At 60.2% G+C, this 44,201-nt stretch carries 41 protein-coding genes and 1 pseudogene (1 of these 42 cut by a window edge); 29 read left to right on the forward strand and 13 right to left on the reverse strand.

Going from position 1 to position 44,201, the window contains the following annotated elements; translation table 11 throughout:
- The 4 genes from SynA15127_RS13220 to SynA15127_RS13235 form a co-directional block, all read left to right on the forward strand.
- Window positions 1-593, forward strand: the end of a protein-coding gene (locus SynA15127_RS13220) for a ferredoxin--nitrite reductase (protein ID WP_186484479.1). Its footprint begins 949 nt before the window's first position; 593 of the gene's 1,542 nt are visible here — the last part of the coding sequence; the start codon falls outside the window, past its left edge; it ends in the stop codon at window positions 591-593.
- A 71-nt stretch (window positions 594-664) separates the two neighbouring features.
- The gene (locus tag SynA15127_RS13225; protein WP_186484480.1) at window positions 665-799 is read left to right on the forward strand and encodes a ferredoxin--nitrite reductase; all 135 of its coding nucleotides are present in this window, start codon (window positions 665-667) and stop codon (window positions 797-799) included.
- Window positions 800-834: 35 nt separating this feature from the next.
- Entirely contained in the window at window positions 835-1,722 is an 888-nt protein-coding gene (locus SynA15127_RS13230) for a formate/nitrite transporter family protein (protein ID WP_186484481.1), read from the forward strand.
- 8 nt (window positions 1,723-1,730) lie between these two features.
- Entirely contained in the window at window positions 1,731-2,453 is a 723-nt protein-coding gene (locus tag SynA15127_RS13235; protein ID WP_186484482.1) for a HEAT repeat domain-containing protein, read from the forward strand.
- 58 nt (window positions 2,454-2,511) lie between these two features.
- Here the strand turns inward: SynA15127_RS13235 and cynS are convergent, their stop codons facing one another.
- Window positions 2,512-2,964, reverse strand: a complete 453-nt coding sequence (cynS, locus tag SynA15127_RS13240) for a cyanase (protein ID WP_370594053.1) — start codon at window positions 2,962-2,964, stop codon at window positions 2,512-2,514.
- A 227-nt stretch (window positions 2,965-3,191) separates the two neighbouring features.
- Here cynS and SynA15127_RS13245 point away from each other — a divergent pair, with 227 nt between their 5' ends.
- Both SynA15127_RS13245 and SynA15127_RS13250 read left to right on the forward strand, forming a co-directional pair.
- Entirely contained in the window at window positions 3,192-3,362 is a 171-nt protein-coding gene (locus tag SynA15127_RS13245) for a hypothetical protein (RefSeq protein WP_043693846.1), read from the forward strand.
- 73 nt (window positions 3,363-3,435) lie between these two features.
- Window positions 3,436-4,506 carry an anthranilate phosphoribosyltransferase family protein gene (locus tag SynA15127_RS13250; protein ID WP_186484483.1) on the forward strand — a complete coding sequence of 357 codons (1,071 nt, stop codon included), beginning with the start codon at window positions 3,436-3,438 and terminating at the stop codon, window positions 4,504-4,506.
- On the opposite strand, the gene SynA15127_RS13255 is transcribed toward SynA15127_RS13250, so the two are convergent.
- On the reverse strand, window positions 4,467-4,934 hold the full coding sequence (locus SynA15127_RS13255; protein ID WP_186484484.1) for a GNAT family N-acetyltransferase: 468 nt from the start codon (window positions 4,932-4,934) through the stop codon (window positions 4,467-4,469). The genes SynA15127_RS13250 and SynA15127_RS13255 overlap by 40 nt on opposite strands.
- A 45-nt stretch (window positions 4,935-4,979) precedes the next feature.
- Between SynA15127_RS13255 and SynA15127_RS13260 the strand changes: the two genes are divergently transcribed.
- From SynA15127_RS13260 to SynA15127_RS13270, 3 genes are all read left to right on the forward strand, one after another.
- Entirely contained in the window at window positions 4,980-6,221 is a 1,242-nt protein-coding gene (locus SynA15127_RS13260) for an MFS transporter (RefSeq protein WP_186484485.1), read from the forward strand.
- Between the two features lie 44 nt (window positions 6,222-6,265).
- Window positions 6,266-8,404 carry a polyphosphate kinase 1 gene (gene ppk1, locus SynA15127_RS13265; protein WP_186484486.1) on the forward strand — a complete coding sequence of 713 codons (2,139 nt, stop codon included), beginning with the start codon at window positions 6,266-6,268 and terminating at the stop codon, window positions 8,402-8,404.
- Window positions 8,405-8,609: 205 nt separating this feature from the next.
- Window positions 8,610-9,596, forward strand: a complete 987-nt coding sequence (locus tag SynA15127_RS13270; RefSeq protein ID WP_186484487.1) for an RpoD/SigA family RNA polymerase sigma factor — start codon at window positions 8,610-8,612, stop codon at window positions 9,594-9,596.
- 6 nt (window positions 9,597-9,602) lie between these two features.
- Here SynA15127_RS13270 and SynA15127_RS13275 read toward each other — a convergent pair whose 3' ends face one another.
- Complete coding sequence (locus SynA15127_RS13275) at window positions 9,603-10,646, reverse strand: glycosyltransferase family 2 protein (protein ID WP_186484488.1); 1,044 nt, start codon at window positions 10,644-10,646, stop codon at window positions 9,603-9,605.
- A gap of 77 nt (window positions 10,647-10,723) precedes the next feature.
- Here SynA15127_RS13275 and SynA15127_RS13280 point away from each other — a divergent pair, with 77 nt between their 5' ends.
- Both SynA15127_RS13280 and SynA15127_RS13285 read left to right on the forward strand, forming a co-directional pair.
- A complete protein-coding gene (locus tag SynA15127_RS13280; RefSeq protein ID WP_186484489.1) occupies window positions 10,724-11,386 on the forward strand; it encodes a hypothetical protein in 663 nt (220 codons plus the stop codon).
- A gap of 209 nt (window positions 11,387-11,595) precedes the next feature.
- On the forward strand, window positions 11,596-12,048 hold the full coding sequence (locus SynA15127_RS13285; RefSeq protein ID WP_370594002.1) for a diacylglycerol/polyprenol kinase family protein: 453 nt from the start codon (window positions 11,596-11,598) through the stop codon (window positions 12,046-12,048).
- A gap of 6 nt (window positions 12,049-12,054) precedes the next feature.
- Here the strand turns inward: SynA15127_RS13285 and SynA15127_RS13290 are convergent, their stop codons facing one another.
- Entirely contained in the window at window positions 12,055-13,122 is a 1,068-nt protein-coding gene (locus SynA15127_RS13290) for a 3-deoxy-7-phosphoheptulonate synthase (protein WP_186484490.1), read from the reverse strand.
- A 98-nt stretch (window positions 13,123-13,220) separates the two neighbouring features.
- Here SynA15127_RS13290 and acnB point away from each other — a divergent pair, with 98 nt between their 5' ends.
- From acnB to SynA15127_RS13305, 3 genes are read left to right on the forward strand one after another with little or no spacing between them, the layout of a single operon-like run.
- Window positions 13,221-15,803, forward strand: coding sequence for a bifunctional aconitate hydratase 2/2-methylisocitrate dehydratase (gene acnB, locus SynA15127_RS13295; protein ID WP_186485752.1), 2,583 nt, complete (start codon window positions 13,221-13,223; stop codon window positions 15,801-15,803).
- Window positions 15,804-15,817: 14 nt separating this feature from the next.
- On the forward strand, window positions 15,818-17,263 hold the full coding sequence (locus SynA15127_RS13300; RefSeq protein WP_186484491.1) for a ClC family H(+)/Cl(-) exchange transporter: 1,446 nt from the start codon (window positions 15,818-15,820) through the stop codon (window positions 17,261-17,263).
- A 56-nt stretch (window positions 17,264-17,319) separates the two neighbouring features.
- Window positions 17,320-18,903 carry a radical SAM protein gene (locus SynA15127_RS13305; RefSeq protein ID WP_186484492.1) on the forward strand — a complete coding sequence of 528 codons (1,584 nt, stop codon included), beginning with the start codon at window positions 17,320-17,322 and terminating at the stop codon, window positions 18,901-18,903.
- On the opposite strand, the gene SynA15127_RS13310 is transcribed toward SynA15127_RS13305, so the two are convergent.
- A complete protein-coding gene (locus SynA15127_RS13310) occupies window positions 18,836-20,119 on the reverse strand; it encodes an O-antigen ligase (protein ID WP_255475515.1) in 1,284 nt (427 codons plus the stop codon). The two genes, SynA15127_RS13305 and SynA15127_RS13310, sit on opposite strands and share 68 nt — an antisense overlap.
- A complete protein-coding gene (gene purU, locus SynA15127_RS13315; protein WP_186484493.1) occupies window positions 20,116-20,970 on the reverse strand; it encodes a formyltetrahydrofolate deformylase in 855 nt (284 codons plus the stop codon). Before purU ends, SynA15127_RS13310 begins: the two co-directional genes overlap by 4 nt.
- Before the next feature lie 72 nt (window positions 20,971-21,042).
- Here purU and psbQ point away from each other — a divergent pair, with 72 nt between their 5' ends.
- The 3 genes from psbQ to pstS all read left to right on the forward strand — a co-directional run bounded on the left by psbQ (window position 21,043) and on the right by pstS (window position 23,669).
- Window positions 21,043-21,492 carry a photosystem II protein PsbQ gene (psbQ, locus tag SynA15127_RS13320; RefSeq protein WP_186484494.1) on the forward strand — a complete coding sequence of 150 codons (450 nt, stop codon included), beginning with the start codon at window positions 21,043-21,045 and terminating at the stop codon, window positions 21,490-21,492.
- 44 nt (window positions 21,493-21,536) lie between these two features.
- On the forward strand, window positions 21,537-22,595 hold the full coding sequence (locus SynA15127_RS13325) for an NAD(P)/FAD-dependent oxidoreductase (protein WP_370594003.1): 1,059 nt from the start codon (window positions 21,537-21,539) through the stop codon (window positions 22,593-22,595).
- 63 nt (window positions 22,596-22,658) lie between these two features.
- Complete coding sequence (gene pstS, locus SynA15127_RS13330; RefSeq protein WP_186484495.1) at window positions 22,659-23,669, forward strand: phosphate ABC transporter substrate-binding protein PstS; 1,011 nt, start codon at window positions 22,659-22,661, stop codon at window positions 23,667-23,669.
- 77 nt (window positions 23,670-23,746) lie between these two features.
- Here the strand turns inward: pstS and dnaK are convergent, their stop codons facing one another.
- Window positions 23,747-25,660, reverse strand: a complete 1,914-nt coding sequence (dnaK, locus tag SynA15127_RS13335; RefSeq protein ID WP_186484496.1) for a molecular chaperone DnaK — start codon at window positions 25,658-25,660, stop codon at window positions 23,747-23,749.
- 116 nt (window positions 25,661-25,776) lie between these two features.
- Between dnaK and SynA15127_RS13340 the strand changes: the two genes are divergently transcribed.
- From SynA15127_RS13340 to SynA15127_RS13355, 4 genes are all read left to right on the forward strand, one after another.
- Complete coding sequence (locus SynA15127_RS13340; RefSeq protein ID WP_186484497.1) at window positions 25,777-26,646, forward strand: shikimate dehydrogenase; 870 nt, start codon at window positions 25,777-25,779, stop codon at window positions 26,644-26,646.
- Window positions 26,647-26,670: 24 nt separating this feature from the next.
- Complete coding sequence (locus SynA15127_RS13345; RefSeq protein ID WP_186484498.1) at window positions 26,671-27,144, forward strand: Tic20 family protein; 474 nt, start codon at window positions 26,671-26,673, stop codon at window positions 27,142-27,144.
- Between the two features lie 76 nt (window positions 27,145-27,220).
- The gene (gene rpsF / locus SynA15127_RS13350; RefSeq protein ID WP_186485755.1) at window positions 27,221-27,613 is read left to right on the forward strand and encodes a 30S ribosomal protein S6; all 393 of its coding nucleotides are present in this window, start codon (window positions 27,221-27,223) and stop codon (window positions 27,611-27,613) included.
- Window positions 27,614-27,652: 39 nt separating this feature from the next.
- Complete coding sequence (locus tag SynA15127_RS13355) at window positions 27,653-27,994, forward strand: hypothetical protein (RefSeq protein ID WP_186485768.1); 342 nt, start codon at window positions 27,653-27,655, stop codon at window positions 27,992-27,994.
- On the opposite strand, the gene SynA15127_RS13360 is transcribed toward SynA15127_RS13355, so the two are convergent.
- Both SynA15127_RS13360 and SynA15127_RS13365 read right to left on the reverse strand, forming a co-directional pair.
- Entirely contained in the window at window positions 27,986-29,197 is a 1,212-nt protein-coding gene (locus SynA15127_RS13360; protein WP_186484499.1) for an argininosuccinate synthase, read from the reverse strand. The genes SynA15127_RS13355 and SynA15127_RS13360 overlap by 9 nt on opposite strands.
- Window positions 29,197-29,427, reverse strand: a complete 231-nt coding sequence (locus tag SynA15127_RS13365; protein ID WP_255475516.1) for a hypothetical protein — start codon at window positions 29,425-29,427, stop codon at window positions 29,197-29,199. Before SynA15127_RS13365 ends, SynA15127_RS13360 begins: the two co-directional genes overlap by 1 nt.
- A gap of 36 nt (window positions 29,428-29,463) precedes the next feature.
- On the opposite strand from SynA15127_RS13365, the gene SynA15127_RS13370 reads away from it, so the two are divergent.
- The 5 genes from SynA15127_RS13370 (at window position 29,464) to purT (ending at window position 32,496) form a co-directional block, all read left to right on the forward strand.
- On the forward strand, window positions 29,464-29,715 hold the full coding sequence (locus tag SynA15127_RS13370; RefSeq protein ID WP_043693904.1) for a DUF3134 domain-containing protein: 252 nt from the start codon (window positions 29,464-29,466) through the stop codon (window positions 29,713-29,715).
- A gap of 86 nt (window positions 29,716-29,801) precedes the next feature.
- Window positions 29,802-30,911, forward strand: coding sequence for a phospho-N-acetylmuramoyl-pentapeptide-transferase (gene mraY / locus SynA15127_RS13375; protein WP_186484500.1), 1,110 nt, complete (start codon window positions 29,802-29,804; stop codon window positions 30,909-30,911).
- Between the two features lie 6 nt (window positions 30,912-30,917).
- Complete coding sequence (locus SynA15127_RS13380; RefSeq protein ID WP_186484501.1) at window positions 30,918-31,166, forward strand: hypothetical protein; 249 nt, start codon at window positions 30,918-30,920, stop codon at window positions 31,164-31,166.
- Window positions 31,166-31,324: a hypothetical protein gene (locus tag SynA15127_RS13385; protein WP_186484502.1), complete on the forward strand. Its 159-nt coding sequence runs from the start codon at window positions 31,166-31,168 to the stop codon at window positions 31,322-31,324. The genes SynA15127_RS13380 and SynA15127_RS13385 overlap by 1 nt, the downstream gene beginning before the upstream one ends.
- Window positions 31,321-32,496: a formate-dependent phosphoribosylglycinamide formyltransferase gene (gene purT, locus SynA15127_RS13390; RefSeq protein WP_186484503.1), complete on the forward strand. Its 1,176-nt coding sequence runs from the start codon at window positions 31,321-31,323 to the stop codon at window positions 32,494-32,496. Before SynA15127_RS13385 ends, purT begins: the two co-directional genes overlap by 4 nt.
- A gap of 4 nt (window positions 32,497-32,500) precedes the next feature.
- On the opposite strand, the pseudogene SynA15127_RS13395 reads toward purT, so the two are convergent.
- The 4 genes and pseudogenes from SynA15127_RS13395 to recN form a co-directional block, all read right to left on the reverse strand.
- Window positions 32,501-33,892 (reverse strand): annotated as a pseudogene (locus SynA15127_RS13395) (glycosyltransferase); the annotation flags it as partial.
- Window positions 33,893-34,089: 197 nt separating this feature from the next.
- Entirely contained in the window at window positions 34,090-35,553 is a 1,464-nt protein-coding gene (locus SynA15127_RS13400) for an alpha/beta fold hydrolase (RefSeq protein ID WP_255475517.1), read from the reverse strand.
- Between the two features lie 41 nt (window positions 35,554-35,594).
- The gene (uvrA, locus tag SynA15127_RS13405; protein WP_186484506.1) at window positions 35,595-38,567 is read right to left on the reverse strand and encodes an excinuclease ABC subunit UvrA; all 2,973 of its coding nucleotides are present in this window, start codon (window positions 38,565-38,567) and stop codon (window positions 35,595-35,597) included.
- 45 nt (window positions 38,568-38,612) lie between these two features.
- Complete coding sequence (gene recN, locus SynA15127_RS13410) at window positions 38,613-40,301, reverse strand: DNA repair protein RecN (RefSeq protein WP_186485757.1); 1,689 nt, start codon at window positions 40,299-40,301, stop codon at window positions 38,613-38,615.
- Window positions 40,302-40,376: 75 nt separating this feature from the next.
- On the opposite strand from recN, the gene SynA15127_RS13415 reads away from it, so the two are divergent.
- The 3 genes from SynA15127_RS13415 (at window position 40,377) to thrC (ending at window position 43,997) form a co-directional block, all read left to right on the forward strand.
- On the forward strand, window positions 40,377-42,236 hold the full coding sequence (locus tag SynA15127_RS13415) for an AarF/ABC1/UbiB kinase family protein (protein ID WP_186484507.1): 1,860 nt from the start codon (window positions 40,377-40,379) through the stop codon (window positions 42,234-42,236).
- Between the two features lie 22 nt (window positions 42,237-42,258).
- On the forward strand, window positions 42,259-42,840 hold the full coding sequence (locus SynA15127_RS13420) for an alpha/beta hydrolase (RefSeq protein ID WP_186484508.1): 582 nt from the start codon (window positions 42,259-42,261) through the stop codon (window positions 42,838-42,840).
- A gap of 98 nt (window positions 42,841-42,938) precedes the next feature.
- Window positions 42,939-43,997: a threonine synthase gene (gene thrC / locus SynA15127_RS13425; RefSeq protein WP_186485758.1), complete on the forward strand. Its 1,059-nt coding sequence runs from the start codon at window positions 42,939-42,941 to the stop codon at window positions 43,995-43,997.
- Window positions 43,998-44,201: the final 204 nt, after the last annotated feature.

Below are 44,201 nucleotides of genomic sequence, written 5' to 3' on the forward strand. Positions count from 1 at the left end.
AACAAGACGGCCTGTCCTTCGCAGGCGTGCATGTTCCGGTCGGGCGCCTGAAAGCACAGGATCTGCAGGATCTGGCCACAGCAAGCCTTGATTACGGCAGCGGTGAAGTGCGCCTCACCGAAGACCAGAACGTCATCTTCGTAGGACTTTCCACCGACAGAATCGACGCCTTCAAGGCCGATCCTCTGCTGCAGCGGTTCCCGCTTCAGCCCGGCACGATCGCCGCCGGAACGGTGTCCTGCACCGGCAGCACCTACTGCGGATTCGCCCTCACGAACACCAAGGACCAGGCACTTGCAGCCGCTCAGGAACTGGACCAGGAACTGGATCTTCCCGAAGAGCTGAAGATCCACTGGACGGGATGCCCGAACACCTGCGGCCAGGCCTACATGGGTGCCATCGGTCTCACCGGTACCAAGGCCAAGAACAGCGACGGAGAGATGGGAGAGGGCTACACCCTGACGCTCGGTGGCTCTCAGGGTCCGAACCCTGCCATCGGAGAAATCCACCGAAAAGCAATTCCGGCCGATGAGATCAAAGCCGTCCTGAAAGAGGTGCTGATCGAACAGTTCGGTGCCACGCCACGGAACTGATCGATGCCTCAACGCCGTGGCGCTTCCTTTTGAAGCCACGGCTCAACCTCTCGACCACTCTCCCCTCTCCTATGGCTAACCGCAGCGATTTTTTCTCTCGTTTCGTCAACTGGCTGAGCGCCAGCGGTCGGGACGGAGCCTCCATCAATCGTCAGGGCGGCAACTCTGATCTGTTCTCCCGCCTGATGAATCACATCAGCGGCTGAATCCAAACCTTTCAATCACCTTCCACACTGATTCGATGGACTACGTGCTTCCCAATGAGCTTGTCGACGGCATGATCGCCGCCGGCGGCAAGAAATCAACCGTCAGCATCAAGAATCTGCTGATCCGGGGCTTTTACTCCGGTGCGATTCTCGGCCTGGCTGTGATCCTGGCCCTAACCGTGGGCATCACCGTTAAAGCGCCCTTCGTCGGCTCGCTGCTGTTCCCCTTCGGCTTCGCCAGCATCGTTCTGTTCGGAATGGAGCTTGTTACCGGTAACTTCGCTCTATTGCCCATGGCCACCTGGGCCGGCAAGAGCTCCTGGCCCGCCACGTTCCGCAACTGGATCTGGGTGTGGATCGGCAACTGGGTCGGCACCGCTGTTGTGGCACTGATCATGGCCATCAGCCTGACCAGCGGCACCATGGACGGCGCTGCAGACAATGTTGGTGCACCGGTCTGGGATCTCGTGGCTCAGAAAATCATCGCCCTCAACCAGATCAACGTTGAAAAGAAATACGAGGCTCTCGGCGGCATGGGCTTCTTCCTTGCCTTTCTCAGGGGTGTCGTGGCCAACTGGCTGGTTTGCCTCGGCGTCACCATGGCCCTGGTGAGCAAGAGCGTCCCCGGCAAAATCCTGGCCTGCTGGCTTCCGATCACAGCGTTCCAATCGATGGGCATGGAGCACATCGTTGTGAACCAGTTCCTTCATACCGCAGGTCCGATTCTTGGATCGGGAGTGCCATTCACCAAGGTGATCTTCTGGAATTTCCTTCCGGTCACCATCGGAAACATCGTTGGCGGCATGGTGTTCATCGGCATGCTCTTCTACAGCACGCACCGCACCACCATGGAGAACGTGCTTCCCACAGAGCACGATGACAAACTCGAACGCGAACTGGCTGCTGAGCTGGGAGCTCGCTGAATCAACTGATGAGCTTGGACGAAGCCGCTCTTTGGGAGCGACTCGCGCAATCACGACGGGCTCCTCTGGAGCCTGACTGGCTGGGGGGGGTGTACTCCCCCAGCCTTTCTGCTGAGCTGCGCTGGGCCCTCTGCGAAAAACTTGGCATGCTGGCCGAACGTGGCTGGCCGGAGATCGAGCAGCTTCTGCAGAGCCACGGGGCTCAGAAAGAGCTGGTGATGGCAGCTGGTCTTTGCCACCAGAGCCAGGCACGGGATTGGCTGCTCACCATGCTGGTCGACTCACCGGATGACGACGATGACAACTTGGTTGTCGTTCAGGCACTGGGATGCTGGGGAGCTGAGATTCCAGGCTCGGTGATCAGCCGTTGCCTGAACCATCCCGGACAGCAGCAGCGCCTTGCCGGTTTGCAACTGTTGAGCTTTCGGGCACACCGTCTCAGCGACAGCGAACTGTTGACGTTCTGCGACGGTGCGATCAGGGATTTTCGAGATCCCGTGGTGGTGGCGGCCATCCGTGTTCTTCAGCGCCGTGATGGTGAATCGATCAGCGCCCGCCTGGCAGAGATCTGCCAAGACGGATCCATCACGGGAGCGGATGCAGCCTTCCGCGCTCTTGGTTGCATCGCCACTCCGGCGAGTCGGCAGCTCTTGATGGAGTTAAGCCAGACCCTTGAAGATGATGAACGTCGTGAACTCGCAAATCGCGAGCTGAAGCAGCAATTCCGGTAATAAAAAAAGGGCTCAGCATGGCTGAGCCCGGGTCAATGCCCCCCCAATCATCCGTTGATCACCACTTCTTGTAAGGCAGGAACTTCCCGCACATGGTGATTTCCACGCGATCCCCTTTGGGATCTTCGACTTTTTCCACATCCAAGGTGAAATCAATAGCACTCATGATGCCATCACCGAACTTTTCCTGAATCACATCTTTCAAAGGCATTCCATAAACCTGCATGATTTCATAAAAGCGGTAAATCAGCGGATCAGTCGGAATCACCGGTTCGAGACTTCCCTTGGTGGGGAACTCCTGGATCGCGGCAGTCATTACCGGGTCGAGAGAAAGCAGTTCTGCCAGCTTCTCAGCCTCTTCTTTCGATGCAGTGGCTTGTCCATAGAACAGAGAGGCAACCCAAACCTCATCGAGACCCATGGCCGCCTCGAGATCAGCGAAGCTGAGACCCTTGGCTTTCTTGGCAGCCATCAAGGTGGCCGTCACCGTGGCCTGCGTGGGCGCGGCCAGCGACGGAGTGGACATGGCGGAAACAGTCATGCTTAAGAGAAACAACAGTGCACTGCTTCAATGCAGCATTCCAAGGTGGAATGTCTCAGCAGCGGCAAGACTGTTGCGTCATCATTGATCCCGAAATGCAGCAATAACTACCAAAAACAGAGTTCGATTTCGAAACATCCGTCACATCCATGAGCCCATGAAAACTGGTGAAATAGTGAAGTGATGCTTGTAGGGCGATGAGTGAACTGTTCCGATCCATCTCCTCTCTGTTTCTCAGCCAACACCTCCAAACACAACCGGCAACCAATCTCGTTCTGGAACGCCTCTACTACGCGGATGGCCGTCACAACCCCAGTCATCCTCGCCACGGCAGCTTCGATGGATTGAGCGTCTTACCCACTGGTTGAATCGATTGGTAACAACCACTACCTCCAAAGGCCCAGGCGCTCCTGAACACTGCCGTCAGAGACTTGCCCGCAGGTGACCAGCACAGTATTGAGCGGTCGCGAGCGGTTCAAGCAACACCTGCGCAAGGTCGGCAGCGGCGAGCACACCAGCAAGGGCATGAGCCGTGAGGAGGCCGCTGACGCCCTCAACCTGATGCTGGAGGGTGAGGCAACACCGGCACAGATCGGTGCTTTTCTGATCGCCCACCGCATCCGACGGCCAGAGCCTCAGGAACTGACCGGCATGCTCGACACCTACCGGATCCATGGCCCGGTGTTGAGAAGCAAGGCCGATCAGAGGTCTCCGCTGTGCTTCGGCATGCCGTTCGACGGTCGGACGAGAACCGCACCGATCTACCCACTCACAGCCCTGGTGCTGCTGGCCTGCGGCCAACCGGTTGTTCTGCAGGGCGGCAACCGCATGCCGATCAAGTACGGCGTCACGGCGATCGACCTGTTCCGAGCCCTCGATCTCGAGCTCGGTGGTCTACCCCTCACAGCTGTGCAGGACGGATTCGACCGCAACGGTTTTGCACTGATCCATCAGCCGGATCACTTCCCGATCGCCGAAAGCCTCATCAGTTACAGAGAGGAGCTGGGAAAACGCCCCCCCGTCGCCAGCCTTGAACTGCTGTGGACCCCTCATGAGGGTGAGCATCTTCTGGTGAGCGGATTCGTGCATCCCCCCACGGAAAGCCGAGCCTGGGAAGCCCTGAAACTCGCCGGAGAAACCGATCTGCTCACGGTGAAAGGACTGGAAGGTGGAACGGATCTTCCGATCGGCCGGGCCTGCATCACCGCTCGGGTCAGAAACGGTGCGGCGGAACGCCTGATCCTCCACCCCCGCGATCACGGCTGCCACGACGCCGATGTGGAATGGTCCGACGAAACCACCTGGAAGACCCAGGCCCTGGACGCCCTTGGAAACAGCGGCCCCCTCCGGGATGCCGTGCGCTGGAATGCCGGTGCCTACCTGTGGTTCTCAGGGATCAGTGAAACGCTGGATGCAGGGGTGTCGCGCGTCGAGGCTTCTCTGCAGGACGGCAACGCCATGGACTGTCTGGATCAACTGCGGGGCTGGCGCAGCAACCTTTCCATCCGGTAACGCTCGAAGGGCACCCCGCCGATCGTGATCGATTCGGAGGCCAGGACCAGCCAACCTCGCCGCTCCAACAGAGGTCGGCTCAGCTGGCTCGCCTCCGTTCGAAGCCGTTCCAGGCCATCCGCTCTGGCATCGTCCTCAATCTGGGCCAGCAGGGCACTGCCATGGCCCCGACGGGCCTCCCGACCGCGGCAATACAACAACGACAAGCGATCTCTGGGATCGCGGATGGCGAACGCGGCATCCGTCCCGCTGATCCAGCCGTGCCCCTGCCTCAGAGTCCGATCCAGGACGCCCGGCAACCAGGCCAGAGCAGCCCAGGCCCTCACCTGCTCAGGGGTATAAAGCAGCGCTGCCTGGGTTTCGATCGCATCCGCGTAGATCTCCCGCAGCAGCAGGTGGTCGCCGGAGTGGATCGGTCGCAGGGCCATGCCGTTGGCCTGTGGGAATGTGAGTCTCCTCGACTCACAGCCCCCTTGCAGCGTCTCCGCATTCCCACCCTGCTGAGCGCCTTTCTGACGCTGCTGAACGATCGACTCAGCGAAAGCATCGTGTTTCCGCTGTTGCCGTTCCTGCTGGCTCGTTTTGCACCGGACGGCCGCACCCTCGGACTGTTGGCCGGCAGTTATGCCCTGGCTCAATTTCTCGTCACACCGCTGATCGGTGCACTGAGCGACCGCCATGGGCGCCGCCCAGTGATCGCCATCTGCGTCGCCGGTTCGGTGGTCGGCCTGGGACTGTTCGCACTCACCATCAGCCTGCCCTGGTCTGAGGGAGCATCCATTCCACTGCTCCTGCTGTTCGCTGCACGAATCATCGATGGCATCAGCGGGGGAACCGCAGCCACAGCAGGCGCCGTGCTGGCGGATATCAGTCCTCCGGAGCGACGGGCCCGTGCCTTCGGACTGATCGGTGTGGCCTTCGGCCTCGGGTTCATCGCCGGACCGTTCCTCGGGGGTCGCCTGGCAGGCATCAACGTCTCTCTACCGGTCTGGGTGGCGACAGGCTTCGCCATGCTGAATCTGGCTGTGGTGCTGAGCCTGCTGCCGGAAACCCATCCGCTGGAAGCGCGGCGGACCCTGCCCGACCGGCGTGCCCTGAACCCCTTCGCGCGGATCGGCTCCGTGATGAGCCAGGTCAGCGTCGGCCGGCTGTGCACCAGCTTCTTCCTGTTTTTTCTGGCCTTCAACGGCTTCACGGCGATCCTCGTTCTGTATTTCAAGCAGAGCTTCAACTGGGGGCCTGAACTGGCCACCACGGCATTTCTGGTGGTCGGCGTCGTCGCAACGGTTGTGCAGGGAGGCCTGATCGGCCCCCTGGTGAAGCGGTTTGGAGAATGGCGATTGACCCTGCTCGGCCTGGGACTGGTGATCGCCGGTTGTCTGATGATTCCGGTTCTGGGTTCGGCGGATCAGCCCGGAACGATTTTTCTTGCTGTCGGCATCCTGGCCTTCGGAACTGGCCTGGTGACACCGAGCCTGCGCAGCCTTGTGTCCAGACGGCTGGGGGAGGAGGGGCAGGGTGCCGCTCTCGGAAGTCTCCAGGCCTTGCAGAGCCTCGGCAGTTTTCTCGGACCGCCTCTGGCAGGTCTGAGCTACGACCTGATCGGCCCTACCAGTCCCTTCGCAGGCGCCGGCCTGCTGCTGCTGATCGTGATCGCTCTGGTCGCAGGAAGTCCTCTGCCGATGCGTCAGGAGAACAGTTTCAGCAGCTCATGATTGCTACGTTCGCGAGACGGCGCGTTGCAAGCCACAACCCCACCATGAGTGCAGCTGTCCTCCCCAAGAATGCCTATATCAATCGAGAACTGAGCTGGATCGCCTTCAACCAGCGTGTGCTGGCTCAGGCACTGGATGAACGCACACCACTGCTGGATCAGGCCAAGTTCAGCGCCATCTTCAGCAACAACCTCGACGAATTTTTCATGGTGAGGGTGGCCTCCCTGAAATCCCAGGTGGAGGCAGGCATCACCAGCCCCAGTGAAGACGGCAAAACGCCGCTGGAGCAACTGCTCACGATCCGCGAACACCTGATCCCCCTGCTGCAGCAACAGCAGGATCACTACCGGCTGCATCTGAAGAGCGAGCTGCTCAAACACAAGGTGCACCTGCTGGATTACGTCCAGCTGAACGATGCCCAAAAGAACTGGGTTGACGACACCTTCCTTACCTCGGTGTTCCCCTTGCTGACGCCCCTGGGGGTGGATCCGGCCCACCCCTTCCCGTTCGTCAGCAACCTCAGTCTGAACGTCGCAGCGATCATCCATGATCCTGAAACCGGAGAACGTCAGTTCGCGCGGGTCAAGGTGCCCCAAAAGAATCTGCCCCGATTCGTCGCGATCCCATCAGAACTGAGCGATGCCGAACCGGCACCGATTCACACAGCGATTCCCCTTGAACAGGTGATCGCCTTCAACCTGGAGCTGCTGTTTCCAGGGATGACCGTTGAAGGGCATTACTTCTTCCGGGTCACCCGCGATGCCGACCTCGAACTGCGTGACCTTGAAGCCGACGATCTGATGCTGGCTCTGGAGCAGGGGCTGCGCAAACGCCGCATGGGAGGAGAGGTGGTGCGCCTTGAGGTTCCCAACGAGATGCCGGAAGACGTGGTGGAGATGCTGATCACCGGACTCGCCGTCGAGGAAGAGGACCTTTACAGAATCGATGGCCCCCTGGGACTGGATGATCTGTTCGGACTGATAAGCCTGCCGCTTCCTCAACTGAAGAACAAATCACACACCGGATTGACCCCGGCAATGCTCGCCAGATCACAGCAGCACCTGATCGAGGAGGGTGCCATCAAGCCGGAAGAATTCGAGAACATCTTCGCGGTGATGCGTCAGCAGGACATCCTTCTCCACCACCCGTACGAACTCTTCTCCACCACCGTCGAAGAATTCATCAACCAGGCAGCGGACGATCCCCAGGTGATGGGGATCAAGATGACGCTGTATCGCACCTCGAAGGATTCGCCGATCATCGCGGCTCTGATCCGCGCCGCTGAGAACGGCAAACAGGTGATGGCCCTAGTGGAACTGAAAGCCCGCTTCGACGAAGACAACAACATCCAGTGGGCACGCCATCTCGAACGTTCCGGAGTCCATGTCATCTACGGAGTGCTTGGCCTCAAAACTCACACAAAGATTGTTCTCGTTGTTCGCAAGGAGCAAGACAAGCTACGAAGTTACGTCCATATCGGAACAGGTAATTACAATTCAAAAACTTCAAAGCTCTACACAGACCTGGGTCTTCTCTCAACCAGAACCGAGCTCGGTCAGGACCTTGTGGAGCTGTTCAACTACCTGACAGGGTTCTCAAAACAGCAGAGCTTCCGACGCCTGCTTGTGGCACCGGTCACCCTAAGGAAGGGGATGGAGTCGCTGATCCGCCGTGAGATCGAACATTCCCGGGAGGGCCGGCAAGGGCATATCAAAGCCAAGATGAACTCCTTGGTGGACTCCGAAATCATCAATCTGCTGTATGAAGCCTCTCAAGCAGGGGTGACGATCGAACTGATCATTCGGGGGATGTGCAGCTTGTACCCGGGTCGCGAAGGGATGAGTGAAACAATCAGGGTTGTGAGCATCATCGGTCAATTTCTCGAGCACTCACGTATCTTCTGGTTTGCCAACGGTGGCGCGCCGGAGGCCTACATCGGCAGTGCCGACTGGATGTCGCGAAACCTCGACCGCCGCGTCGAAGCGGTGACACCGGTTGAAGAACCTGAACTGCGCCTGAAGCTGGAACGGCTGCTGGAGCTGTATCTGAGAGACAACCGAGGGGCCTGGGACATGCAGAGCGACGGAAGCTTTGTGCAACGACGACCGAACCAAGGAGAGGACGAGCGTAATTCCCAGTTGCAGCTGATCGAGCAATGGAGCCGGGGCATCGAGCTGTCTTGATCGGATGATATGAAGAAGCGCAAAGTTACTGTGCCTAGTGTTACTGGAGTGCACGAGACATCCCTCATCACCTGAGGGAAATTGCAACCCGATCAACAAAAAGGGGCGATTGATGGGCGACTGCTGAAAGTCTTCGGATTCGAAGGAGTTGGTCGGGAGTGTGAGTGCTAAATTCAGCGCAAATCTATTTCAGGAGACCAGGGTGATGGGGATCCCTCTGGAATCTTCCGATACGACTGAAAAGTCGAAACGGAAGGAACCTGCATTGCCGTCCGCAGGACGGCGATCATCAACGCGTCAGGGTGGTCGTCTGGCCACTGATTCCATCGGTTTTTATCTCAGCAGCATCGGGCGTATCCCATTGCTGACTGCAGCCGAGGAAATTGAGCTTGCTCACCATGTCCAGGACATGAAGCAGCTTCAGGAGCTTCCTGAAGACGAACTGTCAGCACGACAGCGCCATCGCATCCGAATGGGCAAACGTGCCCGGGACCGCATGATGGCTGCCAATCTCAGGCTCGTCGTGAGCGTCGCCAAGAAATACCAGAATCAGGGCCTGGAGCTTCTGGACCTGGTTCAGGAGGGAGCCATCGGCCTAGAGCGGGCGGTCGATAAGTTCGATCCAGCCATGGGTTACAAATTTTCCACCTACGCCTACTGGTGGATCCGTCAGGGAATGACCCGGGCCATCGACAACAGTGCCCGCACCATTCGTCTGCCGATACACATCAGCGAGAAGCTGTCCAAAATGCGGCGCATCTCCCGTGAGCTGTCGCATCGCTTCGGTCGTCAACCGAACCGTTTGGAGCTGGCTCACGCCATGGGAATCGAACCGCGGGAACTCGAGGATCTCATTTCCCAGAGTGCTCCGTGCGCCTCTCTGGATGCCCACGCCCGCGGGGAAGAGGATCGGAGCACCCTTGGCGAACTGATCGCAGATCCGAACGGTGATGAGCCGATGGAAGGAATGGATCGGAGCATTCAAAAGGAACATCTGGGCGGTTGGCTGTCCCAGCTCAATGAGCGCGAACAGAAGATCCTGCGCCTGAGGTTCGGCCTCGGTGGTGAGGAGCCACTCACCCTTGCGGAGATCGGTCGACAGATCAATGTCTCCCGGGAAAGAGTGCGTCAGCTGGAAGCCAAAGCGATTCTCAAACTGAGAACCATGACCAACCACCAGCAAGCAGCCTGACAACCATCAGCTCAACTCGAAACGAGTGGATCTCAGTTGTGTGCGATAACGGTGTTGCAATTCAGGTTGTCTATCGATCAACTTTTTGAGTATTTGATAGCGACGCATTGTGAATGACTGACCTTCACTGATCAGCTTTTTCAAGCCAAGGCGTCTGACAAACCAAGAATACGACCACTGATAATAGATTTGATGCCACCAATTGATTCGATATTCTATCGGATCTCCATGGAAACGCCCCAGATCTTCTCCATCAACCTCAATGCAATATCCGTAACGATTATCTTTGATGGGTTGACGATTATTTCGATGCAATCGCCCTTTTACAAGAGAAGCACAATATTCATCATGGCTTCTGAACACTCTATGGTAAACAAACCATGGTTCAAATTTACCCGACAATCTCTCAAGATCTGAACTGGAAACTCGTTTACGCGTAGCGTTGAGCTTTGGAGAACTACCATCACTCAATCGGAAATCAGCCTGGTGAGATTTGTTCTGATAAACGTTAAAAGTATGAATTTTAGAGCCCTTAACAGCACCATTTAGTCGGCACATCGACTTCATTTGGCACATTTTCTTCATCCAAAGTGATCTGCTCAACACAGGCGAAAATGAAAGGCGCTGCAAAGAAGGAAGATCCGAATGCCATAGAAAAGAAACAACATCTGCTCTTTGATTTTGCCGCAATAAACTGCGAATACCCGTCCCAAACTCAGCTGGCATCAGATACTCGTCGATATCCAGAAACAGGAGGTGAGAAAATTTACGAGCTGCCTTTTCATTCTTGATAGCGTGATCATACATGGCTACTTGAAAAGATTTCTTTGCCTTCGTTGATAACCGCAGCAATTCATCAGACTGGACAAATTTAACGCGGCTCGAAGATGCAGAAATTCGGCGAATAATGCGATAACTATTGTCTGTAATGCCATTCATATAGATCTCAATTTCATCAACACCAAGATAAAGATGGTGAAAAATCCATTCCGCGAGATAGGGGGCTTCGTCTTTGGCAATGGCAACCAACTTGAGAGAGAGCATCGCCATCAAAAGCATTGTTTTTATGTTAACACAAACAAAGAGACATTGATTGTGGTAAAATACATATAATAAAAAGTCTGATCATGTTACCTGAAAAGCCGCCTAAAATTTTTGTCATCGGACATCATAAAATCGCGACACGCAGCATTGATCGGTTATTCCGCTGGGACGGGTATCCAACAATGCATTGCCGGAAGGGAAAAATTGCTCGAACAATGCTCACCAACCTTCGCCTGTTCAGACCACTGCTGCATGGCCTGGAAGATATACAAGTCTTCAGCGATATGGAATATGTCAGCTCTGATGGTGAATTGTTTTTTGGATATCGCCTGTTTCCCCAGCTGGATTATCACTACCCTGGCTCGTATTTTATTTACAATTACCGCAAGGTTGATGATTGGATTAAATCTCAATTCACCCACAGAAACAAGGCGCTGGGCTCCTACACACGCCGATACAAAAAAGCACTCAAGAAGCTTCTTAATGTCAACTCAATAAGCGATCAACAGCTGGAGCAGCACTATATTGATTGCTGGTCCCAGCATGAAAAAGACGTGAACCGATACTTCAGCGATCGCAACAATCTCATCCGGCTCGACATCACCAATGCTGACAGCAAGTCAGAATTCATTGATGCCATTCGTAAACTGAACTATCAGATTTCTCGAGACGATCTTCCTTATGTCGGCAAGACCAAAAAGAAAGCAACCTCAACCAGCACCAACTCAGACCAACAGCAACCTTGAACCCTGCAGAACTAAGCATCGTCCTCAAGTTGCTGATCATTGGCAGTTGGATCGCATCGCTGCTCCGCATCGCTGACCTGGTCAGGCAACTCGGAGACAATGATGGTGAGCTGAGTCGCAAGATTGTCCACATCGGAACGGCCGCAACCATTCCGATGGCATGGACTTTTGGACTCTCAAAAATCCTGATTGTGAGTTGTGGAATTGTCGTGACAACGCTCACTCTGATCAACCATCGTTGGCGACTGCTCAAGAGCATCGAAGACATCGGTCGACGAAGTTTTGGAACCAGCGCCTACGGACTTTCGATCACACTTCTGGTGGCTCTGCTCTGGCCTGAACGAGCAGACGCCGTCACCGCCGGAATTCTTGTGATGGGCATCGGCGATGGATGTGCCGGCTTGATCGGTCGTCGACTGAACAGCCCTCGCTGGACGTTGTTCGGGCAGACGAAGTCCCTTGCAGGCACAGTGACCATGGCAATCGCTTCAGGCCTTTGCCTGATCGTTCTCGCTCTCAGCACCCAGGCTGCGATTTCAGTTCCGACTCTGCTGCTCATCAGCGGCAGTGCCGTTGTTCTGGAACAAATCAGCTTCGCCGGGATCGACAACCTTTCGGTGCCGATCGGCGTTGCACTGCTCTGGCAACAGCTGATCCGATGAGATCGATCAGACCATCACCGTTGAGCGGCGAGTCGCCACAGCCTCTGCAAGACGGCCAAGCAACTGCTGGGTGGTCTCGATGCTGATGCAGGCATCCGTGATGCTCTGGCCGTAAGTGAGCTCTGACAGATCACCGGAGAGCTTCTGATTTCCCTCAACCAGATGACTCTCGATCATGACGCCCATCAGATTGGAGGAGCCTTCACGAACCTGATCGGCAACCGATTGCAGCACCTCGCCCTGGCACCGGAAATCCTTGTTGGAGTTGCCATGGCTGCAATCCACCATGAGGCGATCTGAGAGTCCGGCACCCGCCAGTTCGGCTGCCGCATCCTGAACGGCTTCGAGGTGATAATTGGTGCCGCGGTTGCCGCCGCGCAGCACCAGGTGACCATGGGGATTCCCGGTGGTGCTCACGATCGAAGCGTGACCATCCCGGTTGATGCCGAGGAAATGATGCGGCTTCGATGCCGCCCGCATCGCATTGATGGCGATGGTGGCACTGCCATCGGTGCTGTTCTTGTAGCCGATCGGCATGGACAGACCGGATGCCATTTCGCGGTGCGTCTGACTTTCCGTCGTGCGGGCCCCGATCGCCGTCCAGCTGATCAGATCAGCGATGTACTGCGGCACCACCGGATCGAGAAGTTCGGTGGCGGCGGGCATCCCCTCCCGCGCCAGATCCAGCAGCAGCCCGCGGGCCCGACGCAATCCGCTGTTGATGTCATAAGAGCCGTCGAGGTGGGGGTCGTTGATCAAGCCCTTCCAGCCCACCGTTGTTCTCGGCTTCTCGAAGTAGACCCGCATGACCACTTCCAGCTCTGCAGCATGGGTCTGACGCAGAGGCGCCAAACGGCTGGCGTACTCGCGCGCCGCTTCCACGTCATGGACCGAACAGGGCCCGACGATGACCAGAAGCCGCTGATCCTGCCCCCGCAGAATCGCCTGAATGCGTTGTCGAGCGGATGCAACGGTCTCGGTTGCGCTGGCGTCGATCGACAGTTCTGCGTGAAGAAGAGCGGGTGCCACCAGCGGACGCGTCTCCACCACGTGCAGATCGGAGGTGGCGGCCATCGAGCAGCTTCAAACCGGTACAAGGCTACGCACCTCTGAACCGAAGGACAGACCCGTCTCCATGAAGAATGGACTTCCGCATCGTCTCGTCACTTCGCATGCTGAGCACCTACCGCGCGCTTGCCGCTGAACGCGAAGCCCAGGGTGTTCCGCCGCTCCCCATGACGGCTGAACAGACCAGTGCGCTCACCGAGCTGCTGCAGAACCCTCCGGCTGGGGAAGAGACGACCCTGCGAGAGCTGCTCGTGGATCGCATCCCCCCCGGGGTGGACGAGGCGGCCTATGTGAAAGCCACCTGGCTGAGCGCCGTGGCCCAAGGGGAGGCCACCAGTCCCCTGGTCTCGCCGCTGGAGGCCACGCGCCTGCTGGGAACGATGGTGGGGGGCTACAACGTGTCGGCCCTGATCGAGCTGCTCCAGCACAGCGATGAGCAGCTGGCCGGCTGCGCCGCTGAAGGCCTCAGCCGAACCCTGCTGGTGTACGACGCCTTCAACGAGGTGATGGAACTGGCAGCCAGCAACCGCTTCGCCAAGCAGGTGGTTGACAGCTGGGCTGCGGCCGATTGGTTCACCTCAAGGCCGGAACTTGCCGAAACGATCACCGTGACGGTGTTCAAGGTGGAGGGAGAAACCAACACCGACGACCTCTCCCCGGCCACCCACGCCACCACACGCCCTGATATCCCCCTTCACGCTCTGGCGATGCTGGAGACTCGGGACCCCGATGGCCTGAAGACCATCGCCTCTCTTAAAGAGAACGGTCACCCCGTGGCCTACGTGGGCGATGTGGTGGGCACTGGCAGCTCCCGCAAGAGCGCCATCAACTCCGTGCTCTGGCACACCGGCGATGACATCCCGCATGTGCCGAACAAACGGGCGGGTGGGGTGATCCTCGGAAGCAAGATCGCACCGATCTTTTTCAACACTGCTGAAGACTCCGGGGCTCTGCCGATCGAATGTGACGTCACAAGCCTGAACACCGGTGATGTGATCACCATCCGTCCTCATGCCGGCACGATCGAAAAAGACGGCGCGGTGGTCAGCCGGTTCGAACTGAAGCCCAGCACCATCAGCGATGAGGTTCGTGCGGGCGGCCGCATTCCCCTGATGATCGGCCGCGCCCTCACCGACAAAGTGCGCGCCAAGCTCGGCCTGGCACCCTCCGATCTGTTCATCCGTCCCAGTGCACCAGCGGACACCGGAAAGGGCTTCACCCTGGCCCAGAAGATGGTGGGCAAAGCCTGCGGTCTCACCGGAGTGCGTCCCGGTACCAGCTGCGAACCACTGATGACCACAGTCGGCTCCCAGGACACCACCGGGCCGATGACCCGGGACGAGATGAAGGAGCTGGCCTGTCTGGGCTTCTCCTCCGACCTGGTGATGCAGAGCTTCTGCCATACCGCCGCCTATCCCAAACCGGTGGACCTGCAGACCCAGAAGGATCTGCCCGACTTCTTCGCTCAGCGCGGCGGCGTCGCCCTTCGCCCCGGCGACGGGATCATCCACAGCTGGCTCAACAGGATGCTGCTGCCCGACACGGTGGGCACCGGTGGCGACAGCCACACCCGCTTCCCCCTGGGCATCTCCTTCCCAGCCGGGTCCGGCCTGGTGGCCTTCGCCGCGGCCATCGGTGCCATGCCTCTGGACATGCCCGAGTCGGTGCTGGTGCGGTTCAGCGGCTCGCTGCAGCCTGGCGTCACCCTGCGGGATGTGGTGAATGCGATCCCATGGGTGGCCATTCAACGCGGGCTGCTCACCGTGGAGAAGGCCAACAAGAAGAACCTGTTCAATGGCCGGATCATGGAGATCGAAGGTCTTCCCGACCTCAAGCTCGAGCAGGCGTTCGAACTCACCGACGCCAGTGCCGAGCGCTCCTGCGCAGGCTGCACGATCAAGCTCTCCGAGCAGACGGTCAGCGAATACCTGAGAAGCAATGTGGCCCTGCTCAAGAACATGATTGCCCGCGGTTACAGCGATGCCCGCACCCTGGCCCGCCGGATCAAGGAGATGGAGGCCTGGCTGGCCAACCCCCAGCTGCTGAGTGCCGATTCCGATGCGGAGTACGCCGAAGTGCTGGACATCAACCTGGACGAACTGACCGAACCGGTGCTGGCCTGTCCCAACGATCCGGACAACGTGAAGCTGCTGAGTGAGGTGGCCGGGAACCCCGTGCAGGAGGTGTTCATCGGCTCATGCATGACCAACATCGGCCATTACCGCGCCGCGGCCAAGGTGCTGGAGGGCTCCGGCAGCAACAAGGCCCGTCTCTGGGTCTGCCCCCCAACCCGCATGGATGAGGAGACCCTCAAGGCCGAGGGCTACTACGCCAGCTTCGAGGCAGCGGGCTCACGCATGGAGATGCCCGGATGCTCCCTGTGCATGGGCAATCAGGCACGGGTGGAGGACAACACCACTGTCTTCTCCACCAGCACCCGCAACTTCAACAACCGTCTCGGCAAGGGTGCCCAGGTGTATCTGGGAAGCGCTGAGCTGGCGGCGGTGTGCGCCCTGCTGGGACGAATCCCAACAGCTGAGGAATACCGCACGATCGCGGCCGAAAAGATCGACCCCCTCTCCGGCGAGCTCTACCGCTACCTGAACTTCGACCAGATCGACGGATTCGCAGATCAGGGACGGGTGGTCACCTCGGATGCGGAAGCAGCAGTGCTTGCAAACGCCTGAACAACTCTCAACACGTGCCTTCCACGAGCGAACCGAAACAGCGACGTCACCAACTTGGCTCCAGCCGCAGCATTCGCACACTGCTCGAGCGGCGCTGGCTCGTGGTGGTGCTGGCCCTCTCGCTCACGGGCCTCGGCGCTGCGATCACAGGACTGCTGTTCAAAGGAGGCATCAACCTGCTCCGGGACTGGCGCCTGGAACTGCTGAACGAACTGCCCGCCTGGGTGGTCCTGCCAGCGCTGGGGGGGGTCGGCGGCATGGTTTCCGGCTGGCTGGTGACCAATTTCGCTCCAGCCGCCGGTGGCGCCGGCATCACTCACATCATGGGGTTTCTTCGCCACAAGTCAGTGCCCATGGGCCTGAGGGTGGGCCTTGTGAAACTGTTCGCTGGCATCATCGCCATCGGCAGCGGCTTCCCACTCGGTCCTGAAGGACCTGCCGTGCAGATGGGTGGTTCCGTGGCCTGGCAGATGTCGCGTTGGTTGAAGGCTCCGGTCGCCTTCCGGCGCGTCATCGTCGCCGCCGGCGGTGGGGCCGGGATCGCAGCAGTGTTCAGCGCACCCATCGGCGGCTTCATCTACGCCATCGAGGAACTGCTTCACTCGGCCAGGCCGGTGGTGCTGCTGCTGGTGATCATCACCACCTTCTCCGCCGACACCTGGGCTGACGTTCTGGGGTACCTCGGCCTCAGTCCAGGCTCTGGAGGACTGGATGGAACGGTCGGATTTCAGGTGGAGCGCGAATTCTCTCCCCTCCTGAAATTTCTGCCGATCGATTTCCCGTATCTGATCGCTCTCGGTGCTGTGATCGGACTGCTTGCAGAGCTCTACTGCCGCTACGTGCTGACCCTGCAGCGCCATGGCAACAGCTGGTTCGGCAGTCGTCTGATCCTGCGCATGTCCCTCAGCGGTCTGTTGCTGGGCGGGGTCTATGCCGCTCTCCCACAGACGTTCCACAACCCTGCGGAACTGCACCATCTGATCGGGGAGGGAACTGCGGACGTGAGGCTGGCGCTCACCAGTTTCGTTGTGCTGTTCTTCAGCACAGGCCTGGCCGCGGCCTCGGGAGCCCCGGGGGGATTGTTCATGCCGATGCTGACCCTGGGTGGTGCGATCGGACTCGCCTGCGGTGGCGGCGTGGAAGCCCTGACGGGTCATGTCCCCACCACGTATGTCTTCGCCGGGATGGGGGCTTTCGTGGCGGGCTGTTCCCGCACACCGATCTCGGCGATGTTTCTGGCCTTCGCCCTCACCAAGGATCTGCTGATCCTCAGGCCGATCATGGTGGCCTGCCTGATGAGCTTCCTCGTGGCCAGGCTGTTTGACCACCGCTCGATCTATGAGCGTCAGATGGGCATGGAACTGGATGCGGAGAACCGGATGCAGACCCACCTGGATCGGCAACGACGGCCGTTCAACGCACCACCGAGACCGGCATCCAACTCTGGAGACGAACGCTGAACCAGGAAACGCTGCTGTTTGAGCGGGCAGTCCCGGAGAGCGATGCCCTCAAGGCGGTGCTGGCCTTCCCGAGCACCTATTCGGTCGGCATCACAAGCCTCGGCTACCAGATCGTCTGGGCAACCCTCGCCCAGCGCGCGGATGTGGACGTCCGCCGGCTGTTCACGGACCAGTCGGATCCGTTGCATCGACACATCGATCTGTTCGGTCTATCGCTCAGCTGGGAGCTGGATGGACCCGTTCTGCCGGAGCTGCTGCGGAACCAGCGCATTCCGATCTGGGCTGTCGATCGAAGCGACGCCGACCCGATCGTGTTCGGCGGGGGGCCGGTGCTGACCGCCAACCCCGAACCCCTTGCACCGTTCTTCGATGCCGTGCTTCTGGGAGATGGCGAACTGCTGTTGCCAGCCTTCGTCGATGCCCTAAAGAGCTGCCGGCAGGCTCCAAGAGCCGAACGACTGCGACGGCTGGCCGGAGTTCCGGGGGTCTACGTCCCGAGCTTGTATGCCCCGCGGTACGACCCGGATGGAACGCTGCTGAGCGTGGAGCCCATCGATCCGGATCTGCCATCGGTGATCGAAAAGCAGACCTGGCGAGGCAACACCCTGAGCCATTCCACGGTGATCACACCGGAAGCCGCCTGGCCGGACATCCACATGGTGGAGGTGGTGCGCAGCTGTCCGGAACTCTGCCGCTTCTGTCTGGCCAGCTACCTCACCCTGCCGTTCCGCAGCGCATCGCTGGATGACGGACTCATCCCGGCGGTCGAGAAAGGCCTGACAGCGACCCGCCGGCTTGGGCTGCTGGGAGCCTCAGTGACGCAGCACCCGCAGTTCGATGATCTGCTGACCTGGCTGGACCGGGACCGGTTCGATGACACCCGCGTCAGCGTCAGTTCCGTGCGGGCCGCCACGGTGACTCCGGAGCTTGCAAGGATCCTGACGAAGCGGGGCAGTCGCTCCCTCACCATCGCCATCGAAAGCGGCAGCGAACGCATACGGCAGGTGGTGAATAAGAAACTGAGCACCGAACAGATCCATGCGGCCGCCAGTCACGCCAAACAAGGAGGGCTCCGTGGACTCAAGCTGTACGGAATGGTCGGACTGCCAACGGAGACGGACGATGACGTGGACGCCACGGCCGACCTGCTGCTGACCCTGAAGAAGAACACGGCAGGGCTGCGCTTCACCCTCGGTGTCAGCACCTTCGTGCCCAAGGCCCAGACGCCGTTCCAGTGGCAGGGCGTCAGACCTGAAGCGGACAAACGACTGAAACGACTGGCGAAACGGTTGAAGCCGAAAGGAGTGGAGTTGCGACCGGAAAGTTACGGCTGGAGCGTGATCCAGGCACTGCTGTCGCGCAGCGACCGGCGTCTTGCCCCGGTGATCGCCGCGGTTGGCGAAGCCAGGGAAAGCATGGGTGGCTGGAAAAAGGCCTACCGCGCCGCTCTCAATGGCGAACTGGAGCCCATGCCGGGCCAGGCTTCACCGCCACCACCCCCGTGGCGGGATGTGATCGAGGAGAACTGGGACGCCTCACGAACCTTGCCCTGGACGCATCTCCGGAGTGCGATCACCCCGGAGCGTCTGCGGGAGCATCACGATCTGGCGCTGCCTCCAGATCACCGTGCTCCCGGATGAAGCCATGCAGGCCTGACAGCAGCACCCAGCCGAGGATGTTGAGCCGGCTGTCGAAGAAGGGCAGATCCGTGGCGTGCATCGCCACCAGAACCAGCACGGCGGTCCACCAGCCCCGTTCCATCGGACCCCGGCGGAGCATGCCCCGTTTCAGCGCCACCACGATCAGCGCCAGAACGGTTCCCACCAGCAGCACCGCCACCGGGAGACCATGGCTGACCGCCAGCTCCAGGGGGAGGTTGTGGGAATGCCCGTGCCATTTCCTTTGGGCATGGATCGGATACAGAACGCTGAAGGCCGCCGCACCCCAGCCCAGCCACGGCCGCTGAGCGATGAGCTCAACCCCGAAACGCCACTGGGCCAAACGGGTGAGGCTGTCCGTGGACTGCCCCTCCACCAGACGCTGTCTCAGGCCGGAGGGCAGCAGACCTTGTGCCCATTGCTGAAGAGAGTCGGGAACACCCGGAAGCACCGCCAGCGCCAGAGGCATCGCGGCTAGGAGCAGAAGAGGCAACAGCCACCACCACTGCATCGGACCCAGTACCCAGGGAAGCGCCAACGGCAACGCCCCCATGGCATTACGAGAACGGGTGAGCACAACGGCAGCCACCAGGACTGATGCCAGAAGCATCGCGACGGCACGACACCAGAGGGGATCCCGACGACGCAGCACCGCCGCCAGTGAGAGCGGCCAGATCACAGCGAGCCAGGCGCCCGCGACATTGGCGTAATCAAACAGACCGGAAAGCCGGCCTTCGGGATGGCCTCCGGGAGCCACAAACCAGACGATCCCACCACCGAGCAGCTGCCACGGGCCGGACCAGCCCAGCAACATCTGACCGAAACCCGTGATCAGCACGGGAACGGTTCCGGCCAGAAGCACACGCGCGGCCAGGCGACGCTGGTCGGCGGAGCGCACATAAGGCTGAAATGCCCAGAAGCCCCAGATGAATGGAAGCCAGTTGCCCAGGCCAGCCCAGGCAAGAGCCCCGGTCTGCGAAAGAAGGCAGCCGATGAGCATCAGCATGCCGGCCAGAAGCAACGGCAGGATCCAGGGATCCCGCCAGATCGGCTGATCGCGACCACGACTGCCGCTCAGGCAAGCCACGAACAGGAACAGTGCCGCCAGCAGAGCGCTGGAGGGCAGCAGAAACAGTCCGATAAGAAAGCAGCGACCTGCGAAACCGGCGAGGTCCTTTCCGAGAAAACGCTCTTTCACGCAAAAACGGCCGTGCGCCCCCGATAGACCATCACCTGGCGGCACAGGTGCAGTCGCAAGGCACGGGCGAGAGCCAGTCGCTCGGTGTCACGACCCTTGCGGATCAGATCGTCCACTTCGTCGCGGTGACTCACATGGGCAATGGTCTGTTCAATGATCGGGCCGGCATCAAGGTCTTCGGTGACGTAATGGGCCGTGGCACCGATCAGCTTCACACCGCGCTCCCAGGCACGGTGATACGGCTGCGCTCCCTTGAAAGCCGGCAGGAAGGAGTGGTGAATGTTGATCACCTCGGAAAAGCGGCTGAGAAAATCACTGCTCAGCACCTGCATGTACTTCGCCAGCACGGCCAGGTCAATGGCGTGATCCTGGAGCAGCTGCAGCATGCGCTGTTCCGCCTCCGGCTTTGTCTCCCGGGTGACAGGCACCCACTCGAAATGAACACCGAAACCGGTGCACAACGCCTCAAGGTCGGGATGATTGGCAATCACCAGGGGAACCCGCATGGGCAATTCACCGCTCTGCACCCTCCAGAGCAGATCCTGAACACAATGACTCTGCCGGCTCGCAAAAATCGCCACCCGAGGCAGCTCATCCGAGAAATGCAGCTGAGCCTGCCCATGCAGTCGTTCCGCCAGAGCAGCCGCAGACTCCGGAAGTGCCTGACGGGAAATGCCGAAACCGTTGAGCATCCACTCGATCCGGCTGAGGAACAAACCTGCACCGGCATCTGTGTGATGGTCGGCATGACGGATGTTTCCTCCGTTAGCGGCCACCCACCCGGCCAGCTCACTGACCAGCCCTGGACGATCCGGACAGATCAGCTGAAGGATGACCGTAGGCTCGCTCACGACTACAGACTGAAAAGCAAATTCTCCCGCGCTGAAACCGCTGGTTAAAGTCTCAAAGGTTTTTTCCTGACCATGCTGAAGGCCCTGCGACGCCTGGCCGCCATCTGCCTCTGCGTCACGTTGAGCCTGGGTCTGTTGGCCCCGGCTTCTGTCAACGCCGCCGGCATCAAACCTGACGATCTGGCTGTGATCCGCCGTCAGGCCGCTGCGTTCGAAGACACCAAGTCGCGTCTTCCGGATCTGGCCCGGTTGGTGAGCGCCGAGGACTGGGTCTTCACCCGCAACCTTCTGCATGGACCGATGCAGGAGGTGGGCCGCGAAATGCTGTACATCAATCAGCGTCTGGATCGCTCTGAGCGCAAGGATGCAGACAAGATCGCCCGCAAGCTGAAGGAAGCCCTGGCTGATCTTGATGAAGCTGCACGTCTGCAGGATGGATCCCGCCTTCAGCGCTCTTACAGCGCCCTGGCAGCCAGCTTCGACGCCTACTCCGATGTAATCCCGGCCGAGGCCTACAGCTGAACCGAACGATTGCCGTTGTCGGTGCCGGCGTCGTCGGCGCCGGCGTGGCCTGGCACCTGGCACGACAAGGCCACCCGATCACACTGATCGATCCAGGCCTTGAAGAATCGGTCAAACGCACAAGCGGTGACGGGAACCATCTGACGGGAACCCATGCATCGCTGGGCGTTCTCATGGGAAACGTGTTCCGGCGTTCGAGTGGTCGCGGTTGGCGCCTCCGGCAGAGAAGCATGGCACTGTGGCCCTCGTGGGTCTGCGCACTGCAGCGGCAGGAACCGGAACTGATCCTGAAGACACCGCTGCTGCAGCTCGCAGACGGTGATGAAACGCTCGGCCGCATGCGGAAGCTTGCCGACACCAGGTCAGACTGTGGACTCTCCCTGCTTGAACGACACCAGCTGCAGGGCGTCTGGCCGGGCATCACCCATGGGGGACTGCTCTCCGAACGGGATGGACGCATCAACCCGCTGATGCTGCTGAAAGCTCTGCGAAAGGCCCTCGCCGATCTGCCGGTGACTGGGGTGGCCGCTGCTGTGGAGACGATCAGTCGCGCCGAGCCCGGACAGGGAGGTGGCTGGCGGCTGGGCTGCGATGACGGGAGTTGCCTGCATCAGGACACCGTCGTGATCTGCGCAGCGCTGAACAGTCCTGCTCTCCTGGAGCCACTGGGTCATCCACGCCCGATGCAGCCGGTGCTCGGACAGGCTCTGAGACTGAAGATCACATCCGGGCCGACGAACTGGATGAGCTGGCCAGCCGTCCTGGTGCATCGGGGATACAACCTGATTCCCGATGGACACGGTCATGTGCTGCTCGGCGCCACCGTGGAACCTGGCGAGCGATCAGAGCCGGAACCGCTGCAACTGATGCGCCATCTCGAAGACTCAGCACCCGAGTGGCTGCGCAACGCCAAGGTGCTGGAACACTGGAGCGGACTGCGGGCCAGACCGGTGGAGCGACCGGCACCCTTGCTGGAACGGCTGGAACCAGGGCTGCTGCTGGCGACCGGCCACTACAGAAACGGTGTTCTACTGACACCTGCCACCGCGGAATGGGTCGAACAGCACCTGGAAGATTCGCTATCAATGATGAGCAAGTCTTAAATCAGCCTTGGACTCGCCTGCATAGCTTCCGGAAGGTTCAACCTCTGTACCCACATCGGATTCATGAGTCGTTCCAACATCCTCAAAAGTCTTGCGGCCACTGCCGGCATCACCGCCACCGTGACGCTCGCCGGCTGTGGCGGCGGCACCGGTGGCGGAGGGGGTGACCAGGTCACAGGCAAGCTCAATGGCGCCGGTGCCTCGTTCCCCGCGGCCATTTATCAGCGCTGGTTCCAGGAGCTCCAGCCCGAGGGCGTCGCGGTCAACTACCAGTCGGTTGGCTCCGGCGCCGGAGTGCGGCAGTTCACGGCCGGAACCGTGGATTTCGGTGCATCCGACAAGCCGATGAAAAAGGATGAGATCGCGAAGGTGAGCCGTGGTGTGCTGCAGATCCCGATGACGGCCGGAGCCATCGCAGTCGCTTACAACCTCGACGGATGCGATCTGAAACTGAGCCAGGACCAGCTGGCCGGAATCTTCCTCGGCAAGGTCAAGAACTTCAACGAGCTGGGCTGCGCTGATCAGGCGATCACCGTGGTCCGTCGCTCCGACGGTTCCGGCACCACGTACAACTTCACCAAGCATCTCTCGGCCATCAACGAGGAGTGGAAGACCAAGATCGGTGCTGCGAAGGCCGTCAAATGGCCCACGGGCGTCGGCTCGAAAGGCAATGAAGGCGTTGCCGCCCAGCTGAATCAGATCAAGGGTGGGGTGGGTTACGTAGAAGCCGCCTATGTGAAGGGCAAGCTTCAGGCCGCCGCTGTCACCAATGCCTCCGGTGAGCAGGTGAAGCCCACCAATGAAACGGAAAGCGCCGCTCTCGACTCCATCGACATCGGCTCGGATCTGATCGGTGGCAACCCGAATCCACCCCAGGGTTACCCGATCGTCACCTTCACCTGGGTGCTGGCCTACGAAACGGGCAACGGCGGCAAGACCGCCGCTCTGAAGAAGGCCTTCGAGTTCATGCTGTCCGAGAAAGCTCAGGCACAGGCACCTGATCTCGGCTACGTCACCCTGCCCGAGGGTGTGGTGGAGAAGTCCCTGGCTGCGGTCGAGAAGATCGCTGAGTGATCACAACCGTCAAGCGATTGCGGGCAATAAAAAAGGGGGCCGATGGGCCCCCTTTTCAATGGTCACGGCTCAGCCGATCACTTGGATTCCGTGAATTCAGCGTCGATCACATCATCACTGGCACCAGTGCTGCCGGCGGCACCGTTGCCTGGATCAGCCTCACCATCGGGTGATGCGCCCGCTTCAGCACCAGCCTGCTGATAGACGGATGCTCCAACGGTGTAGAGCTCCTGCTGCAATTCCTCCAGCAGAGTCTTCATCGCGTCGTAATCGTCCTTCTCGGTGGCTTCCTTGAGCTTGAGGCGCTTCTCCTCCAGCTTCGCCTTGGCGTCGGCATCGACCTTGTCGCCCAGTTCGCCCATCTGCTTTTCAGCTTGATAAACGAGGGTTTCGGCCTGGTTCTTGAGGTCGATCTTCTCGCGCTTCTCCTTGTCAGCGCTGGCATTGGCCTCGGCGTCCTTGACCATCTTGTCGACTTCGGTATCCGACAGGGTCGACGCACCGGTGATCGAGATGGACTGCTCCTTGCCGCTGCCCTTGTCCTTGGCGGTGACGCTGAGGATGCCGTTGGCATCGATATCGAAGGTCACCTCGATCTGAGGCACACCCCGGGGTGCCGGGGGGATGCCATCGAGACGGAAGGTTCCAAGTGACTTGTTGTCGGACGCCATCTCGCGCTCACCTTGGAGCACGTGAATTTCCACATTGGTCTGACCATCCACAGCCGTGGAGTAGGTCTCGGTCTTCTTGGTGGGAACCGTGGTGTTGCGGGTGATCATCTTGGTCATCACACCGCCGAGGGTTTCCACTCCCAGGGAGAGGGGCGTGACGTCGAGCAGAAGGATGTCCTTCACCTCGCCTGCCAAAACACCGCCCTGAATGGCAGCACCGACAGCCACCACCTCATCGGGGTTCACCGTCTGGTTGGGGTCTTTGCCGGTGATGCGCTTGACCAGTTCGAGCACAGCCGGGATGCGGGTGGAACCACCCACCATCACGATCTCGTCCAGCTCGCCGGAGGACAACTTGGCGTCCTTGAGCGCCTGCTCCACAGGCATGGCGCAGCGGTCGATCAACTTGGAGGCCAGTTCCTCGAACTTGGCGCGAGTGAGGGTGAGATCCAGGTGCTTGGGACCCTCAGGTGTGGCCGTGATGAACGGCAGATTGATCTCGCTCTGGGTGGCGTTGGACAGCTCGACCTTCGCTTTTTCAGCGGCTTCGGTAAGGCGTTGCAGGGCCTGCTTGTCCTGACGCAGATCGATGCCTTCGTTGGATTTGAACGTCTCGGCCAGGTGATCAACGATCACTTTGTCGAAGTCGTCACCGCCGAGGTGCGTGTCACCAGCGGTGGACAACACCTCAAACACGCCGTCGCCAACTTCGAGCACAGACACATCGAAGGTGCCGCCGCCGAGGTCGAACACCAGGATGCGCTCGTTGCTCTTCTTGTCGAGTCCGTAGGCCAGAGCGGCAGCAGTGGGCTCGTTGATGATCCGCAGCACCTCGAGGCCGGCGATCTTGCCGGCATCCTTGGTGGCCTGGCGCTGGGAGTCGTTGAAGTAAGCGGGAACGGTGATCACCGCCTGGGTGACCGTTTCTCCCAGATACTTGCCGGCGTCCTCCGCCAGCTTGCGCAGCACCTGGGCACTCACCTCCTCAGGGGCGAACTGCTTGTCGAGAATTGGGCACTTCACCTTCACATTGGAGCCGGCCTTCTCGACGCCGTAGCTCACTTCCTTGGATTCCTCATTGACCTCATCGACGCGTCGGCCGATGAATCGCTTGACGGAATAAAAGGTGTTGTCTGGATTCATCACCGCCTGACGTTTGGCGATCTGACCGACAAGCTGATCCTGGTTCTTGGTGTAAGCGACCACGGAGGGCGTTGTGCGGAAGCCCTCGGCGTTGGCGATGACGGTGGGCTTGCCACCCTCCATCACAGACACGCAGCTGTTCGTAGTGCCAAGGTCAATGCCGACAACCTTGCCCATCGGTGGTCACCTCCTGAAAATGCGGTTCTGAACCACGTCATCTTCTTCAGCAGAGCCCTGGACAGGCGAGGTGTGGTTCCCGAACAGGCAGGCTGGATGGGCGATCCCGCAGCACGATGATCAACGGCGGCACAGCCCTGGTGGGACTGCTCGGCAACCCGGTGCGGCATTCCCTCTCACCAGCGATGCACAACGCGGCCCTGGCTGAGCTTGGGCTGAACTGGCGCTATCTCGCCCTGCCCTGTGAACAACACCATCTCCGGGATGTGCTCGACGGACTCCACGCCGTGGGCTGCCGCGGCCTCAACGTCACCATTCCCCACAAGCAGGCCGTTGCCGGCCTGTGCCGGAAGCTGAGCCCACTGGCATGCCGCCTAGGGGCCGTGAACACCCTGATTCCTGAAAACGGAAGCAGCTGGACAGGCAGCAACACCGATGTGAACGGTTTTCTCGCGCCCCTTGAAACCCACATCGACTGGACGGGACGCCGGGCGGTGGTGGTCGGCTGCGGTGGGTCGGCCAGGGCAGTGGTGGCAGGCCTGCAGACTCTCAATCTGACTGCGATCAGCGTGATCGGGCGTCAAACCACGACCCTTCAGCCATTTGTGCAGGATCTGAACCTGGAGGAAGCACCCCTGGACCCTCTGCTCGATTCGGACCCATCCATCGCGGACGTGATCGCAGCCAGCGACCTAATCGTCAATACAACCCCTGTCGGCATGGCTCAGCACGGCCAAGCCGGCGCCATGCCACTGGGAGAGAGCCTCTGGAGCGGAATCAAAACCGAAGCAACGCTCTATGACCTGATCTACACCCCGCGCCCCACCGCCTGGCTGCAATGGGGCCGAAAGCGCCAGCTGCACTGCATCGATGGCCTGGAGATGCTGGTACAGCAGGGGGCCGCTTCCCTGAGGCTCTGGAGCGGCCATGACGATGTGCCTGTGGATGCCATGCGCTCGGCAGCTGAAACCGCGCTGAAGGCCTAGCGTCGATTCAGTTCTCTTGGCGGTGTGGAGATTCCTGTCTGGCAGCGGGTGGTGGCCCCTTTGGTTTATCTGCTGCCCTGGAGCGACGCCATTCCTTTTGGAGGCCCGCTGTTCCAGCAGTACCCATGGATGCAGTGGTTCACTCTTCCCGTTCTGCCCCTGGCACTGCTCGAACGGAGCGTTCCCTTCGGACTCGGGGGTCTGCTCCTGTTCTTCGTGCTGTTTCTGGCGGTTGTTCGCAACCCGAACGTTCCCTACTTCGTGCGTTTCAACACGCTCCAGGCGCTGCTCACCGACATCATTCTCGTCGTGCTGGGCTTCGCCTTCACGATTCTGCTCCAACCCCTTGGCGGAAGCGGACTGTTGATGCGGACGCTGTCCAGCACCGTGGTGATCGCCACATTGGCGATCCTGCTGTTCGCCCTGGCGGAGTGCCTGCGCGGCCGCGAGCCGGACCTGCCGGGCATCAGCCAGGCTGTCCGCATGCAGTTGTACTGAGAAGGACACCCCGGGGGATAAGGTGTTGGATCCGTCGCTCACCGAAGTGAGCCGTCCGTCCCAGTCGGAACAGCCCATGACGCACGATCCCTATTACGAGACCATGTACATCCTCCGCCCGGACATTCCGGAGGAGGAAGTGGAGAGCCACCTCACCAAATACCGCGACATGCTCGTGGAGACGGGAGCAGAAGTTCTGGACAATCAGATGCGCGGCAAGCGCCGTCTGGCCTACCCGATCAACAAGCACAAAGAAGGGATCTATGTGCAGCTGAGCCACAACGGTGACGGTCAGCAGGTGGCTGTGCTCGAGAAGGCGATGCGTCTCAGTGAAGATGTGATCCGCTATCTCACCGTGAAGCAGGAAGGCCCGTTGCCGGCACCCCGTGTCATGCCGGGCAGCGAAGCGCCTGCTCAGCCGCAGGAACAACAGCAAGCATCGGAAACACCTGCGGGAACAGCCGGCTGAGCGGTTGTGCAGTCCATGGGCGAGCGATAGCGTCCGCCCATGGACTCTTCAGATGACCAGCATCAGGCCCCCGAGCCGCGATGGATCGCCTCTGTCTCGGACGTCAACGAGCGCGATCTGAACACACTTCAGCGTCGAGTCTCTGAACTTGAGGAACAGGTGCGCACCTACGAAGCGCTTCTGGACGATTTACCTGATCTGTTCGAACGCAAATTCCAGCAGCGGCTGGAGCCACTGCTGGAGCGCTACCGATTACTGGCCAGTCAGGGTTCGGAGCTGAGGGCCGGTCAGCCCCCCCTGGTGCAGGCGGAGAGCACCAATATTCTCCGCTTCCCAATGCTGCGAATTCCTGCCCTGCTGCAACGACGGAAATCAGCCTGATCTGCGCTGCGAGGCCGCCCAGAGACGGGTTGGCAGTCCCCAGACGTAGATGAATCCCTCCGCAGCTCGATGATCAAAACGATCCTCACTGCCGTAGGAGGCCATCTCCGGCACATAGAGGCTGGACTCCGTTGAGCCACGGCCGATCACCGTGGCCGTGCCCTTGAGCAGCCGCAACCGCACCACACCATTGACGTGGGTCTGCGTGCGATCCATGAACCCATCGAGAGCATCCTTCAGCGGACCGAACCAGAGACCCTGGTAAACGAGATCAGCCCACTGACTTTCCAGCTGTCGCTTGCTGCGCAGCACATCCGCCGCCAGCGTCAGACTCTCCAGCTCCTGATGAGCCTGGATCAGCAGCAGCAATCCGGGAGTTTCATAGATCTCCCTGGATTTGATCCCGACCACCCGGTTCTCGATCATGTCCAGTCGACCGATGCCGTGGCGGCCGGCCAGGCGATTGGCTTCACGGATCATGGCCACGGGATCGAGACTCGTTCCGTTGATCGCCACGGGATCGCCGGCTTCAAAACGGATCTCGATCTCCTCGGCCACATCCGGAGCATCAGCGACGGATACCGTCATCGCGAAAACCTCTTCCGGAGGGGCGACCATCGGATCCTCCAGAGGACCAGCCTCGATGCTGCGGCCCAGCAGGTTCAGATCGATGGAATAAGGCGATTTCTTGCTCACAGGAGAGGGAATGCCGCAGCGCTCGCCGTAGGCGATCGTCTCCTCACGACTCATGCCCCACTCCCTGGCCGGAGTCAGGACCTTCAGATCTGGTGCCAGAGCAGCGATGGCCACATCAAATCGCACCTGGTCGTTGCCCTTGCCCGTGCATCCATGAGCGACGGCATCGGCACCGACTTCCCTGGCAACCTCAACGAGGCGTCGGGCGATCAAAGGCCTTGCCAGTGCTGTGGACAAGGGATAACGCCCTTCGTAGAGAGCATTGGCCCGGATGGCAGGAAACGCGAATTCCTCGATGAACGGCTGGATCAGATCACCGACGAAGGACTGACTGGCACCGGCATCGAGAGCCTTGAGGCGGATCGGCTCCAGTTCATCGCCCTGTCCGAGATCAGCGGCAAAGGTGATCACCTCCTCGACACCCCATTCCCGCTTCAGATATGGAATGCAGACACTGGTATCGACACCGCCTGAGTAGGCGAGCACCACCTTGTTCGCGCGGCCCATCAATGGGTCTCCTGATCACAATCGACTGATTCTCCCCTCCCGTCGATCAGCAGCCACATCCCCAGAACCAGAGCCGGTGCGAACACAACCGCCAGGACCACTCCGAATGGCGCCTGGAGAGGCTCTGGATGCGATTCACCCCAATGGCGCAGGGCGTAGCTCAAAGCGGCCGCGGCGCCCCAGCAGATGGTCATCACCAGGGGTTTGTTCACGGTGATCAGCAGGGTCATGACGTATGTTGACTGATTGGACTGTGTCCTTCACTGATGAGTGCTCTCGACAGCATCAACCCTTCCCTGACCCGCTACGGGCGCAGGGATCCGGCACCGGTGCTGCCGCTGCGAGAAGAGCCGGATCTGCTCACATGGCTCGAAGCCAGTGGTCGTCTGGTGGCTGATGAGGAATCGAGCTCTCCTGAAGTGAGCACCGTGGAAGAAGAGGAGCTCTCCGCCCTGATGGGTGAGAAGGAGGATTACAACAACGCCGACGAACAGAACGAGGAGCAGTGGGAAGACTGAGCCGGGGGCTCTGAAGACCGGAGAAGACCGGAGTGGTCGACTCCCTATCGTTCGTTTAAGGTCCCTGCGCCTGCTCACATCGAGCCGTGTCCGCCAGCCCGGAGAACCGTTCCCATCGCTGGTGGGAGAACGGATCGCTCAGTGCGTCCCTTCTGATCGGGGTTGTTCTGGCCGCCAGCGTGGCCACCGACAAGTGGATCGCGAATGCTCAGCTGAGCCTGCCGCTGCTGATCAGCATGACCACTGCCGCACTGGTGGCAGCTGCAGGCATTCCACGGCTGCGGGCACTGAAGATGGGGCAGGTGATCCGGGAAGAGGGCCCAAAGGCCCACCTCAGCAAATCCGGCACACCCACAATGGGCGGCTTGCTGGTCGTGCCCGTCGGAGTGATCATCGGCGGCCTGATCAGTCCGGAAGGGGAGGCTTCACAACAGCTGCTGGCCGTGGCTGGCGTGACACTCGCTTACATGGTGATCGGCGGATTCGACGACTGGCGCAGCCTCACCAGACGCACCAACACCGGTCTGACGCCACGCGGAAAACTGTTTCTGCAGATGGTGGCGGCGGTCGCCTTCCTCAGCGTCGCTGCATGGCACGGGTGGATCGACAGCACGATCTCCCTGCCCCTTGGCATGACACTTCCGCTGGGACTGCTGATCTGGCCCCTGGGGCTGTTCGTGTTCCTGGCTGAGAGCAACGCGACCAACCTGACCGATGGCCTCGATGGACTGGCCAGTGGCTGTGGTGCCCTGGTGTTCGCCGGTCTGGCCATCCAGTTGATGCTCCGTGGTCACAGCGGGGATCCCGCCATGGCGGGTTTCTGCATGGCAATGGCCGGGGCCTGGCTCGGTTTTCTGATGCACAACCGCAACCCGGCCCGGGCTTTTATGGGTGACACCGGTTCCCTTGCCATGGGAGCCGCTCTCAGCGCCGTTGCCCTGCTCACCGACAGTCTCTGGCCGCTGCTGGTGATGGGAGGAGTCTTTCTCGCCGAGTCCGTGTCCGTGATCGTGCAGGTCTGGGTGTTCAAAGCCACCAAGGGACCCGATGGCCAGGGGCGTCGCATCTTCCGGATGGCACCACTGCACCACCACTTCGAACTGGGTGGCACCAGCGAACGCACGGTGGTGCCATGCTTCTGGCTGATGACAGCGGGACTGGTGCTGCTGGGCCTGCTGTTGCGCCCCATCGGCTGAACCCTGATGAGTTATTTCACCTGGCGGGAAACAGGACTGACCACGGACTGCCTCAGCCTCGAAGCGATGGCAGCGCGCTTCGAGGAATCCGCCAGCCTGATGCGACGCATGGCAGCGGACGGTTTTCAGCTGGAACGCCAGGGCTCGGAACAGCGCATCACCCATTCCGATGCCTCTGTGTTTGATGCCTGGGGATTCGTGAGTGAAGAACCGCCGGTCCGCCAGCTCACCCTGATTCCTGATCTCGAGACCTGATGGAGAGCCTGCTCAGCACAACCGCGGAACTGCTCAGCCAGGCCGCTGCTGACCCTGACCGCGTCCTGAAGTGGGTGCTGATTTATTTCGGGATCTCCTCCCTGGGGTTCATCGCGGTCTGGTTGATTGGTGAGATCCGCAGCAACAGCAGCTCATGAGCCGATTCCCTCGCACCGTTTTACTGCTTGGAAGCGGAGAGCTTGGGAAGGAGGTTGCGATCGCGGCCCAGCGACTCGGTTGTCGGGTGATCGCCTGCGACCGCTATGCCGATGCCCCGGCGATGCGGGTGTCGGATGTGGCCGAAGTGCTGACGATGACGGATGCGGACAATCTGCTGAAGGTGGTCCGCAGACATCGACCGGATGTGGTGATCCCGGAGATCGAAGCCCTGGCCGTGGCGGCCCTGGCTGAGCTGGAACAGGAGGGCACCACGGTGATCCCCACGGCCAGAGCCACCGCTGTGACGATGAACCGGGACAGAATCCGTGATCTCGCCGCTGGAGAACTGGCTTTGCGGACAGCCCGATTCGCCTATGCGTCCAGCGCCGAAGAGCTGGTGAAGGTCTCGGAGCCACTGGGCTGGCCCGTGGTCGTGAAGCCCGTGATGAGCTCCTCCGGGAAAGGTCAGAGCGTGGTGAGCAGCGCCGATGGGCTGCTCGAAGCATGGAACGCGGCCCTCAGCGGTGCCCGGGGCACCTCGACCCGGGTGATCGTCGAGGAATTCCTGCAGTTTGACCTGGAGATCACCCTGCTGACCGTGCGTCAGCAGAACGGAGACACGCTCTTCTGTGCACCGATCGGCCATGAACAGAAGAACGGGGACTATCAGTGCAGCTGGCAACCGGCTGAACTGAATGACCGACAGCTTCAGCAGGCCCAGGCCATGGCCCGCACCGTGACGGACAACCTCGGTGGAGTGGGGCTGTTCGGTGTCGAATTCTTTCTGTGCGGCGATGAGGTGATCTTCTCCGAACTGTCACCTCGACCCCACGACACCGGACTGGTGACTTTGATCAGCCAGAACATGAGCGAATTCGAGCTGCATCTGCGCGCTGTGCTGAATCTGCCGATCCCTGCCCTGAGGACGGCGGATGCCGCGGCCAGCCGCGTGATCCTTGCCGATCAACCGTTGGAATCCGTGAGTTATGACGGCATCAACGAAGCACTCCGGGAGGACGACACCCAGGTGTTGCTGTTCGGCAAACCGGATGCACGTGCCGGACGCCGGATGGGGGTGGCGCTGGCACGCGGGGAACATCTCGCGGAGGCTCGCAGCAAAGCTGATCGAGCCGCAGGCTGCGTGAAGGTGCTGCCGGGAGTCAACAGCTGATCAGAGGGCGCGCAGGCGTTATCCGACTCCTTCGTGGAGCTCGCCGGACCCTTGGGATCCGGTCGGCTGTGGCGTCCATCAGAGCCAGATAGTGACGGACATGGGCGCCCCAGCTGAAGTGCCGATTGACTGCCTCCACACCGTTATCGCTCCAACGTCTCCAGAGATCACCAGCTCTGGCCGCCTGCTCCAGTCCCCTTCGGAGACCCCCGGGCTCGGTCACATCCACCAGAAGCCCGTTGCCGCATCGGGCCTGAATGTCCTGGGGTCCCCCATCATCCGTCGCCACCATGGGCAACCCACAGGCAGCGGCTTCGAGCAACGTGAGTCCGAAGGGTTCCGTGAGAGCCGGGTTGACGAACAGGCCCTGACGGCGGGCCGCCCAGCGGTACATCGCGGGAATGTGGTCACGCCGATGCTGTTTCGGGTAGGCGATCGTGCCGTAGAGATTGTGATGATCCACCAGCTCGAACACCTGCTGGAACACCTCACGTTGCTGTTCGGCCAACTGGCGAGGGTCATCCCGGCATCCGAGCACCAGCACAAGATTGAACTGCTGACGCAGAGCGGCTGACTGACCGAACGCATCGACAAGAGCGGGGATGTTCTTGCGACGGACCGCCCGTGAAATGGCCAGCAGAGGAGGTTTGGAGGGATCCCGCAGGAAGGGATGCAGCAGCTGATTCAGCTCGGCCTTTTCCGTGAACGTGGCGGAGGGATGAAAACGACTCGAATCCACACCCGGTGGAACCACGTGGGCACGCTGCAGCTGGAAACTGCTGTACCGGGAGTACTGCTTCTCCGCTTCCTGACGGGTGCTAGTGATGATCAGATCTGCCTGTGCGAGCGCCCGCTCCTCAGCGTCGATGCGGGCCCTGATGGCATAGGAGCGTTCCATCTGCAGCGGGTCGCCCCCAGCAGCCAGAAGTCTCCGCTGCTTTTCGCGACCGAGGGAATGGCCTGTGAAAACGAGGGGGATGCCCAACCGCTCACTGACCAGGGAACCCACAAGGCCGGCATCGGCGTAATGAGCGTGAATCCAGTCGACCATCTGACCGGGCTGACGCAGATGATCGACAAGCTGATCAACCAGCTGCATCAGATGCGGCCAGAGCCGTTCCTTTCGCAGGTATCGATCTGGACCAAAACGGAAACGCAGAATGCGGGCCCCGGAAGCGATGGGTTCCTCAGGAACGGCATAGTCACTCGAAACCTGGGGGTCCTTGATCAGCCTGGTGACCACATCGACCTGATCGACATCCGGTTGCCGCGCCAGATGCTTGACAAGCTCGAGGACGTACAGGGTCTGCCCGCCTGTGTCGGCATCACGCCCAAGCTCCAGCTCATGGGAACGGAATAGGCCATGCAGGTGCAGATGCAACAGACGCAGACCCATTCGTGGCATCAACAGACAGCAAAAGCCTGGAAGGGCTTCGTTTTTGTTTAGAGAAACAAAGAGCCTGAGAAGATGAAAAAAAGATTAGAAAACAAGCACTGCTGCCGGGTCAGGCCCACAGATGATTGACCTGGACAGAGATGTCGCCCCTTTCGAGACATCCCCGGAGGCGACGAATTTGTAAACAGACAGCAATCTCAGAGACGATCACTGACATCAACCAGACGCTGCTCCGGATCACCCCAACCACCACCGGAGAATGTGACGGAACCGGACACATCGAGCTGCTCGTTGAGCCAGGCGAGCAGAAGGGCACCGATCGCCGCCGGTTGCGGATCACCCCTGAAACTGCGGGCCGTGAAGTGATTGGCCCGGTCGTACAGCACCAGACGATGTCCATGGCGTGCTGCCTTCGTCTCTCGCATCGGCGAGATCGCCTCGGGACCGGATGGAACGACCCAGTCAGCGGTGCCACTGATCAGAAGCACCTTCCCGCTGAGGCTCCTGGAACTGGCGGGATCGAACAGCAGACGCAACGGGGGACTGACGGACACCACAGCACGCACACGCGGGTCGGCTGCTCCCGCCTCTCGGATGGTGGACAACCAGCTGCATTGCAGCACCCAGCTCATGTTCCCCTCTGGATCCTCCAGATCACTGCAGCGGGAAAGCATCTTTCGATCGGTTGGATCTGCACCGGCAAGCTGAAGAACCGTGGTGCCGCCCCAGGAATGTCCGATCACAGCGACCGCGTCGGTGTTGAGCGACTGATTGCGCAGGATGCGACCTGATGCAACGGCATCGATCAGTGCGGAGACATCGCGGGGACGTCTGGTCAACTCCTCCGGATCCGGGGGGGGACGGTCCCCGGCAAGCATCGCCTTCTGCTGCTCGAAATCACTGCCTGGATGATCGGGAAGAAGCACGGTGTAACCCGCCGAAGCAAGCACCTCTCCCCAGCCTTCAAACGATTCGGGATCATCCCAGAGTCCGTGGGATATCACAGCCAGGCGTCCATTCGAATTCCGCTGCGGTTCCAGAACCAGCGTTCGCAGCGGTTCCTGCCGATGGGGCACCGACACCTGAATCTCCCGACGGGACCAGGCGCCCCTCAGCCGGGCTTGCAACGAAGAATTGAACGGCTCAGCCGGTGCAGCCTTCACCAGACTGCGACCCTGTTCCGTGTTACGGATCAGTCGGGAGGCGATGAAAGCGACCCTCGAGATGTCGATGGTGGCCGTTTTCCCTGGCATTTCACGCAGCAGACCGAGCACAGTCGCCTGCCCATTGCGTTCCGCCCGGATCAGCGCATCGGTGAGCATCCGCCCGGAGGTGTCTGACTCGACCCCTTCGAGCTGCACCAGAGCAACGGCGGATTGGAGGGCCTGCTCAAGCAGTGGCTGACCGGTTGATCCCTCCAGAAACGAACGCGTCTCAGGGGGAAGCGGTGCAAGAAAAATCCCCTCCAGCAGGTTGGACAGCCTGTCGCCGCTCGCAGCCCTCAGATCCTCGAGATCCGGACTGGATCGCAACAGTTGATCGACCGTCTCGGCTTCCCCCAGATTGATCGTGATGCTGGTTTCCAGGAACGGCATCCGCAGAACCAACCGCTCGAGGGCGGACGCAGGAGTTCCCACACCCGTCAGGGCAAGTCCCGCCATCAGGGACACCAGACACGATCGCGGGCATCGGAACCTGAACATCAGGCGGCGAGAGAAGGAATCTCTGCTGGATGCTGATCGAGAACACGACGCAGGTAACGCCCCGTGTGACTGGTCGGATGCTGGGCCACCTCTTCCGGTGTGCCGGTCACCAGCAAGTCCCCGCCACGGTCACCACCCTCGGGGCCAAGATCGATGATCCAGTCGCTGCAACGGATCACATCGAGATTGTGCTCGATGCAGATGATCGAATTTCCCTTGTCGACAAGACGCTGCATCACCTCCATCAACTTGTGGACGTCGTAGAAGCTGAGGCCGGTTGTCGGCTCATCGATCAGATAGAGCGTCTTACCGGTGGCCCTGCGGGACAGTTCGGTGGCGAGCTTCACTCGCTGCGCCTCACCGCCAGACAGTGTCGGGGCCGGCTGTCCGAGCTTCACGTAACCGAGGCCGACGTCCACCAGCGTCCGCAGTCGGTCCGCAGCCTGAGGAATCGCCTCGAACACCTCCGCAGCCTGCTCGACCGTCATCTGCAGGACATCAGCAATCGTGTAGCCCTTGTATTTCACCTGCAGGGTTTCACGGTTGAACCTGGCTCCCTTGCACACATCGCACTGCACGTAGACATCGGGGAGGAAATTCATCTCGATCACGTTCACGCCCTGTCCGCGGCAGGCTTCACAACGTCCGCCCTTGACGTTGAAGCTGAACTGACCGACCTGATAACCGCGCGCCTTGGCCTCAACGGTGGCGGCAAAGACCTGGCGGATCGGATCGAAGGCACCGGTGTAAGTGGCCGGATTGGAACGGGGCGTGCGGCCGATCGGGGATTGATCGATGACGATCACCTTGTCGATCGACTTGATTCCACGCAACTCACCCAGACCGCTGGGAAACGGCACCTTCAGTCCGAGGCCGTTTTCCAGAGCTGGGTGAAGCAGCTCGTTCACCAAGGTGCTCTTGCCACTTCCGCTGACGCCGGTCACCGCGACGAGTCGACCGAGCGGAAATTCCACGGTGAGATCGCGCAGGTTGTTGCGATTGCAGTCGATCAGCTGCAGACGGCGGTTGCCACCTGTGCGACGTTCAGAAGGCGTGGGAATGGAACAGCGTCCGCTGAGATAGGCACCTGTGACGGACTCTTCACTGGACAGAAGGTTCTCCAGGGAGCCTTCGGCCACGATGTGGCCGCCATGCACTCCGGCACCGGGACCGATGTCCACGACATGATCCGCTGCCCGGATGGTGTCTTCGTCGTGCTCCACCACCACCAGAGTGTTGCCGAGATCGCGAAGGCGCCTGAGCGTGTCCAAAAGCCGGTCGTTGTCCCGCTGATGCAGGCCGATGCTGGGCTCATCCAAGACGTAGAGCACTCCGGTGAGCCCCGCACCGATCTGGGTGGCGAGACGGATGCGCTGAGCCTCTCCCCCTGACAGGGTCATCGCCGGACGGTCGAGGCTGAGGTAATCGAGCCCCACATCCAGAAGGAAGCGCAACCGCAGACGGATCTCCCGCAGCACCAGATCGCCGATCTGGATCTGACGCGGCGTCAGCAGCGGCTCGGAACCTTCATGGATCCCGACGCCCATCAACTGCTCGATCCTCTCCAGGGTTTCAGCGACGCTGACGGCCGTGAGCTCTGGAATCCGGAAAGGACCCACCTTCACCGCGAGGGCTTCCGGCCTCAGCCGCTGCCCGTGGCAGGCCTCGCATGGCACCAGCGCCAGGAACTTCTCCAGCTTCTGGCGCTGAGCCTCACCGCTGGCATCGCGCAACTGGCGTTCCAGGATCGGAAGAATTCCCTCAAACGGACGCGTATACGCGCCCTTGCCCTTGCGGTAACGACTGTCGGCCTGGATCAGGATCGGTTCACGACTGCCATTCAGCAGCACATCCCTCTGTTCATCGGTGAGCTCGTTCCAAGGGGTTTTGATCTCGAATCCAAAGGCTTCACCGACGGAATAGAGCAGCGAGAAGTAGTAGCTGTTGTCCTTTTCAGCCCAGGGAGCAACCGCCGCGTAGACCGGCTGGCTGGGATCGGGGATCACCCGTTCCACCGTGAACTTGCGGAGGTGGCCGATGCCATGACAGGCCTCACAGGCGCCGTAAGGACTGTTGAACGAGAAGAGTCGAGGTGAGAGTTCCTCGATCACCGCTCCGTGCACCGGACAGGCGAAATTCTCGGAATAGAGACGCTCGCGATCGACGCCCTCCGGAACCTCCTCTCCTGCCTTGGGAACCACTTCCACAAGAGCGAGACCATCACCGCGTTTCAAAGCAGTGCGCAGGGAATCGGTGAGCCTCTCCTGCACACCCTCCCTGGCCACGAGACGATCCACCACCACTTCGATGTTGTGACTGTGGTTCTTGTCGAGCTCGATGTTGTCTGACAGCTCACGCACCTCGCCGTCGATCCGGACCCGTGCGAACCCCTCCGCTGCCAGACCGCTGATCAGCTTGGTGTGGGTTCCCTTCTTGCCCCGGACCACCGGTGCCAGCAATTGATATCGGGTTCCCTCAGGCAGCAGCAGGATGTGATCGACCATCTCGTCGATGCTCTGAGGCCGGATCGAACGCCCGCACTTGGGACAGTGGGGTTCACCGGCACGCCCGAACAGAAGACGCAGATAGTCCTGAATCTCGGTGACGGTGCCGACGGTCGAACGGGGGTTGTGACTTGTCGATTTCTGATCGATCGAGATGGCCGGTGACAGACCCTCGATGGCGTCGACATCGGGCTTGTCCACCTGGCCGAGAAACTGCCTGGCATAGGCGGAGAGACTCTCGACGTAGCGGCGCTGACCCTCCGCAAAGATCGTGTCGAACGCCAGTGAGCTCTTGCCGCTGCCACTCACACCGGTGAAGACCACCAGTTTGTTGCGGGGGATCGTGACGTCGACGTTTTTGAGGTTGTGCTGTCTGGCCCCCCGCACCCGGATCTCATCGTCCTGATCCGTACGGGCTAGATCCACAGCAGCAGGGCGATTCGCGTTATTGGCAGCAGATCGCCCCATGTCGCCCCGATGGTAAGCACAAAATCTTAAGAAGAATTCGAAACTTCAGGCAGATTTCTGGTCCAGCAGGCTGGCTGCATAGGCACGGGCCTGATCACCACCGGCCAACTCAGCGAGTTCCAGTTGTCGCTGCTGAGTGTCCCGCAGGTGGGACACCCGTGAACGGGTGATGCCGTCCCGCACGTCCTTGCTGACGCGGAAATGGTGATCGGCCCCAGCCGCAACCAGGGGCTGATGGGTCACACAGAACACCTGCCGGTGCCGCGCCAGGGAACGGAGCAACTCCGCCATCGCACCGCTGACCCGGCCACTCACGCCGGAATCGATCTCATCAAACAACAACGTGCTGGACCCATCCACCGCGGCGAGAGCTGTCTTCAATGCCAGCAGAAACCGCGACATCTCCCCTCCGGACGCCACCTCTATCAGCGGTGCGAGGGGCTGTCCGGGATTGGCGGAGAACAGAAAGCGCACGGCATCCGACCCGTGTTCCGTGGGATCGATGGATAGGAGTTCCACTTCAAAGCGCACATTCGCCAGTCCCATGGGAGGCAGCAGATCAAGAAGCGAGCTCTGCAGTGACTCGGCAGCCTCCAGCCTTGCCGCACGGAGCAGGGCATTGGCTTGATCAAGAGCCGATCGACACCGCTGTTCCCTCTGACGCCATCGCTCCAGATCGGCAGACACCCCCCCCTCCATGAGCTGCTCCCGCAGCTCATCCCGACGGGTGATCAGGCCGGCCAGATCGAGCCCATGACGCCGCTGCAGCCGCTTGAGCTGTTCGAGTCGCTCCTGAATGCAATCGAGCTGCTCAGGATCACTCTCAAGAGCCACCCCGTACTGATCCAGAGACCGCAAAAGATCCTCGACCCCTGTCTGGAGGTCGAGAGCCCGATCGTGCAGGGGAATCAGCGAGGCATCCATCTGGCTCATGGCCTGCAGCTCCTGATTCACCGCTGCGAAATGATCCTGGAGAGACGGAGCCTGATCCGCTCCATCGCGCAGACGGCCGAACACCTCAGCCAGGCCCTGCTGAAGATGAACACCGTGAACCAGCCGATCCTGCTCGCGCTCCAGCCGGCCCCACTCATCCGGATCCTCTAAGCAAGCCTGCTCGAGCTGATCCAGCAGCTGTTCCTGCTCGGCCCGATCCCGTTCCAAGCCCTCCTGCTTGTCTTCAAGGGCCAGCAGGGAAGCCGCAGCCTCACGCCAGAGCTGCCATGCCGTACGAACCGCCTGAGAGCATTCGGCGAGACCAGCCCCACCGAGACGATCAAGCCAACGACGCTGCTGACCGGAACGGGACAGTTGCTGTGTCTGACCCTGAATGGTGAGATCGATAAGCAAGGGCCGCAGATCCTGCAACTGCTGCCGGTTGACCGCGACGCCATTCAGGCGTGATCGACTGGTGACCCGCTCGGGCTGCTGTCGGCGCCATTCCCTGCTGACGATCAGTTCGTCCTGTCCATCCTCAGCGAGTCCTTCGCGGCTCAGCCAGCGACCCACCGACTCGGTGATTTCAAAACTGGCTTCGATACGGGACAGATCACAGCCTGGACGCAGCAATCGCAGACCTGCTGCGCCCTGAGCACCACCGAGAACGGCGTCGAGAGCATCGAGAAGAATCGATTTGCCGGCACCCGTTTCACCCGTGAGCACAGTGAAACCGGCTTGAAAGACAAGCTCGAGGCTGTCGATCAGAGCGATGTTCCGCAGCTGAAGACCGGTGAGCACAGTCAGCTCCTGTGGTCGTGCTGACCGTAGCGGCGACACGGTTCGTTTAGAAGGGAGTCCCTTCAGACCGGAACCATGGCGCAGGAGCTCGGTGACTTCATCGAAGCCGCTGGACTGCTGGAGTACGACCCTGCGGCCATCACACGGATCTATGCAGGCCATCCACAACGGCTGATCCGACGCCTGTGGCAGACCCTGGTGCCGATCGGTCTTTTTCTGATCGGGGTGGGCTGGGACTGGTTGTTCCGGCGCTTGCAGGACCCTCGGCAGGCCCGTTCCCGCGCCCGGGAGTGCGCAACCTTGCTTGTGGATCTCGGACCGGCATTCATCAAGGCAGGTCAAGCCCTGTCCACCCGACCGGACATCGTTCCACCCGTTCTGCTGGAGGAGCTTGCTCAACTGCAGGACCAACTGCCTGGCTTCGACAGTGATCTGGCCATGGCCTGCATCGAGGAGGACCTACAGGCTTCGGTCGATGAACTGTTCCTGGAACTGGAACGGGAACCGATCTCGGCCGCATCCCTCGGACAGGTCCACAGGGGTGTTCTGAACAACGGAGAGCGGGTCGCTGTGAAAGTTCAGCGCCCCGGCTTGCGCGAGCAGATCACACTCGATCTTTACATCGTCCGAAACATCGCTTCCTGGTTGAACAGCAACATCGGACTGATCCGGAGTGATCTGGTCGCCTTGATTGATGAGCTCGGCAAGCGGGTGTTCGAGGAAATGGATTACCTCAACGAAGCAGCGAATGCTGAACAGTTCCGTGAACTTCACAGCAACAACCCTCGCATCGCCGTTCCCCGGATTCATCAGGAGGCAACCAGCCGGCGCGTGCTGACCATGGAATGGATCGACGGAGTCAAGCTCACCAACCTCGAAGCCGTGCGCGACATGGGTGTCAACCCTGACGACATGGTCGAAGTTGGGGTGAACTGCAGTCTTCAGCAACTGTTGGAGCATGGTTTCTTCCATGCTGACCCCCATCCTGGAAACCTTCTGGCGCTCGAAGACGGTCGACTCTGTTATCTGGACTTCGGGATGATGAGTGAAGTCAGTCGTGAATCAAGAACGGGCTTGATCCAAGCAGTGGTGCATCTTGTCAATAGAAATTTCAACAAACTTTCGAAGGACTTTGTTACCCTTGGATTTCTTGCTGAAGATGTCAATCTCGAGCCAATTGTGCCCGCCTTTGAATCGGTTTTCAGTCAAGCAATCGAGATGGGTGTCAACAGAATGGATTTCAAAAGCGTGACAGACGATATGTCCGGTGTGATGTATAAGTTCCCTTTCCGAGTTCCCCCCTATTACGCACTGATCATCCGTTCACTCGTCACTCTCGAAGGGATCGCTCTGAGCGTGGACCCCGATTTCAAGATCCTCGGTGCTGCCTATCCCTATTTCGCTCGAAGGTTGATGGAAGATCCGGATCCTCAGCTGCGACAGAGCCTCAAGGAAATGCTCTTCGATGGAGAGATCTTCCGTTGGACACGCCTCGAAAACCTGGTCTCGAGCGCTGCCAGTCAGACCGACCTCGACCTGGACACGCTCCTCGACCAACTTCTCGACTTCCTGTTCTCGTCAAAGGGTGGTCTGCTGCGGGAGCAGCTGGTGGATGCCACGGTGCAACGTCTTGACGATTTCGGATGGCTCACGATGAAGCGCCTGGGCCAACGGCTGCCAAAACGTCTGCAGCCTCCTGGAATGTCTGCCAACAGGTCGATCCAGAACGATCCGCTGCTCCAGCTCGAACCGATCCGTCAACTGATCGGCGTTCTGCAATCTCTACCGGGATTCAGCCCTGATCTGCTGATGAAACGCCTTCCCAGAATCATCAATGAGCCCGACGCACGCCGAATGGGACTTCAGGTGGCGCAGGGTCTGGCCGAACGGGGAGTTGTCCGCCTCGTGCGAGTCGCCGCTGGAGTTCCCGCTTAGGTTTCGTCAAAACAAAGCAGTGATGGTCAGCCTCCGGAGATGCCGTCGATCCGTGCTCGGGTTTGTCGCAGCAACCGGTCTCGCAATCGGTTGTCCAACGCCAAAGGCGATGGCCGCAGTGGACATTGCTCTCGTTTCCGGAGGATTCCGACGCTCGATTCCCGTCAAGGAAATCGAGCATCTTGCCGAAACCGGTGAGGCCATCGGTCTGCTGGAAGATCTGCTGGCGATCTCCGGACAGAAACCCGAGGAGGTCGCGAAGTTACTCAATCAGAAACTGGAGCTTCCACTTGTCTTGACCAGCCGGCTGATCAACACCCGGATCGGAGATGCCATCGTCCATCGTGTCGGCAAGATCATTTATCCGATCTATTCTCCGTCTCCTGATGTCAGCGTCCCTGCCATCCGTGCCGGTGTGATCAATGGATTGCAGGAGGCAGGCGGCCTGACAGCTGTCAATTTCCTGAAGTCGTATCCCAACGAGGTGATGGCTGTAAATCTTCCGGCACTGTTTGGAGTCATTGAGAAAGCACAGTCCATCGCTGGCCTCGTGCAGTTCTTCTCAGACTCACCGCTGGACGGTTTGAAAGATGGAAACCCCTGAGGTCTCTGAGCCCTGACACTTAGATTCCGGCTCAGGTAATAAGCGATCCGGTGACCTTCGTTCAGAACCTCCGTCGACGATTCGCCGATAAGCCGGTGATGCAGGACTGGCCTGGGCTGATCGAGGCTTACCGGGCCTGGTTGCCGGTCAGCAGGTCGACACCGGTGATCACACTGCGGGAGGGCGCCACACCGCTGATTCCGGTGCCATCCGTTGCCGAACGCATCGGCAAGGGTGTGACCGTCCATGTCAAGTACGACGGCCTGAATCCAACCGGCTCCTTCAAAGACCGCGGCATGACCATGGCCATCAGCAAGGCCAAGGAAGCCGGCTGTGAAGCCGTGATCTGCGCCAGCACCGGAAATACATCGGCAGCCGCAGCGGCCTATGCCCGTCGGGGAGGCATGCGCGCATTCGTCTTGATCCCTGACGGCTACGTCGCCCAGGGAAAGCTGGCCCAGGCTCTTGTGTACGGAGCAGAAGTGCTGGCTATCCGCGGCAACTTCGACAAAGCTCTCGACATCGTTCGGGAAGCGGCGGAGAAGTACCCCGTGACCCTGGTGAATTCCGTCAATCCCTACCGTCTGCAGGGTCAGAAGACTGCTGCTTTCGAGATCGTCGATGCACTCGGGGAAGCCCCCGACTGGTTGTGCATCCCGATGGGGAATGCAGGGAACATCACCGCGTACTGGATGGGATTTCAGGAATACCAGCAGGCAGGCCACAGCCGGAAGCTGCCGAGAATGATGGGCTTTCAGGCCAGTGGATCAGCCCCTCTTGTGCATGGGACAACCGTGAAGGAGCCCGAAACGATCGCCACGGCGATCCGGATCGGAAATCCCGTGAACCGCGACAAGGCCATCGCAGCCCGTCAGGCGAGCAACGGGGCCTTTCTGGACGTCACCGATGCGGAAATCATTGAGGCCTACAAGCTGCTGGGTGGAGAGGAAGGAATCTTCTGCGAACCGGCGAGCGCCGCCTCGGTGGCGGGTCTGCTGAAACGACGCGATGAAGTCCCGACAGGAGCCAATGTCGTCTGCGTTCTGACCGGCAACGGCCTCAAGGATCCCGACTGCGCGATCAACAACAACGACGCTGCCTTCCACACGGATCTGGACCCTGATCTGGCCACCGTTGCCGACGTCATGGGTTTCTGAAGCGGTAGACAATCGCCAAAGCGCCTGAGGACAACCGCCCAAAACACTCTTCAGAACCTGGGGAAAGAGAACCTCTGTTGGAGCTTCCGCTCAACGGAGGTTTTTTCACGGCCTGTGAACAAGTGGAAAACCGCTGTTCATCCCACAGGCGTCGAATTGTTCTCACCAGTCATAGAGCTCCAAAACCCCAGACGAAGACTGCGA

Source organism: Synechococcus sp. A15-127 (assembly GCF_014280215.1).
GTDB lineage: Bacteria > Cyanobacteriota > Cyanobacteriia > PCC-6307 > Cyanobiaceae > Parasynechococcus.

Coding starts and splice junctions, on each gene's coding strand:
- SynA15127_RS13225 (WP_186484480.1), top strand. CDS start 665: ATGGCTAACCGCAGCGATTTTTTCTCTCGTTTCGTCAACTGGCTGAGC.
- SynA15127_RS13230 (WP_186484481.1), top strand. CDS start 835: ATGGACTACGTGCTTCCCAATGAGCTTGTCGACGGCATGATCGCCGCC.
- SynA15127_RS13235 (WP_186484482.1), top strand. CDS start 1,731: ATGAGCTTGGACGAAGCCGCTCTTTGGGAGCGACTCGCGCAATCACGA.
- SynA15127_RS13245 (WP_043693846.1), top strand. CDS start 3,192: ATGAGTGAACTGTTCCGATCCATCTCCTCTCTGTTTCTCAGCCAACAC.
- SynA15127_RS13255 (WP_186484484.1), bottom strand. CDS start 4,934: ATGGCCCTGCGACCGATCCACTCCGGCGACCACCTGCTGCTGCGGGAG.
- ppk1 (WP_186484486.1), top strand. CDS start 6,266: ATGAGTGCAGCTGTCCTCCCCAAGAATGCCTATATCAATCGAGAACTG.
- SynA15127_RS13270 (WP_186484487.1), top strand. CDS start 8,610: ATGGGGATCCCTCTGGAATCTTCCGATACGACTGAAAAGTCGAAACGG.
- SynA15127_RS13275 (WP_186484488.1), bottom strand. CDS start 10,646: ATGGCGATGCTCTCTCTCAAGTTGGTTGCCATTGCCAAAGACGAAGCC.
- SynA15127_RS13280 (WP_186484489.1), top strand. CDS start 10,724: ATGTTACCTGAAAAGCCGCCTAAAATTTTTGTCATCGGACATCATAAA.
- SynA15127_RS13290 (WP_186484490.1), bottom strand. CDS start 13,122: ATGGCCGCCACCTCCGATCTGCACGTGGTGGAGACGCGTCCGCTGGTG.
- acnB (WP_186485752.1), top strand. CDS start 13,221: ATGCTGAGCACCTACCGCGCGCTTGCCGCTGAACGCGAAGCCCAGGGT.
- psbQ (WP_186484494.1), top strand. CDS start 21,043: ATGCTGAAGGCCCTGCGACGCCTGGCCGCCATCTGCCTCTGCGTCACG.
- pstS (WP_186484495.1), top strand. CDS start 22,659: ATGAGTCGTTCCAACATCCTCAAAAGTCTTGCGGCCACTGCCGGCATC.
- dnaK (WP_186484496.1), bottom strand. CDS start 25,660: ATGGGCAAGGTTGTCGGCATTGACCTTGGCACTACGAACAGCTGCGTG.
- SynA15127_RS13340 (WP_186484497.1), top strand. CDS start 25,777: ATGATCAACGGCGGCACAGCCCTGGTGGGACTGCTCGGCAACCCGGTG.
- rpsF (WP_186485755.1), top strand. CDS start 27,221: ATGACGCACGATCCCTATTACGAGACCATGTACATCCTCCGCCCGGAC.
- SynA15127_RS13355 (WP_186485768.1), top strand. CDS start 27,653: ATGGACTCTTCAGATGACCAGCATCAGGCCCCCGAGCCGCGATGGATC.
- SynA15127_RS13360 (WP_186484499.1), bottom strand. CDS start 29,197: ATGGGCCGCGCGAACAAGGTGGTGCTCGCCTACTCAGGCGGTGTCGAT.
- SynA15127_RS13365 (WP_255475516.1), bottom strand. CDS start 29,427: ATGACCCTGCTGATCACCGTGAACAAACCCCTGGTGATGACCATCTGC.
- SynA15127_RS13370 (WP_043693904.1), top strand. CDS start 29,464: ATGAGTGCTCTCGACAGCATCAACCCTTCCCTGACCCGCTACGGGCGC.
- SynA15127_RS13380 (WP_186484501.1), top strand. CDS start 30,918: ATGAGTTATTTCACCTGGCGGGAAACAGGACTGACCACGGACTGCCTC.
- SynA15127_RS13385 (WP_186484502.1), top strand. CDS start 31,166: ATGGAGAGCCTGCTCAGCACAACCGCGGAACTGCTCAGCCAGGCCGCT.
- purT (WP_186484503.1), top strand. CDS start 31,321: ATGAGCCGATTCCCTCGCACCGTTTTACTGCTTGGAAGCGGAGAGCTT.
- SynA15127_RS13400 (WP_255475517.1), bottom strand. CDS start 35,553: ATGGCGGGACTTGCCCTGACGGGTGTGGGAACTCCTGCGTCCGCCCTC.
- uvrA (WP_186484506.1), bottom strand. CDS start 38,567: ATGGGGCGATCTGCTGCCAATAACGCGAATCGCCCTGCTGCTGTGGAT.
- SynA15127_RS13415 (WP_186484507.1), top strand. CDS start 40,377: ATGGCGCAGGAGCTCGGTGACTTCATCGAAGCCGCTGGACTGCTGGAG.
- SynA15127_RS13420 (WP_186484508.1), top strand. CDS start 42,259: ATGGTCAGCCTCCGGAGATGCCGTCGATCCGTGCTCGGGTTTGTCGCA.
- thrC (WP_186485758.1), top strand. CDS start 42,939: ATGCAGGACTGGCCTGGGCTGATCGAGGCTTACCGGGCCTGGTTGCCG.